Source organism: Pseudomonas putida (genome assembly GCF_026625125.1).
Taxonomy (GTDB): Bacteria; Pseudomonadota; Gammaproteobacteria; order Pseudomonadales; family Pseudomonadaceae; genus Aquipseudomonas; species Aquipseudomonas putida_X.
Map to the genome: position 1 here is coordinate 5,773,096 of NZ_CP113097.1, position 57,264 is coordinate 5,830,359.

Consider the following 57,264-nt stretch of genomic DNA (forward strand, 5'->3'; position numbering starts at 1 on the left):
TCTGGTTCAAGTCCTGCAGAGCGTGGGCGACAAACTGGTCGTGCATTTTTCCCGTAAGTAACCCCAATGGGGTCGGCCTGGCCGACCCGTTCGGGGGCCGTCGCGGCCCTCACAAGGAGTGATTCATGAAGAAGCTGCTTGCTGTCGCTGCCGCTGTCGCGGCGTTTTCGGCCCACGCCGGTGACCTGACGGTCGCCGCTACCCCGGTGCCGCACGCCGAAATTCTCAACTTCGTCAAACCGCAGCTGGAGAAAGAGGGTGTAAACCTGAAGGTGAAAGAATTCACCGACTACATCCAGCCAAACGTACAAGTCGCCGAAAAGCGCCTGGATGCCAACTTCTTCCAGCACCAGCCGTACCTGGATGAGTTCAACAAGGCCAAGGGTACCGACCTGGTCAGCGTTGCCGGCGTGCACATCGAGCCGCTGGGCGTCTACTCGACCAAGATCAAGAAGCTCGACGAACTGCCTACCGGCGCCACCGTGGTCATCCCCAACGACGCCACCAATGGCGGCCGTGCCTTGCTGCTGCTGGACAAGGCCGGGGTCATCAAGCTCAAGGACAACAGCAATATCCTGTCGACCGTGAAGGACGTTGTCGGTAACCCGAAGAACGTGAAGTTCCGTGAGCTCGAAGCGGCCACCATCCCGCGTGTACTGACCCAGGTCGATGCTGCCCTGATCAATACCAACTACGCGCTGGAAGCCAAACTGAACCCGGAAAAAGACGCTCTGGCCATCGAAGGCAGCGACTCACCGTACGTGAACATCCTCGTTGCCCGCCCGGACAACAAGGATTCGCAAGACATGAAGAAACTGGCGGCTGCACTGCACTCGCCTGAGGTGAAGCAGTTCATCACCGAGAAATACAAAGGCGCTGTGGTTCCGGCGTTCTGATCAGCCCCTCGGGCCGCTTTGCGGCCCGAGGGCGTGAGCAGGATGCAACACTGCGAGGCCCGCTTTGCGGGCCGTTCGCGATTCCAGGCGGGGTTTATCTCCAAGCCTTGCGCAAGCGCATCAACGCCTCGGCAATCTCCCCTTCTGGTACTGCCGCAAACCCAAGCACCAGCCCCGCACGTTTATCCACAGGCACCTCACTGTCCTCAAGCCAGTAACTGCTAAGTGGATTCACCTCCACACCCACCGCCTCGGCCTTGGCCACCAACTCTTGCTCGCGCGCAAAGTTATCCACATCAACCTTCACATGCAGCCCCGCTGCAACGTCCGGCATCGCCGCCAGCCCCGACACATCACCAGGCCACCCGGCCTTCAGCACGTTGCGCCGGCTCAGCGCCGCACGGCGCATGCGGCGTACGTGCCGCTGAAAATGCCCCTGAGCCATGAACTCAGCCATCACGCACTGGGTTCCCACTTCGGAATGCCGCACTGCCAGCGCCCTGCCCTGGCTGAAAGCCTGCACCAACCGATCCGGCAATACCAAGTAGCCAAGGCGCAGCGCTGGGAAAGCGATCTTGCCGAAGGTACCGACATACAGCACTCGCCCTTGCCGGTCCAAAGCCGCCAACGGGGCCAGCGGTGCTCCGTTGTAACGGTATTCACCGTCGTAGTCATCTTCGATGATCCAGCCATCCTGGCGCTCGGCCCAGGCCAGCAAAGCCAAGCGGCGGGCCAGGCTCATGGTTACCCCTGTCGGATACTGGTGCGCCGGGGTGACGTAAACCAAGCGACAGTCGCCAGCGTGGGCTAGCCTGGCGCAGTCGAGGCCCTCTTCATCTACCGGCACGCCTCTCACCCGCCCGCCCGCCACGGCAAAGGCATGCCCGGCGGCACGATACCCGGGGTTTTCCACAGCCACCTCATCCCCCGGTTGCATCAACAGCTGTGCACAAAGGCTTATGGCCTCCTGCGCACCATTGGTGATCACAATTTGTCCAGCCGTGCACGACATGCCCCGTGACCGACGTAGATACGCAGCGATCAACTCACGCAACAATGGCTCGCCCGCCGGGTCGCCATAACCAAGCTGCGCTGGATCTGGGTTTCGCCAGAAGCCCGCTTGCAGCTTGGCCCAGACGTTGTAAGGGAACAGGTCGAACGCTGGAACACCTACTCGAAATGCCCGTGGCGGGACGGCTTTTGGGGATGGCAGATGGTTATTTTTCAGACGCTCCAGGCGCTCGCTGGAGCGTTCACACCTGGATAAATCATCAGTGCTTTCCGGGCATTTTGTGGATAAACCTGTTGATAAGCCATGGGATAACCCTGTGGACAGTTGTGTGGATAGTTTTGGCAGATGACAAACGTAGGTGCCGTCTCCTACCCGGCTTTCTATGTAGCCCTCGGCGTAAAGCTGGTCATAGGCACGCACCACGCTGTTGCGCGAGAGCGAGAGCATGCCTGCCAGGTCTCGTGTCGCCGGCAGGCGCGTGCCGCTGCTCAAGCGTCCATCCAGCACGCGGGCACGCAGCGCTTTATACAGCTGCTGACTCAACCCTCGGCGCTGGTCGAGGACGATCCCGGCAGGGTCGAATGGCAATACCAAAGGGTGCGCGCTCATCGCATTGGACCTATCAAAATCATCGTCAATGGCTCTTAACCTGAACCAATAGCCTGCCTACGATGGAGCCAATCGACAAGGATCGGCTCATGTACAACAGCAAACCGCATCAGGAACACAACCTTGAGCGCCTGCATCAACAGATGCGCGAAACCCGCCTGGCCCTGCTCGTCACCCACGGCGAACACGGCCTGCTGGCCAGTCACATACCCGTGTTGATCGATGCCAGCGAAGGTGAGTTGGGCACCGTTTACGGCCATCTGGCCCGTGCCAACCCTCAGTGGCAGGCCTTGGAGCAAGGTGTAGAAGCCTTGTTGGTATTCACCGGCCCAGACGCTTATGTCAGCCCCAGCTACTACCCGAGCAAGCTCGACAACCCCAAGGTGGTACCCACCTGGAACTACCTGGCGGTGCATGCCTACGGCGCCGCTGAGGTGGTGCAAGGCGGCCCCGACCTGTTGGATATCGTCAGCCGCCTGACCGACCTGCACGAACAAGGGCGCAGCGCCCCATGGAAAGTCACCGATGCACCCAGCGATTACATCGAAGGCATGCTGCGCGCCATCGTCGGCTTCCGTCTGCCCATCGCGCGGCTGCAGGGGGCACGCAAACTCAGCCAGAACCGCTCGGCGCCGGACATGGAAGGTGTGCGCCAAGGCTTGGCCAGCAGTACCGACCCGCTCAACAATCAACTGGCAGCGCAGATGCGCACGCCCTGAAGGAACATCCCCATGCCGAACATCATCCTGCGCCCCGTCAGCGCCAACGACCATGCTGCATGGCTGCACCTGTGGCAGGCCTACCTGCGCTTTTATCAAACCGAACTGGCCGATGAAGTCAGCGCCGTGACATGGCAACGCATCCTCGACCCACAGGAGCCGACTCACTCGGCCCTGGCCTGGCTCGATGACAAGGCGGTAGGCATGGTCAACTGGATCTATCATCGAACCAACTGGAGCATTGGTAACGCCTGCTACCTGCAGGACCTGTACGTTGACAGCGAGCAGCGCGGCCTGGGCGTTGGCCGTCAACTGATCGAACGGGTCAACGCCAGTGCCAAAGCGGCCGGCTGCTGCAAGGTGCACTGGCTGACGCATGAAACCAACACGACCGCCATCGGCTTGTACGAGCAGGTCGCAGAGCGACCCGGCTTCATCCAATTTCGCCAAACGCTGTGAGACGGGAGCAACGCATGAGTCAACCAAGTAACTGGCAACCTGCAGCCCTGCCCCAGGCCGAGCCGCTTGAAGGGCGTTTCATCCTTCTGGAGAAGCTCGACCCGGCGCGGCATGCCGACGATCTCTGGGAGGTGCTGCAAGGTCCGCACTGCGATCCCGCACTGTGGGACTACCTGCCCTATGGCCCGTTTGCCGAGCGTGGTCCGTTCGATCAATGGCTTGCAGACAATGCTGCCAGCCGCGATCCGCTTTTTTACAGCGTCATCGACCGCAGCAGCGGCCAGGTACAAGGCATGCTCAGCCTGATGTCGATCGTGCCTGCCCATGGCCGCATCGAGATCGGGCATATCGCCTTCGGTGCAGCCATGCAGCGCTCCCCCAAAGGCACCGAGGCGGTATACCTGCTGGGCAAGCTAGGGTTTGAACTGGGTAATCGCCGGCTGGAATGGAAGTGCAACAACGCCAATGCCCGCTCCAAGCGCGCAGCAGAGCGCTTTGGCTTCACCTACGAGGGTGTGTTCCGCAATCACATGGTGATCAAGGGCCAGAACCGCGACACGGCCTGGTACTCGATTATCGATGAGGAGTGGCCAGCCGTGGCGGCGGCTTTCGAGCGCTGGCTGAGTGCCGACAACCAGCGCCCCGAAGGTCAGTCGAAAACGCTGGAAGCCTGTCGCGAGCAGGGCTGAAGTTCAGCTCAGGTTACGCTTGAGCTCAGCGATGTGCTCTGGGCCGATGCCACAGCATCCGCCAAGCAGGCTGGCACCACGCTGGCGCCAGTCCTGGGCCCAGCTCAGGTAACCCGGCGGGTCGAGGTCTTCGCGCAACTCATCCAGGCCATCGTTGGCGGTGGCGTCCTTGGGTTGCGGCGGGAACGCGTTGGCATAGGCGCCGATGGCGATATCCACACCCTGGCGCTCGAACACTTCGCGCGCGGCGTCGATGGCAGCACCGATCACTTCCGGCTGGCTGCAGTTGAACAGCATGGCTTTGACGCCCAGCGTTACCACCGCTTCGGCAGCTGCGCTCACAGTTTCACCAGAGCGCAGCATCGGTACGTCGCCGACCTCTTCATCCTGCAAGGTGAACGACACCCACAGCGGCTTGCCATCTGCAGGCAGCTGGGCGGCAATTGCCTGCACTTCTGCGATGGCACTCTGGGTCTCGGCCAGCCACAGATCCACATACGGGGCCAAGCCCACCACCAAAGGGAGCAGGACCTCAGCCACGCGCTGCGGCTCGAACAGGTCAGGGCGGTAGGAGCCGAACAGCGGTGGCAATGAACCAGCGACTCGCACTGGCCGTGGGCTGGCATCCGCCGCCGTACGCGCCAGCTGACCAGCGGTGGCGGCCAGGGCGAAGCCTTCATCGGCGAAGCGGTCTTCACCAATGTGGAATGGCACCACCGCATAACTGTTGCTGGTGATCACCCCGGCACCCGCTTCGATATAAGCGGCATGCACCGCCACTACGGCGTCCGGCGCTTCGCTCAGTGCAAGTGCCGACCACTCCGGCTGGCGGAACGGCGCGCCTCGGCGCTGCAGCTCCCGACCCATACCGCCATCAAGAATTTCCAACGTCCGGTCGCCCATATAACTTCCGCTTATATTGATATGAATAATATTCACTGGTGGCTTTAAACTTATAACTATTAAATATCGAAATCTGGTTTCTTAACAACTTTTTCAGGTGTCTTCATGCGTTTGCCCTCCTTGCTTTGCGCAGGCCTTCTGGCCCTCAGCGCCACCTCTGCAGCCTTTGCCGGTGCCACACTGGACCGCGTCGAGTCGCGCAAGGAAGTCGTCAACGTATTGATGGAGAGCTACCCACCGTTCTCCTTCCTCAATGACCAGAACCAGCTCGATGGTTTTGACGTCGATGTCGCCAAGGCGGTCGCGGCCAAGCTCGGCGTAAAGCTGCGGCTGGAAACACCCTCCTGGGATGTCATTGCCGCGGGCCGCTGGAGTGGTCGCTACGACCTGTGCATCTGTTCGATGACGCCAAGCAAGGCGCGCGCCCAGGTGTTCGATTTCCCGGTCGAGTACTACGCTTCGCCTGCGGTGATCGTGGTCAATGCCAAGGATGAGCGGATTCACTCGGCCAAGGACCTCAACGGCCTCAAGGTCGGCCTGACCAGTGCCTCCAGCTACGAGAGCTACCTGAACAAGAACCTGGTCATCGAAGGCGCGGAAGACCAGAAAATCGAGTACCCCTTCGATTTTGTCCAGATTGCCCCCTATGACACCGACAACGTCGCCTTCCAGGACCTCGGCCTAGGAGCAGGCGTGCGCCTGGATGCGATCCTGACCAACCTGGTGACCGCGCAACCACGCCTGGACCAGGACAAGCGCTTCAAACTGGCAGGCGAGCCGCTGTATGAAGAGCCCAACGCGGTCGCCATCGAGAAAGGCGACCCGGAGTGGGACGCCAAGCTGCGCCAGGTGTTCGCCGAGCTGAAGGCCGATGGCACGCTGGCCAAGCTGTCGCAGAAGTGGATCGGCGCCGACATCAGTAAATGAGCGCCCATCAACCTGCCCCCAAACCCGTCGCCGCCTCGACGGGTTCAAGCCTTTTCGGCTTTCGCACCCGTCTGTACCTGACGTGGCTGGTGTTGCTGCTGCTGTTCGTGGGCTTCTTTCTCAGTTTTGATCTGAATTTCTCGATCATCGTCGAGAAATTCCCCAACCTGGCAGGCTTCAAGTTAGGGCCCAACGGTTTCCTCCAGGGCGCTGCGCTGACCCTGTTCCTGTGCTTGTGCTCCATGGTGGTATCGGTGCTGCTGGGCTTTGCCGCCGCCCTGGCGCGGTTGTCAAACAGCGCGCTACTGTTCGGCGTGGCCAGCTTCTACACCTCGTTCTTCCGCGGCACGCCACTGCTGATCCAGATCCTGTTGATCTACCTCGGCTTGCCCCAAGTGGGCCTGGTGCCAGGTGCAATTGCAGCGGGCATCATCGCCCTGTCGCTCAACTATGGTGCTTACCTGAGCGAAATCTTCCGGGCCGGCATCATTGGCGTTGCCGTGGGCCAGCGCCAGGCAGCGCTCGCCCTGGGCATGCGCCCGGTGGCGATCTTCTGGCACATCACCCTGCCGCAGGCCATGCGCACCATCATCCCGCCGACCGCCAACCAGTTCATCTCGATGCTCAAGGACTCGTCGCTGATTTCGGTGATGGGTGTCTGGGAAGTGATGTTCCTGGCCCAGTCGTATGGCCGCTCAAGCTATCGCTACCTGGAGATGCTGACGACAGCTGCGGTGATCTACTGGGTGTTGTCGATCCTGCTCGAACTGGCCCAGGCCAGGCTGGAGCGGCATTTTGGCAAGGGCTATCAGCGCTAGGCCCAGCTGCGCCGAGTGATGCGTGAACTGGCCTTGAGATCGAGCGCCGCGCGCTTCGCCAAGGGCCTGACAGCCACGCAAAAAAAAAGGGGAGCATCCGCTCCCCAGAGGTTAACCGCTTGTAGATGAGGGCTTATGTCAGCCCTCGATCTCGATCAGGATCTCACCCGGCGTCACGCGATCGCCCTTGGCCACGTGGATGGCTACGACCTTGCCGGCGATGGCCGCCTGCACTTCGGTTTCCATCTTCATCGCTTCGGTGATCAGCACCGCCTGGCCGGCCTTGACGGTGTCGCCTTCCTTGACCAGCACATCGACGATGTTGCCCGGCATGGTCGTGCTGACGTGGCCTGGCGCGCTGGCCTGCTTTCGCTTGCTGCTGCCGCCGCCGACAAATTCGTTGAGGGGCTCGAACACCACTTCTTCCGGCATGCCGTCGATCGACAGGTAGAAGTGGCGTTTGCCTTCTGCCTTGACGCCAACGCCAGTGATGTCGACGCGGTAGGTTTCACCGTGCACGTCGATGACGAACTCGGTCGGCACGCCTTCCCCACCCGGGGCGGCGACTGCACCGGCTTCCGGGATCGGCAGCAGCGCTTCGGGCGTCAGGGTGCCGGCTTCACGCTCCTCGAGGAACTTACGGCCAATATCCGGGAACATGGCGAAGGTGAGCACATCTTCCTCGCTGCGCGCCAAGGCGCCGATATCGGCACGCAGTTTGGTCATTTCCGGCTTGAGAAGATCGGCCGGGCGCACATCGATCACGTCTTCGCTGCCGATCGCCTGGCGGCGCAGTTGCTCGTTGACCACACCCGGCGCTTTGCCATAACCGCCCTGCAGGTACAGCTTCACTTCGTTGGTGATGGTCTTGTAGCGTTCGCCGGCCAGTACGTTGAAGAACGCCTGGGTACCGACGATCTGCGAGGTCGGGGTCACCAGCGGTGGGAAGCCCAGGTCTTCTCGCACCCGTGGGATTTCGGCCAGCACTTCGTTCATGCGGTTGAGCGCGCCCTGCTCCTTGAGCTGGTTGGCAAGGTTGGAAATCATCCCGCCTGGCACTTGGTTGACCTGCACGCGGGTGTCCACCGCAGTGAACTCGCTTTCGAACTGGTGGTACTTCTTGCGCACGGCATAGAAGTACAGGCCGATTTCCTGCAGCAGTTCCAGGTCCAGACCGGTATCGAACTCGCTGCCCTTGAGCGCGGCGACCATCGATTCGGTACCCGGGTGGCTGGTGCCCCAGGCGAAGCTCGAAATGGCGGTGTCGATATGGTCTGCACCGTTTTCCACAGCCTTGAGCTGGCACATGGCGGCCAGGCCTGCAGTATCGTGGGAATGGATGAACACCGGCAGCGACTGCTCGGCCTTCAGCGCCTTGACCAGCTCGCCGGTGGCATACGGGGTCAGAAGGCCAGCCATGTCCTTGATCGCTACCGAGTCGCAACCCATGGCTTCCATCTGCTTGGCCTGGTTAACGAAGGCTTCGATGGTGTGCACGGGGCTGGTGGTGTAAGCGATGGTACCTTGGGCGTGCTTACCAGCAGCCTTGACCGCCTCGATGGCCACGCGCAGGTTGCGCACGTCGTTCATGGCATCGAAGATGCGGAACACATCGATACCGTTGACCGCCGCTTTGGCGACGAACGCCTTGACCACGTCATCGCTGTAGTGGCGGTAGCCCAGCAGGTTCTGCCCGCGCAGCAGCATCTGCAAGCGGGTGTTGGGCAGCGCATTGCGCAGTTTGCGCAGGCGCTCCCACGGGTCTTCCTTGAGGAAGCGCACGCAGGCATCGAACGTGGCGCCGCCCCAGACTTCCAGCGACCAGTAGCCGACCTTGTCGAGCTTGTCGCAGATCGGCAGCATGTCGTCGGTACGCATGCGGGTAGCCAGCAGGGACTGATGGGCGTCACGCAGGATTGTGTCGGTAACAAAAATCTTCTTGGACATTCTTATCTCCTCATGGCGACAAGCTTCAAGCTACAGGCCGCAAGATAAAGCCGATTCGCTTCAGCTTGCAGCGGGTCGCTCACAGCTTGCAGCTGCATTCATAGGCCTGCGTGGGCGGCGATGGCGGCGGCGATGGCCAGGGCCAGCTCTTCGGGTTTGCGCTTGATCGAGTAGTTGGTCAGTTCAGGGTGGCTTTCGACGAAGCTGGTGTTGAACTGGCCGCTACGGAATTCCGGATTGCGCAGGATTTCCTGGTAGTACGCGGCGGTGGTCTTCACCCCTTGCACGCGCATGTCGTCAAGGGCCCGCAGACCGCGATCCATGGCCTCTTCCCAGGTCAACGCCCATACCACCAGTTTCAGGCACATGGAGTCATAGAACGGTGGGATGGTGTAACCGGTGTAGATCGCTGTATCGGTGCGCACACCCGGGCCGCCTGGGGCGTAGTAGCGGGTGATCTTGCCGAAGCTGGGCAGAAAGTTGTTCTTCGGGTCTTCAGCGTTGATGCGGAACTGCAACGCGTAGCCGCGGTGCTGAATGTCTTCCTGCTTGACCGACAGCGGCAGGCCCGAGGCGATGCGGATCTGCTCGCGAACCACATCGATACCGGTGATTTCTTCGGTAATGGTGTGCTCGACCTGCACGCGGGTGTTCATTTCCATGAAGTACACCTCGCCATCGGCGAGCAGGAACTCCACAGTCCCGGCGTTCTCGTAGTTCACAGCCTTGGCTGCACGGACCGCCAGGTCACCGATGTAGGCACGTTGTTCGGGCGTGAGTTGAGGGCTTGGGGCAATTTCGATGAGCTTCTGGTTGCGGCGCTGGATCGAGCAATCACGCTCGAACAGGTGCACCACATTGCCGAAGCTGTCGCCCAGGATCTGCGCCTCGATGTGCTTGGGGTTGACGATGCACTTTTCCAGGAACACTTCCGCTGAACCAAAGGCCTTGGTCGCTTCGGAGATGACGCGGGGGAAATTCTGCTCCAGCTCTTCACGGCTATTGCAACGGCGAATGCCCCGGCCGCCACCGCCGGAGGTGGCCTTGAGCATCACCGGGTAACCGATACGCTCGCCTTCGCTCAGCGCTTCGTGAATGTCGGCAACGTTGCCTTCGGTGCCTGGGGTCACGGGCACGCCGGCCTGAATCATGGTGCGGCGCGCTTCTGTCTTGTCGCCCATCCGGCGAATGACTTCAGCGGCAGGGCCGATGAACTTGATACCGCGCTCGGCGCAGATCTCTGCCAGCTCCGCGTTTTCCGACAGGAAACCGTAGCCCGGGTGCAGGGCATCACAGCCGGTTTCCACAGCGAGGTTCACCAGCTTGCGCGGGTTCAGGTAGCCCGCCAGCGGCTCGGCACCAATGCTGTAGGCCTCGTCAGCGCGCTTGACGTGCAAAGCGTGACGGTCGGCGTCGGAATAGATCGCGACAGAGCGAATGCCCATCTCAGCGCAGGCACGCACGATGCGAACTGCGATTTCACCCCGGTTGGCGATCAGGATTTTTTTTATCACTGGAGTCTTCCCAAAGCCGTAGGAACAATCGAGCCGGTTCTACCGGTCGGCGCGTGACCAAGTGTCGTTGGCCAGTCGCATATTCACCCTAGCGCTGTAGGTCGATAAACAAAAATCAATATTTGTTAGGGGCTGTATTAGCAAAAGCTTATAGTTAGGTAACAAGGTTTTACCGGAGCCCATAATAAAAATGCGTAAGTCCTTGATGCGTATGACATTGCGTCAGCTACAGGTCTTCAATGAGGTGTGCGATTTGCGCTCGTACAGCCGCGCCGCCGAAGAAATGGCGCTGACGCAACCCGCCGTTAGTCTGCAAATTCGTCAGCTGGAAGAGCTGGTGGGGCAGCCGCTGTTCGAATACGTCGGCAAGAAGCTTTACCTGACCGAAGCCGCCGAGGCGCTGCAGCGCGCCAGTCGGGATATTTTCGGGCGCCTGGAAAGCCTCGACATGCAGCTTTCGGACATGCAGGGCTCACTGCAAGGGCAACTGAAACTGGCGATCGAATCCAGCGCCAAATACTTCGTTCCTCACCTGTTCGCCGCCTTCAAGCAACGTCACCCTGAGGTCAACCTGACCCTTACCGTCGTCAACCGCGCCCAAGCGATCCGGCGCCTTTCCGATAACCGTGACGACCTGATCATCATGTCTATGGTGCCGCAGGACATGGGCCTGGAGTTTCTGCCGTTTCTCAACAACCCGATCATCGCCGTGGCGCCGCCGGACCATGCGTTGTGCAAACTCGAGCACTTGCGCCTGCAGGACCTGGAGCCTCATACCCTGCTGGTCCGTGAACAGGGCTCAGGCACCCGCAAAGCCTGTGAAGAGTACTTCAAGGACAAGCGTGTGCACTTCACCCAGACGCTGGAGGTAGCCTCGGCCGATGCCCAGCGCGAATGCGTCATCGCCGGCCTAGGCATTGCCTTGCTGACCCGCCATGCCGTGAACATGGAACTGGCCATGGGCGTGCTGAAAGAGTTGCCGGTGGAGGAACTGCCGCTGTACCGCAGCTGGTGTGTGGTGCAGGCAAAGGCCAAGCGGCAGTCACCGGTAGCCTTGGCCTTTTTGGCATTCATCCGCAGCGAACGTGCGCTGATCAGCGCGCTCGTTGAGCGCTTTTCGGGGAATTTGCCGCTGAAGTCTGCCACACCGTGAGGGCCTGCAACTCCGGGTAATCCGCGAGGTCGCGCAGCAGTTGTCGTTGGTCGCAGTAGCTTTCGATCGCACGGCGGTACTCCATGCGGCGCTGATCTTTTTCCTGCTGTTTGCGAGCCTTGGCGCTAGGTAGGTAAGAGCCATCGAAATCACGAGCCATGTCTGTCTCCCTGATCGAGTGCGGGGAGTTCAGACTCGCTTGAATGCTTTACCGTTCTGCTGAGGATTGGTGACAAATCGATGAAATTTGCAGCCCCTTGCGCAAGGGTCGATCAGTCATCCATCGCCTTGATCGACTTGGGGGACAAACGCAGGCTGCGCAAGCTGCGCTTCACACTCTTGAGGTGATTGACCAGGCTTGGCCCACGGGCCATGGCTACGCCCATGGCGAGCACGTCGATGACTACCAGGTGGGCGATACGCGAGGTCAGCGGGGTGTAGATTTCCGTGTCTTCATGCACATCGATCGCCAGGTTGACAGTCGAAAGCTCGGCCAGCGGGGTCTGGCTGGGGCACAGGGTGATCAGGTTGGCGCCGCTCTCACGCACGAGGTTGGCGGTGATCAAAAGGTCTTTGGAACGCCCGGACTGGGAAATGCACACCGCCACGTCACCCGGCTTGAGGGTCACCGCCGACATGGCCTGCATGTGCGGGTCGGAGTAGGCGGCGGCACTGAGCAACAGGCGGAAAAACTTGTGCTGCGCGTCGGCAGCAACCGCGCCGGATGCACCAAAACCATAGAACTCCACACGTTGCGCCTGCGCCATGGCACTCACTGCCTGCTGCAACGCGTGCGGGTCGAGGTGCTCTCGCACTTCCATCAGGGTGTGCAAGGTCGTGTCGAAAATCTTCAGGCTGTAATCGGCAACCGAGTCGTCTTCATGGATGGCGAACTGCCCGAAGCTGGCGCCGGCAGCCAGGCTCTGCGCCAGCTTGAGCTTGAGGTCCTGAAAACCTGAACAGCCGATCGCCCGGCAAAATCGCACGATGGTCGGCTCGCTGATACCCACGCTGTGTGCAAGGTCCGCCATCGAACTGTGCATGACGGCGGCCGGGTCCAGCAGCACGTGGTCGGCCACTTTCAGTTCCGATTTGCGCAGCAGGTGGCGCGATTGGGCGATATGTTGCAACAGATTCACGGGCTGGACTCGGTTATGATCGGCTGGCCGGGATGTAGCTTTCTTGTAGTTATACTACATGGACGCCAACCCGCCCAGTTAAACGAACGTGGAGAGTGGTGGTTTGACTATTCCTTGCGACATTCTGGTATTCGGTGGCACTGGCGATCTGGCCCTGCACAAACTGCTACCGGCGCTCTATCACCTGTATCGCGAGGCACGTCTGAACATTGCCGTGCGCATCATTGCCCTGGCCCGTCGCAACCTGTCGCGCAGCGACTATTTGAAGCTCGCCGAACGCCATTGCCGGGCGCAGATCGCCCGGAGTGAGTTCGACGAAGAGGTGTGGCAACGCTTTTGCGCACGCCTTGACTACTTTCCCATGGACGCCGCGCAAAGCGCCGACTTCGGGCGCCTGGCCCGCTACCTCGGCGAGCCCGGCGGGCTGACCCGCATCTATTACCTTGCCACCGCGCCCAATCTGTTCGTGCCGATTGCCAACCACCTGCGGGTGGCGGGGCTGGCCGACCACGAGGCACGCATCGTGCTGGAGAAGCCGATCGGCCATTCGCTTGAGTCAGCCACCGCCATCAACGAAGCGATCGGTGCGGTGTTCGAGGAATCGCAGGTGTTTCGCATCGATCACTACCTGGGCAAGGAGACCGTGCAGAACCTCATGGCCCTGCGGTTCGCCAACGCGTTGCTGGAGCCGGTGTGGCGCAACGGACAGGTCGATCATGTGCAGATCAGTGTGTGTGAAACCCTCGGTGTAGAAAACAGAGGCGGCTACTACGACCGGGCCGGTGCCACCCGCGACATGCTGCAGAACCACCTGTTGCAGCTGCTGTGCCTGGTAGCCATGGAGCCGCCCGCGCAGTTCGAGGCCGAGGCGGTCCGCGACGAGAAGGTCAAGATTCTGCGCGCTCTCAAGCCGATCAGCGGCCAGGACGTTCAGGACAAGACCGTGCGCGGTCAGTACGGTGCCGGGCACATCGGCGGCCAGGAGGTGCCCGCCTACTACTTCGAGAAGGACGTGGACAATGACAGCGACACTGAAACATTCGTCGCCGTCCACGCCCACATCGACAATTGGCGCTGGGCTGGCGTGCCTTTCTATCTGCGCACCGGCAAACGCATGGCACGGCGCTCGTCGCAGATCGTCATCCAGTTCAAGCCCGTGCCGCATGAGCTGTTCAGCGGTGGCCAGGTCAACCAGCTACTGATCCAGTTGCAGCCAGACGAGCGCATCAGCCTGCGCATGATGACCAAGAGCCCGGGCAAGGGCATGCGCCTGGAGCCGGTCGACCTCGACCTGAACCTGGCGCAGGTGTTCGGCCAGACCCGTCGCTGGGAGGCCTACGAGCGCTTGCTGCTGGATGTACTCGAGGGGGACTCTACCCTGTTCATGCGGCGCGACGAAGTTGAAGCGGCATGGGCCTGGATAGACCCGATCATCCAGGGCTGGGAGGATCATTTTCAGGCACCCCGCCACTATGCCGCAGGTAGCACAGGCCCGGATCAAGCCAACAGCCTGCTGGCACACCAGGGCAGAACCTGGCACAGCTGAAGCCATTGCCGATTTCACCCAAGCATGAAGGTGGCGGCAAACGTTGGCACAGAAGAACGCCGTCCCCGTTCAAATGCTCCCTTGCAGTGGAGAAAGTTGCATTGCGCCATTGGGCGCAAACTCAACTGACAAGGATCCATTATGAGCAAAATTGAAAACCTGCAAGCGTACAACATTGAAGCGCCAGGCCAACCAGCCTGCTTTGAAGTTCGGGGAACGGTGACCGTTGGCCACCCGGGTATTGTGCCTGTGCTGATAGAACCCAGGGTACGTCACCGAGGTGGCTGGGAAGTGCTTGAGCTGCATCTGGTGGACAACGGGGAGATCAACCTGCAGGTCCTTACCGAGAAACCAGTATTTTTCCGGCGCGAACGTGCGAGCTCGTGGACAAGGCTGGAAATCATCAAGGACGACGGTCCGCAAATGTTCGAGATCGGGCACCGTGTAGTCAACGACTGAGCCTGACAATGCCAGACCGCTGCGAGCGGTTTGGCATTGTGCTGTAGCCAGAACCCGATGAGCGACAGCCCTCGAAGGTGAATATTTATACAGTAGGCGTTTGCCCCGTAACCGGCCTGCCCCTAGAATGGCCGGATGCACACAGATGACCTCTCCCTCCTGCTGAACTCCCTCAACGATGCCCAACGCCAGGCCGTCGCGGCCTCGCTCGGGCGTCAGCTGGTGCTTGCTGGCGCCGGTTCCGGTAAAACCCGCGTGCTGGTGCATCGCATCGCCTGGCTGATCCAGGTCGAGCAGGCCTCACCGCACTCGATCCTGTCGGTGACCTTCACCAACAAGGCCGCCGCTGAAATGCGCCAGCGCATCGAGCAATTGCTGGGCATCAACCCGGCCGGCATGTGGGTGGGGACCTTCCACGGCCTGGCGCACCGCTTGTTGCGCGCCCATTGGCAGGAAGCGCGCCTGGTACAGAACTTCCAGATCCTCGACAGTGACGACCAGCAGCGCCTGGTCAAGCGGGTGATCCGCGAGCTGGGTCTGGACGAGCAGCGCTGGCCCGCGCGCCAGGCACAGTGGTTCATCAACGGGCAGAAGGACGAAGGCCTGCGGCCGCAGCATATCCAGGCCGGCGGCGATCTGTTCCTGGGGACCATGCGTAGCATCTATGAAGCCTACGAACAGGCCTGCGAACGCGCCGGGGTGATCGACTTCTCCGAACTGCTGCTGCGTGCCTTGGACTTGTGGCGCGACCACCCGAGCCTGCTCGAACACTACCAGCGGCGCTTCCGCCACCTGCTGGTGGACGAGTTCCAGGACACCAACGCCGTGCAGTACGCCTGGCTACGACTGCTGGCAGGCAAGGACGGCGGCAGCTTGATGGCGGTGGGCGACGACGACCAGTCGATTTACGGCTGGCGCGGCGCCAAGATTGAAAACATCCACCAGTACACGGCTGACTTCCCTGACGCCGAGATGATCCGCCTGGAGCAGAACTACCGCTCCACAGGGGGTATTCTCAAAGCTGCCAACGCGCTGATCGCAAACAACAGCGGCCGCTTGGGCAAAGAGCTGTGGACCGACCTGGGCGAGGGAGAACCTCTGACCCTCTATGCGGCTTACAACGAGCATGACGAAGCGCGCTACGTGGTCGAGACCATCGAGAGCCTGATCAAGCAAGGCCATTCGCGCAGCGAGATCGCCATCCTGTATCGCTCCAACGCCCAGTCGCGGGTGCTGGAAGAAGCCCTGTTGCGCGAGCGCATCCCCTACCGCATCTATGGTGGCCAGCGCTTCTTCGAGCGCGCCGAGATCAAGAACGCCATGGCCTACCTGCGCTTGATAGAAGGCCGTGGCAACGACGCCGCCCTCGAAAGGGTCATCAATGTGCCACCGCGTGGCATCGGCGAAAAAACTGTCGAGGCCATTCGTGAACATGCTCGCCACAGTCAACTGTCGATGTGGGGAGCCATGTGCCAACTGCTCGCCGCCAAGGCCCTCAAAGGCCGGGCCGCCAGTGCGCTGGGCGCGTTCATCGAGCTGATTGAAAGCCTGGCTGGAAAAGTCGCGGACATGCCCCTGCATACCATGACGCAGACAGTCGTCGAGCAGTCCGGTCTGATCATCTATCACCAGGAAGAAAAGGGTGAAAAGGGCCAGGCACGGGTAGAAAACCTTGAGGAGCTGGTAAGCGCCGCTCGCAACTTCGAAGCCACTGACGATGACGCCGACCTTTCGCCTCTGTCGGCCTTCCTCGGTCATGCTTCGCTTGAAGCCGGCGAGGCCCAGGCTGACGAGCACGAAGACAGCATTCAGCTGATGACATTGCACAGCGCCAAAGGCCTGGAGTTCCCCTACGTGTTCCTGGTGGGCATGGAAGAAGGCCTGTTCCCGCACAAGATGAGCCTGGAAGAGCCAGGCCGCCTGGAAGAAGAACGCCGCCTGGCGTACGTGGGCATTACCCGTGCCATGCGCCAGCTCTTCATGACCTATGCCGAAACGCGTCGGCTGTATGGCAGTGAGACCTACAACAAGGTGTCACGATTCGTCCGGGAGATTCCACCAGGCCTGGTTCAGGAAGTGCGTCTTTCGAACAGCGTCAGCCGCCCGTTCGGCGGTGCCAAGAGCACCAGCGCCAGCAGCATGTTCGCCAATGCCAACATTCCACAGACCGCTTTCAATCTAGGCCAGCGGGTACAGCATTCGGTATTCGGTGAAGGCGTTATCCTCAACTTCGAGGGTTCCGGCGCACAGGCCCGTGTGCAGGTGAACTTTGCCGAAGGCAGCAAGTGGCTGATGCTCGGCTATGCCAAGCTCGAAGCTATCTGAGGCCTTCAGGGCGCGCTGAACTATTTAGGCAAAAGCTGGAAACATTATGTCGCTGGTCATGTGCACAGGAACCTGTGCAACATGACGCGCGTGCAATCCACAACAGGGGAAATCCCATTTATGCAACGTTTTCTTAGCATCGCACTGGCGCTTTGCGTCGGCCTGACGCTGAGCCTGGACGCCAACGCCAAGCGCTTCGGCGGCGGCAAGAGCTCGGGCTCCGCGCCAATCCACCAGACCCGCCAGGCTACGCCAACCACGCCTGCCGCCGCACCGACCGCTCCTGGCCGTGCCCCGGCCGCCGCCAGCGGTGCTTCGCGCTGGCTGGGCCCATTGGCCGGCCTCGCCGCCGGTGGCCTGCTGGCCTCCATGTTCATGGGTGACGGCTTCGAGGGCCTGCAGATCATGGACTTCCTGATCGTCGCCCTGATCGCGTTCCTGGTGTTCCGCTTCATCGCCGCACGGCGCCGCCAGCAGCAGCCGCAAATGGCCGCTCCGGGCCATGCGCCGTTCCAGCGTGAAGCCCATGGCCAGCCTGCCCAGCCGTCGATCTTCGGTGGCTCGGCTGCACCTGCAGCGCCAGCCGCACCGGCCATCAATGCCCCGGCCTGGTTCAACGAGCAGAGCTTCCTGGCTGCAGCCCGTAGCCACTTCCAGGCGCTGCAGCAGCACTGGGATGCCAACGAGATGGACAAGATCGCCGAGTTCGTCACGCCGCAGATGCTGGAGTTCCTCAAGCGTGAGCGTGCTGACCTGGGTGATGGTTTCCAGGCGACCTACATCGATAACCTCGATGTGCAACTGGACGGTGTCGACGATCGCGCCGACCGTACCGACGCCACCCTGACCTTCCGTGGCGTGTCGAAGACCTCGCGCTTCGACCAGGGCGAACCGTTCAGCGAAAGCTGGCACATGGTTCGTGCCCAGGGCGAGAACCAGCCTTGGCTGGTCGCCGGTATCCGCCAAAACGGTTAACCGTCGCACGTTGCACAAAAAACCCCGGGCTAGCCCCGGGGTTTTTGCTTTTGCCAGACCGCCCTACTAGGGTATAACGCGCAGCGATGACATCAAGGTTGGAGGAAATGAACCGTGGAAGAAGTGATCGAACAACTCCGTGAAGCCAATGAACCGGTGCCGGTACCCTTGGAGCTTCCCGACGAGGACCAACTGGTCGAGATCGAGGAACAACTGTTCATCAACATTCCGTTCGTGTTCAAAGAGTTCCTCTTGACCGTCAGTGACGTGGTGTATGGCTCTCTGGAGCCAGTGACCGTCACCGATCCCCAGTCCCATACCTACCTGCCCGATGTGGCGGCCAATGCCTGGGACGCCGGCGTACCGCGGGACCTGATCCCGCTGTGCCAGGACGGTGACAACTTCTACTGCGTCGAGGAAGACGGCACGGTAGTGCTGTGGGATGGCGACGAGGAAGGGGTTGGCGAAGACAGCTGGGAATCGGTCTGGCACTGGGCACGGGACGTCTGGCTGGAAAGCTGATCAGTCACACAGTCGCCAGGCTTCGTGGCCTGGCGACATCGTTACCGCTCCTTTGCGCAGGTTGCCGCAATCCCGTGCACAGAGCCCTCAGTGCGTATTTTCCCGGCTGTTTTCCAGCGTCTCCAGCAAGGCGATCTGCATCCGCGAATGCACACGGATGAACCATCGCCACAGCACCGCCACTACCATCGCGGCCACCACGGCGATGATCAGCAGTAATTCACTGGTCGGCAGGATGCTTGCCGACAACGCCGACAGCAGCAGGAAGATGACCAGCAGTGACAGTAGCGGGATCACTTCGGCCACTACACGGCGAACGCGCTGGGTGTGGCGCCCTGCCATTTCCGGCTTGACGCCCATCTCCGCCAACAACATCGACAACGCCTTGAGCTTGCGATAGGCCGCGATAAGGAAGGGCAGCGACAACAACAACGCGCCCCCCCAGATTAGCGCCTTTTGCTGGCTGACATCACTGACCCACTCATTGAGCCAGGCGCCGATGCGTACGGCGAAATACCCCCCACTGAAGAAAATCGCGATCACCAGTGCCAGGTTCACACCAACCTGCAGCAGGATGCGCCGGATCATCGCAGCCAGCATCGCGCTCTCACCTTGCGGCTGGATACTGCGCAGCCACTCGCCATACAGTGAAAGCACGCGTGACAGCCGGCTGGGCATGACGTTGCCAAGCTTCAGCGACAACGGGTCGGCCGCGCGGATCAGATACGGCGTAAGCAGCGTGGTGATGGCCGAAACCGCCACCGCAACCGGATAAAGGAAGTCGCTGGTAACTTGCAGCGTCATACCTAAGGCCGCAATGATGAAAGAGAACTCGCCGATCTGGGATAGCCCCATGCCCACCCGCAGCGAGGTACGGCCATCGTTGCCGGCAATGAACGCACCCATACCGCAAGACAGCATCTTGCCCAGCACCACGGCAACGGTGATGACCATGATCGGCCAGGCATAGTCGAGCAGCACGTTCGGGTCGATCATCAGGCCGATGGCGACGAAGAAAATGGCGCTGAACAAATCACGCACCGGCTCGATCAGCCGTTCGATCTTCAGCAACTGGCGGGATTCGGCCATGATCGCACCGATCAGGAACGCCCCCAGCACCATGCTGTACTCGAGTTTGACCACCAGCAGGCAGAAGCCGAAACACAGGCCCAGCACGGTGATCAGCAACATCTCGTTGCTCTCGAATTTCGCAACGTAGGCCAGTAATCGCGGCACCAGCAAAATGCCGATAACCAGCGCCACGATCATGAACAGCGAAAGCTTGCCGACGGTGGAAAAGACTTCCCCGGAACTGACCGTACCGCTGACCGCAATGCCAGACAGCAGGGCGATGATGCCGATGCCGAGGATATCCTCGACGATCAGCACGCCAAAGATGAGTTGGGCGAAACGCTCGTTTTTCATCTTCAGGTCATTGAGCGCCTTGACGATGATGGTGGTCGAAGAAATCGCCAGGATCGCGCCGAGGAACAGCGAATCCATGGTGCTCCAGCCAAACCAGCGGCCGATCTCGAAACCGATCCAGATCATCAGGACGATTTCCAGGAACGCTGCAATGAACGCCGTGGCCCCCACCTTGAACAGCTTGCGCAGGCTGAACTCAAGGCCCAGGCAGAACATCAGGAAGATAACGCCCAGTTCGGCGAGGGTCTTGATGGTGTCTTCATCGTGAATCAGGCCGAACGGCGGGGTGTGTGGGCCGATGATGAAACCGGCGACGATGTAGCCCAGCACCACTGGCTGTTTGAAACGATGAAAGAGAATCGTCACTACCCCGGCGACCAGCATGATCACTGCAAGATCCTGGATGAAGCTGATGGCATGCATGGCGCGATACTCCTTTTCGATGCCCGGGCAAACCGCCCCTCTGCCAAGGCATACCCGAGCGAGCGGCAAGTACACGCTGTATTGAATGCAGCAATGCCCATGTTGCATGGGCGTACTCAGGTTAACATCGCACCCCGCCGCATATTGCTGATGCAATATGTAGAAACAGATCGGCCGGTCAACGGCCGCTGATGGCATGATCGGCGTGACGACGGAGCGTCAGTCAACGTCCCGTATCAGGAAGGCAAACTTCAAGAGGGGAAACAGAAAGTGTCAGCAGATACCCGCCCCGATTCAGCGCAACCTCACCGTGAGCACACTATGGAACCTGGAAACGCCCAGCTGAGCATGACCGTACTGATGACCCCGGACATGGCCAACTTTTCGGGCAACGTACATGGCGGCACCTTGCTCAAGTATCTCGATGAAGTGGCCTACGCCTGCGCTAGCCGCTATGCCGGCAGCTATGTGGTCACCCTGTCGGTCGATCAGGTGATTTTCCGCGAGCCGGTGCACGTGGGCGAACTCGTCACGTTCCTGGCATCGGTGAACTACACCGGCACTACCTCCATGGAGGTGGGCATCAAGGTCGTCACCGAGAACATTCGCGAACGCTCGGTGCGTCATTCCAACAGCTGTTTTTTCACCATGGTCGCGGTCGACGACAACCGCCGCCCGGTCCCGGTCCCTGCGCGTCAGCCGCAGTCCAGTGAAGAAAAGCGCCGCTTCCTCCAGGGCCAGCAACGCCGGCAGATCCGTCAGGAACTGGAAAAGCGTTACCAGGATTTGAAGACCGACGCCCTTTAAAGCGCCAGGCGTTGCGCCTCGAAGCGCACACGCGGGTGAGCGATGCGGTCCTGGGCCCGCACCAGCTGCAGTTCGTAACTGGCGCAGGCCTGGGTTTCCAGCAGCACCTCATGCACAGCTGCCGCTGTGTACTCAAAGGCTTGTACCCAACTGTCGCCCAACAGCACTCGGGCCAGGAACAGCCCTGAGGTCAAGTCCCCCACCCCGACCGGCTGGCGAGGGAAAGCCAGCAGCGGGCGGCGCAAGTGCCAGCTGTGATCACGGGTGACCAACAACATTTCGAACGTGTCTGGGCAACGCCCCGGGTAGGCCAGGTGCTTGACCAGCACAGCCTGCGGGCCGCGCTCAAGAAGGCCGCGTGCCATATGCACGCAATCTTCCAGGCTTTGCGCGCGCCGCCCACAAAAACTGTCCAGTTCCAGCTGGTTGGGGCACAGGATGTCAGCCTGGGCAACCGCATCGTCCAGCAGGAACTCGCTCACCTCCTGTGGCACGATGCACCCTTTCTCCGAATGCCCCATGACCGGGTCGCACAGATACAGCGCCTTTGGGTTGACGGCCTTGATCCGCTCGACACCCGCCAGTATCGCCCGCCCCTGCTCGGCGCTACCCAGATAGCCCGAGAGAATGGCATCGCAATGCCCCAGTTCACCGATGTTGGAAATGCCTTCCACCAACGCAGGAATTTGCGCTGGAGCAAGCACTTCGCCCGCCCACTGGCCATACTGAGTGTGGTTGGAGAACTGCACGGTATTGAGCGGCCAGACATTGACCCCGATACGCTGCATTGGAAACACCGCGGCGCTGTTGCCGGCGTGGCCGAACACCACGTGGGACTGAATGGCGAGCAGGTGCGGGGTACGTTTCATGCGGGCGTTTTCCAAAGCTGTTTCAGGGATTGTGCGTCGCGCAGTATGAACTCGATTGCCACCTGTACGACAGACCAGGGACGCAGTTAAGCTGGATCGACCTGTTTGGAGCATACGTAAATGTTGACCCTGGAGAATCTCTTCGTCCTGATGCTGGTGGCCACGGCAGGCGCTTGGTTATGGCACAACCACGGGCTGCGCGAGAAAGCCTTGGAACGGGTCAAACAGCATTGTGGAAAGCTGGATCTGGAGCTGCTCGACGACGCCGTCGCGCTCAAGCGCATTGCATTTTTGCGCGATGCCAAGGGCAGAAAGCGCCTGGCCCGTGTGTATGCCTTCGAGTTCACAGTCACCGGCGAACTGCGCCACCCAGGCACGGTGACTCAGTTTGGCGCTCACAGCGTGCAGATCGAACTGGCGCCCTACCCGTTCGAGATCAATACGCCGCCACGGGCCGACAACGTGATCGAAATGAAGCAATGGCGCCAGGAACATAATCGCTGGCACAACTGATCACCTCACCCGACAGCCCTCCAGCGCGGTCTGCAGCGCTGGCAGGTCTTGGGGCTGGTCGAAAATCAGTTCGATGCGCGTATCCTTGCGCCACTCGCTCGGCTGCCAAGCCGGCAGGTTGCCGTCAAGGCCGTTGAAAGACTGCCAACTCTCCGGGCTGTGGATAACACCCTTGGCCCGGCGCCATGAATAAGCGTCGAGCATGCCACGCAAGCCTTGTGAATCGAATAGCTGACTGGGGTGCCAACGCCAGCCGACACTCCAGCCACCTTCGCCTTGCTGTGCATGACAGATGGGTTGACGAGGGTCTATCCACAGGGTGCCGAGGGCCGGCTGGCGATTATCCACAACGGCCTTATCCACAGAACTCTCGCCCACTGCGTCTATGGAAGAACGAGGAAGGCTGGATACAGCCAGCAGCCCCTGCTCTGTCCAAACGCCCTGTTCCGCTGACATTTCCTTACTTATCAACAACCTGCGATTTTCATCCACAGCCGCGCTCTTGTTGAAAACCACCAGTCCGGCAGCTTGCAGAGCCTGCAATTGAGCATCGGGTAACGGCTCACCTCGCGCCAGCGCTTGAGCATCCAAGACCATCACCATCGGCTGCAGCGCCAGAACCCCAACCCAAGGTGCCTGATTCAATTGGGTCATCAACTGCAGGGGGTGACCAAGACCAGAGGGTTCAATGAACAACCGGTCGGGTTGGGCCTTGCGCAACAGACGCCCCAGCCCGACCTGGAACGGTGTGCCATTGACGCAGCACAGGCACCCACCCGCCACTTCGGCAATGGCAACACCATCCTCATCACAGCTGAGCAGCGCTGCATCCAGGCCGACTTGGCCAAACTCGTTGACCAGCACCGCCCAACGCTCGGCGGCAGGGCGCTGAGCCATCAGCTGGCGGATGAGGCTGGTCTTGCCTGCACCCAAGGGGCCAGCGATGACGTGAGTAGGAATATTCTGCAGCATGCGCTTACTTCAGGTCGGAATTCACCCCACTATGCCCCGTCACGCCAACCAGTCAAGGCTGAGCAACAGGCGCGGGCCAGGGCCAGCGGGCGAGCGATGGATCAGGCCTGCTCCTTCGTTGCCAGACCATTTTTCGCCCTTCAGCAGCGCGACATCACCCGCTTGCAACCGCTGGATGTTATCCACAGGTGCCGGTGCGAGCTGCAACCCCGCTCGTTCGATGGCACCTTCGGGCAGCCATTCGCTGCCGCAGCCCACATAGGTGGTGAGCAGGCGCACAGGCACGTTATCCACATGGAAGCGCGGGCACATCGCATTGTGCAGCACCCGCAGGCGCAGACCGATGCGCCGGGCACCCACCAGACATGTATATGCCGAAACCAGCCAGCACACATCTGCAACGAAACTCTCATAACCCTGCAGATCGGCCGCTTCCCGCAACAGATCTGGTAGCACTGGCGGCTCATACTCATTCACATCGACGACCCGCTGGTCCGCGAACGGTTGGCCGAGGCTGACTACCAATGCCGCGAAGTCTTCAACCTGGGCAGGCAAGCGTCGCTGCCAGACTGCCAGGTTGACACCGTCTTGCAGAATGTCGGTGAGCACCCGAGGCGATTCACCATGGACTTGGCGGATATCCACACGCTGAGCCGCGGGCGTCATGCTGCCTCCTCGGCGTGCCAGGGCCCGAAGGGATCCGGCAAGTCCCGCCAGGCCGCCTGGCCCATTTCCATTTCATCATCGGTCAACAAACAGGCATCCAGATCTGTGGATAACTGGACGAAGTCAATGTTCTGCCCAATGAACACCAGTTCCTGGCGGCAGTCGCCACTCTCAGGCACCCAGTGTTTGAGAATTTCTGCAGAGCTCTGTTCGTCCTGCGGCCAATGTTCCTTTGGCACGAATCGCCACCACCGGCCGGCCAAGCCATAGCGCATCATGCCGCCAGCCTGCGACCAGCTGCCGGCCTCCTGAAACCTGCTGGCCAGCCAGAAAAAGCCTTTGGAGCGCAGTAGCCGGCCATTGGTCCATTGCTTGTGGATGAAATCAAAAAAGCGTTGCGGGTGCAGCGGCCTGCGAGCTTGCCAGGTGGTAGCGGCAATGCCGTATTCCTCGGTTTCTGGCACATGTTCACCGCGCAGTTCCTGAAGCCATCCAGGTGCCTGCGCAGCCTGTTCGAAATCGAAAAGGCCGGTATCCAGGATCTGTGCCAGCGGCACTTGGCCCATGACCATCGGCAAAATCTTCGCCCGGGCATTGAGGCTGCGCAAAATCGCGATGAGCTCCTCGCGCTCATGCTGGCTGATCAGGTCGATCTTGCTCAGCAGCAGCACATCCGCGAACTCCACCTGTTCGATCAACAGGTCGCTGATGGAACGCTCATCGTCATCGCCCAAGGTTTCACCACGGCTGGCCAGGCTGTCGGCGGCCTGGTAATCGCGCAGGAAGTTCAAGCCGTCGACAACCGTCACCATGGTGTCCAGCCGTGCCATGTCGCTAAGGCTACGGCCCTGCTCATCGCGGAAGGTGAACGTCTCTGCGACGGGAAGCGGCTCGGAGATGCCCGTCGACTCGATCAGCAGATAATCGAACCGGCCTTCATCCGCCAGCCGTGCGACTTCCTCCAACAGGTCCTCGCGCAGGGTGCAGCAGATGCAGCCGTTGCTCATCTCAACCAGCTTTTCTTCCGCTCGGTTTAGGCTGACATTACGCTGGACCTCACTGGCATCAATGTTGATTTCGCTCATGTCATTGACGATGACGGCGACACGCAGGTTGTCGCGATTACGCAGCACATGGTTGAGCAAGGTGCTTTTACCGGCACCCAAAAAGCCGGAAAGTACAGTGACAGGAAGTCGATTGGTCATGGCGGATCCTCTACAGGCGGACGCATTCGAAACGATGCACTGCACAACGTTATAAAGTAACAATACAATTTCGCCAAGCCGTTCTCGTCGGACGGTTACCCGGGAAGGAAAATGAACCTGTCACCCGCAGTACTGTTATTGCTGCTCGCTGCGCCAACACCGTTGCTTGCGATACCTCAGCAGAACGCGCAGGCGTCATGCACGAGGAGCGCGACGCTGGTGGCCTGTAAAGACCCCACTGGCAGTTACTACAGCGTGCGTACCGAGGGCAGCCACATCTACCTACGCGGCTTCGATAGTGCGACGCACCGCGTATGGGCGCAAACCAACAGCCGCTATGGAGCGCTGACATTCTTCACCGGCCTGGCCAGCGATGGTGAAGCCTGGGTTGGCTATAGCCGCCGAGTTGGTTGGACCTCCCTGACCCGCGTATCCAGCTCCAACGGCGAACGATTCAGTCTGCGTTGCAGCCTGGTCGGTGGCTGCCAGTGATCGTTCGTTTGCCTGACATTGACGCTGATCTAGCCCGACGCTAGCGATTTCCGCGCAGAGACACAGCACGCCACTGGCCTGGGTGCATGATTGATCACTTATAGAGAAGGTAGGCGCTCCTCACCCCACCATTCGCGGCATGGAGTGGGTGAGCGATAAGCGTGGCTGCCAGGATTGGAATGGAATGTTCCACGTGGAACTATCAGTTCGCTTGGCTTATAGGCCGACCTGCTAGTGCTGAGGGCAATTCACCGAACCCAGCCGGTATCGAACTGCGCGTGGTACATGCAGAAGCCTGCATGCCCACGACGCAGTAGCCGCCAAGGATTGGCAAGGGGCAGCCCGTCAGGTGCGCGGCTTTACTGTTCCACAGTCATTGCCCAACCATACCGCCCGGGTATTCATACTGCCGCGCTGTTGCACACCCGACGCATTGAATGTCCCGTTAACTTGGGTAGTGAACTCCTTGTCACTAAGGAAGGTTGCCTGGCCGGCACCTTGGGCTTTGGGGCAGCTGAACTGAAACTTCCAGACATTGCCGGTCCGCTCGGTAATCTTTTGCGTGCAGCCTGACTGAGGGTCCTGCAAGGGAATATCGTTGGTTTTCACCTGCTCCGGCGTCAGGCATGAACGCACGCCATTACCTGCTACCGCGATGCCCTGCTTGGCCAGTGCCCCTTCCATCATGGCCCTCTGCTCGGGCGGCAGGTTCTTCAGTTGGCCGAGCATGAACTGCATGTCCGGCAATGGCTTACCGTCGACCTGCATGTTGCTGGTGGTGAGCTCCCACAGACCAGGCTGCAACATCTGCGCATGCACAAGTGGGCTGGCCAGGCCAAAAGCCAGGGCCAGCAGTGGCAGACGAATCTTCATGGACGAACGCTCCTCAAAATAACCGACTCAATGGCCGGGCACAGGCTTAGACGGCAAATCCGCTTTCAGGTTGCAAGGCGGCCCTGGAAGTGTTCTGTTATCTGCTGTGTATTTGCCAAGCAGGATGCGTATGGATTACCACAGCCCCTACTTCTTCGGCTATGTGCTCGGGCTCGTTCACTTGCTTGGCATAATCGCCGCGCTGCATGCGGTGTTTACCGTGCGTACGGCCCAAGGGGCAATTGCCTGGGCCATGTCGCTGTTCTTCATTCCCTACTTCACACTCATTCCCTACCTGGTGTTCGGTGCCCGCTCCTTCAACGCCTACATCAAGGCTCGGCGCCAGGCCAACCAGGAAATGCACGTGGCCATGGCCAACCTCAACTGGCGGCCTTGGGTAGAGGAAGCGCTCACAGCTCGGGAGTCGCAGAGCTACACCGCCTTGCGTGCCATGCCAAAACTTGGGCGAATGCCGTGCTTGGCCAATAACCAAGTAAAGCTGCTGATCGATGGCCAGGCCACCTTCGACGCCATCTTCGCTGCTATCGAACAAGCACGAGAAGTGGTGTTGGTACAGTTCTTCATCATCCACAACGACACCATCGGCAAAGCGCTGCAGCAACTGTTGCTGCGCAAAGCGGCCGAGGGCGTGAAGGTGTTCGTGCTGTATGACAGGGTTGGCAGCCATGCCTTGCCCGCCAGCTATAGCCAGAGCCTCAGAGACGGTGGGGTGCAGATCCACGCCTTCGCCACCCGCCGCGGCTGGTTCAATCGCTTCCAGGTGAACTTCCGTAACCACCGCAAGATTGTCGTGGTCGATGGGGTTACCGGCTTCATCGGCGGGCACAACGTCGGTGATGAATACCTGGGTGGCAACCCTCACCTCTCACCCTGGCGTGATACCCATGTGCAGATCGGCGGCCCGGTGCTGGCTTGCCTGCAGGAGTCCTTCGCCGAAGACTGGTACTGGGCAACGCGTCAGCTACCGCCACTGATCCTGCCCGACACCTATCCGGACAACGGTGTGCTTTGCCAGGCGCTGGCCAGCGGGCCGGCAGATCCGCAAGAGACCTGCGCGCTGTTTTTCATCGAAGCCATCCATTCCGCGACTCGCCGCGTGTGGATCACAAGCCCCTACTTCATTCCCGACGAGGCCGTGTTCGCCGCGCTGCGCCTGGCCGTGCTGCGCGGCGTGGATGTGCGCATCCTGATCCCAGCTCGCCCCGACCATCGGGTCGTTTACGCCGCCTCTAGCCTGTTCGCCTTCGAGGCGGTGCGGGCGGGGGTACGCATGTACCGCTATCAGCCAGGGTTCCTTCATCAGAAGGTGGTGTTGGTGGACGATGAGGTCAGTGCTATTGGTAGTGCCAACCTGGACAACCGCTCATTCCGGCTGAACTTCGAAATCACCCTGCTGACAGTGGATCGGGATTTCGCCGATCAGGTAGAGAAGATGTTGACCACTGACTTCGAGCAGGCCAGGGAAATTACGCCTGAGGACAGCAGTAAAACCCACCGTCTTCAACAGCTGGGGATGCGTGTAGCGCGGTTGATTTCACCGATCCTCTGATGGGTGACCGGGGCCGCCTGAAGCGTGCCCCGGGTCAATCAGCGATACAGGTCTTCACGTGTCCAGGGCAGGTCATGATGCCCATCGGCGTAAGGCTTGACGGCAAGGATCTGGTGCAGGTTTATCCAGCCCTTCTGGAATGCATAGGCGCAGCCAGCCAGATACAGGCGCCAAATGCGCAGGGTTTTTTCCGGTACCAGTGCAGCAGCCTTGTGCAGCTGGTTCTCCAGGTTATCGCTCCAATGGTGCAAGGTCTTGGCGTAATGCATGCGCAAGCTCTCGACATCGACGACCTCCAGCCCCGCAGCACACAGGCTCGCGCTGATCATCGACAGGTGCGGCAGCTCACCGTTGGGGAACACATAATGGTCGATGAATTCACCCGCCCCTCGCCCCACCGGACGACCATCGACGTGCTTGGCGGTGATGCCATGGTTCATCACCAGGCCACCCTCGCGCACAGCGCCGAACAGTTTCTGGCTGTACAGCGCCAGGTTGGCGTGCCCGACATGCTCGAACATGCCGACGCTGACGACCTTGTCGAAGCGGCCATCCTGAGGGAGGTCGCGGTAGTCGAGGATCTGCAGCTCGACCTTGTCAGCCAGGCCCTCTGCCTTGACGCGCTGCCGCGCCAGCTTGAGCTGTTCCTTGCTCAAGGTGATGCCGAACACCTTGGCACCGTACTCGCGTGCGGCGAAGCGTGACAGCCCACCCCAACCGCAGCCGACATCCAGCAGGTAGTCATGGGCCTGCAGCCGCAGCTTGCGGCACAGATGGTCAAACTTGTCCTGCTGTGCCTGATCGAGGGTATTGTCCGGCTCACGGAAGTAGGCACACGAATACGCCATGTCCTGATCGAGCCAGAGTTGATAGAACGCGTTGGACACGTCGTAGTGGTAGGAGATGGACTCGGCGTCTGTGCGCTTGTCGTGAGCCACACGTGGTGGCGGTGCCTCATCGTCCTCCGTCAGCAAGGCTTCGCTCAGCTCATCGCACACCCGAATGGCTTCCCCGATGTCGCCCTCCAACTCCAGCTTGCCTTCCACGAAAGCAGCACCCAGCTGGTGCATGCTTGGATGGGTCAGCTGGGCGATCAGCTGAGGCTCCTTGACCAGGATAGTGACCTGCGGACTGGGCCCCAGGTCGAACTGGTTGCCGTCCCACAGCTTCAGACGAAGTGGCAAGTGCAGGCTCTGCAGCGCCGGCGGAAGTTGCGCAAGCATGAACGACCCTCCTTCTGGGCTCGATACATGAAATTTCGAACACCACCGAAACAGGGTAGTTCAACCGTGCGAAATTTCCGCTGAACGAGACCAAGGTCTACAACTAACTGATCTATGAATATTTCAGATTGTATACAATTTGTCGTTCTCAGCTTAACCTTGTGTCCCTCTCGCGCTTCCTCATCTGGAGTAGAAACCCATGAAATCCTATGACGTGGTGATCATCGGCGGTGGCCCCGGCGGCTACAACGCGGCGATTCGTGCTGGGCAACTTGGCTTGAGTGTCGCCTGTGTGGAAGGCCGCTCGACCCTTGGCGGCACCTGCCTCAATGTGGGCTGCATGCCGTCCAAGGCATTGCTGCATGCCTCCGAATTGTATGAGGCCGCCAGCGGTGACGAGTTTGCCCACCTGGGCATCGAGGTGAAGCCAACCCTGAACCTCGCCCAGATGATGAAACAGAAGGACGAGAGCGTGACTGGCCTGACCAAGGGCATCGAGTACCTGTTTCGCAAGAACAAGGTCGAGTGGATCAAAGGCTGGGGCCGCCTGGATGGCGCCGACAAGGTTATCGTCAAAGCCGAGGACGGCAGCGAGACCGCGTTGCAGGCCAAGGACATCGTCATCGCTACCGGGTCCGAGCCCACTCCCCTGCCCGGCGTGACTATCGATAACCAACGCATCATCGACTCCACGGGCGCCTTGGCCCTCCCCGAGGTGCCCAAGCACCTGATCGTGATCGGCGCTGGTGTGATCGGCCTGGAGCTGGGTTCGGTGTGGCGCCGCCTGGGCAGCCAGGTCACCGTCATCGAATACCTGGACCGCATCTGCCCCGGTACTGATGAGGAAACGGCAAAGACCCTGCAAAAGGCCCTGGCCAAGCAAGGCATGGCCTTCAAGCTCGGCAGCAAGGTGACCCAAGCGACGGCCTCACCCGACGGCGTCAGCCTGACGCTAGAGCCGGCCGCAGGCGGTACTGCAGAAACACTGCAAGCCGACTACGTGCTGGTTGCCATCGGCCGTCGTCCTTATACCCAAGGCCTGAATCTGGAAAGCGTCGGGCTGCAAACCGATAAACGCGGCATGCTCACCAACGAGCATCATCGCACCTCAGTGCCGGGAGTGTGGGTGATTGGCGACGTCACCTCCGGCCCGATGCTGGCGCACAAAGCCGAAGACGAAGCCGTCGCCTGCATCGAGCGCATCGCCGGCAAACCCCACGAGGTCAATTACAACCTGATCCCCGGGGTGATCTATACCCGCCCCGAGTTGGCCAGCGTCGGCAAGACCGAAGAGCAGCTCAAGGCAGAAGGCCGCGCCTACAAAGTGGGCAAGTTCCCCTTCACCGCCAACAGCCGCGCGAAGATCAACCATGAAACCGAAGGCTTCGCCAAAGTCATCGCCGATGCCAACACCGATGAAGTACTGGGCGTGCATCTGGTCGGCCCAAGCGTCAGCGAGATGATCGGCGAATTCTGCGTGGCAATGGAGTTCTCCGCCTCTGCTGAAGACATCGCCCTCACCTGCCACCCGCACCCCACCCGCTCCGAGGCCTTGCGCCAGGCGGCGATGAACGTGGATGGGATGGCGATGCAGATTTGAGGTTCGACACTCCGGACCGGACTGATGCGATAGAGAATCAAACTATCGCAACTTGAAACGACGCAGCTTGACGCGGTTTCAATATCACCGGTGGCTGGTCGGCCGCCGGTGCAGAGCGCGCAATGAGCAAGAGCTTCTACGCCTCAGCCCCTTTGTTCAGCCGTCAGTCGCGTCAAAACCGGGGCTTCGACTCGGTTCTGACCCGCTATAGGCGTCATTCTCGAGCAGCGCCAGCCGTCTTGCGGGTAGGCCGATGTCATCTCATACATCGCTTTTTCGATCGCCAGACCGCTCAACGAGACCCGAGGCATACCTTTGTTAAAGCGGCTAATAGCGGGAGTGCAGCAAGCCTGCTAGTAATAGCGCTTCCCAAGGATGTACCAAGGAGTCGACTGTGCACTCGGGACAATTGCGAGCAGCGTCCAGCCGTCTTTGAGCAACTCATTCGCGGACGCCTGACCAAGCACTTCAATAACTTCGGTAGCTTCGTGCAATTGCATGATGAGATTCGGCCTTCTAGAGAATATTGAGCGGGTAGCTGACGATAAGGCGGTTCTCATCGTAGTCACTGGCGTTGAAATTTCGTCTGACGCTGGAGTTTCGCCACCGCAGGCCTAGATCCCTCAATTTGCCGCTCTGAAACACATAACCCAGCTCTGATTCTCTTACCCATTCCGAACCGTCTTTGACGGTTCTCAATTCCACGTTATCGCCATGCACATACCGCGTCATGAAAGTCAGACCAGGTATCCCGTAACCGACGAAATTGAGGTCATAGCGAACCTGCCAGGATCTTTCGCGAGGACTGTCGAAGGCATGGTTGAAGGTGTTGTTCGCAAGGTAAATGCCGCCGGTCCCACCGATGCGCATCCAGCCTGTGTCACCCGAAACATTTTGCAGCCCGATACTCATCGAGTGCTGAGCGATGTTGAGGCTGAATAGGGCCGAAGCTGTCTGGTTATCTAGCGAGCCTGCCTTTGCAGCGCCAGCATCCTTGCCCCAGAAATAGCCAAGGTTTGAGGTAAGCGATACCGTTTGGCTGAGCTGCCATTTCTGGATGAGCCCAAGGTAGTGCTGCTTGTAGATGTTATCCAACTCCCCCGACCAGAGACGGACAGTCGTATTTTTGGAGCTGGAGCGGTAGTCAGCGCCAAGGAATTTGAAGGAGCCTGACTGCGCAGATCCGAATGAAAGGTCCTCCATGGAGGAGTCATTTCGAAGGCTGGTTTTGGTGAACTCGCCTGCGTACAACGACCAGTTCTTCAGCTCTTGCGAAGCAATCTGAGCACCGCGAAAGGTCTGCGGCAGAGCCCTGAAGTCGTCTGCGGTGACGATCGGGAAATTAGGCATCCACTCGCCGACCTTGAGCTCGGTGTTCGAAAGCTTCGCCTTCAGTGCAACACCAAGCCTGCCGAAGCTTCCGGCTGGATCACCATCGCCATCCTTGGGCAACAGCAGCGCACCGTACTCCCCTGCGCCCCCGTCGAGCTTCACTGCATACTTACCCAAGATATCCACGCCGAAGCCCAAGGTGCCCTGTGTAAATCCTGACCTGAGATCAAAGATAAAACTCTGCGTCCACTCACGGGCGTGGCTCTGAGCGACACGAGGTGCAGTGAAATTGCGTTCAAAAAAGAAGTTTCTTAAGGTTAGATTGGCGCTGGTATCTCCCACGAATCCTTCAGCCCACACATTGATAGGCAGTAGGAGAGTAGGAACGACGAGAAAAAGGCTTTTGCGATTTGCATGAATGTTCAAGACCGGTCCCCTGTTGTTTTTATTGAAGGGCTTTGTTGGCCTGTCATCGCCGGTTGAGCGGGCGAATGCCGTCCTTCCGGGAAAACGGATCGTTGTTCGTGCGTAAAGCAGAGTCCGAATCGAAGGTTGCCAAGGCCCTGATGCGCAGGGCCGTGGCCGGTATTTCAGCTGAAGGCCAACACCGAAAAGGCTCTGTGCTGGCCTTGGCTTGGGATCAGACCAGGCCAGCGCTGCGCAGGGCGTCAGCGATTTCCTTATCGGCGCCTTCGGCCAGAGGCAGCAGCGGCGAACGCACGGTGGCGTGATCCAGGATGCCACGAGCAACCAGGCCGTGTTTCAGGGCCACGGTGCCTTCCATGTGGGAACCGCGGTGGTAGACGTTACGGGTTACCGGCAGCAGCTTATCGTGGATGGCGCGAGCAGCTGGGTAGTCGCGACGCTTACCAGCAGCGATCAGCTCGATCAGCGGCTCAGGGGTCAGGCCGCCGTAGCCCACCAGCGCACCGTCAACGTCGAACATGGTGTGCAGCAGGTATTCGTCATGGCAGGTCAGGATCTGCAGGTCCGGCACTTCACGACGGATTACTGGGATCTCGGTGTCCCAACGACGCATGTTACGAACACCGTTCTTCATGGCGAAGACGCCAGGCTGCTTGGCGATTTCCAGCTGGGTTTCCAGGTCGTAGGTGGCCTTGGTCACGTCTGGGTACTGGAAGAGGATCAGCGGCAGACCGCTTTCCTCATAGATTGCCTTGTAACGGTCCTGAGCGGCGCCTTTCTGGTAGCCGAAGCGCAGCCAGCCGTGGGACGGGTACACCAGACCAGCAGCAGCACCGTTGTCTACAGCGCGTTTGGCTTCTTCAGCAGCGACTTGCGTACCTTCGCCGGTGATGCCGGCGATGATTGGCAGACGGCCGCCAACCGATTCTTTGAAAGCCTGGATGACGCGGCCCTGTTCGGCCTGGGTCAGGAAAGTACCTTCACCAGCGTGACCTAAAACGACCAGACCTTTAACGCCTTCGATGCTGCCCAGCCAAGAGCCCAGTTTCTGAATGGCTGCGTAGTCAACTTCACCGTCACGGGTGAACGGAGTCACTGGGGCAGGAACGAGGCCTTTCAGGTCGATGGTATTTTTAGTGCTCATTTTTGTTACCTCTGGTTTAGTTAATTTTCGCAACTTACGCATGCGCGGGCGCAAAACACATATGGATGTGCTCTGAGTTTGCTGCTGAGTCAGGTACCGCCGTGTGGACTTGCTAGTTGAAGCTTATGGCGAAAGTTCTTCCAGAATCCGCCCTTTTGTCTCAATTGCAAACAAAAATGTGATGATTGCAGTGATCAGCAATACAACTGCGAAAGTTCCGAACACATACTGAACACCTGCACCGGAAACTGTAAAACCTACAATGATCGGACCAAGGGCAGAACCCATTCTCAACCAAGCACTACCAACACCTGTTCCCAGAGCGCGCAGTCGAGTTGGATAGAGCTCTGCCGAGTACAAATAGAGAGAGAATGTAACTGTTTGTACCAGTGCGTATCCCAAACCAGCCAAGGCCAGAATCTTGAGTGGGGCGCTTGCTCCAGTAGTTGCCAGGATCGCCAGTGGAATGACAGCCAAGAAGAGCGCACCAATATACCAACGGCGACGGCCGACTTTGTCAATAAGCAGTGCACAAATTACGGCGGCAACTACACCACCGGCTGAAGTCATAAATCCATAAGCCAGGCTTGTTTCAAGCGGCAAGTTGAAGTGTTGGCGATAAAGGGTTGGCAGCCAGGTAATTAGCCCATTGGCGACCATATAGGAGCCAAACCACATTGCCCAGATCACCAGCGATCGCTTGAAATACATGCCGTGGAAAAGCTCTTTCCACCCCAAAGCGTTTTTGTCCGTTTGAATCTGTGGGACTTCCACTGGAGGCTGCAACGTTTTGCCAGCTTTCAGCGCGCTGTTTTCCAACCGTGTGACGATTCGATCAGCTTCGTCCATGCGGCCTTTGGAGGCCAGCCAGCGCGGCGATTCGAACAAGAAGAAGCGCAGGGGAATCAGCAGCATGGCAGGGATAATCCCCACCGCGAACATGGCTTGCCAACCATAGATAGGTACAAGGAAGTAACCAATGATGCCGGCTCCGACCAAGCCCAACAGGAACATGACCTCGTAAAGGAGGAAGAATTTTCCTCGCTTCTTCGAGCCGATTAGCTCATTGATGTAAGCACTGGCGACAGGTACCTCTCCTCCCGTACCGATGCCTTGGATGAACCGGAACGCGATCATCATCGCTGCGCCTGAGGCGAATAGACAAGCCACGTCCATCGACACGAACAGGAGGATGGTGAAGGTCAGTACCTTCATACGTCCAAGCTTCTCAGCGAGCCAGCCAAAGATCAGCGCACCGAACAGCTGGCCCAGATAGCCCGCCGAAAGAATCATGCCGATCTGCGCACCGCTCAATCCCCACTCCTTGGCCAGCACCGGCATTGCATATGCGATCGCAATGACGGTATAGCCATCAAAGAATGTTGCGGCGCCGATAATGTTTCGAGCCCAAAACACCTGCTTAGTTATCGGGAGTCGCTCTAACCGAGCACTTATATTAGCCTGGCTTTTCACCCTTTCCGGCAAGGGTTCAGTCTCTACTTTCTGCATTAACATAGCACTACCTTTTATTATTTTTTGCGTTTTTCGGGGCGAGCACAAGCTCGCCGTGGTAAACACAGTGCAATGGCGTAGCTAATCTAGAAGCTGCTTTGTATCAGTTCAATGTCACCACGCTATGTAATCGGTTTTTCGAGAACGACCAATTCATAGCCCGGTCCACGACGGACGCGTAAAAAGCCAGGAAGTTTTTTTAGCGGAGCTTTGATAGAGAGAGGTGACGATATTGAATTAGTGCAAATGGTAGCTTGCCTCAGATGTGAACTGGGCATAGCGCACGAAGGATATGATCCAACCACACAGAGACTGACGTTACTGCAGATGCCTGGATCTAGGTAGACAGCACGCTTGGGACAGACATGATGATTGGCAATCTGATTCATATTTCTTCGCTCCTTTTTGTTTTTTCGGATTGCGAAACTTTTTTGTTCTTTTCAAATAGAATATCACCATCGGTATTCAGGGCACATCACTTTTTTAGGGCATTCACCCGAATTTTTATTCCTTTAAGCAATGTCCACTTCACTTGAAATTCCATTAGGTTTTATGAACAGTTTTTGAGCAGCTTGAGACTCTCTATGCTCGTTTTCCGCCGACCGCACCGATGGAACGGGCGCTGGGAATCACTTGGTTGCTCTTAATCCGATGCAGCTTGGGCCGGGGCGCGAGGCCAAGGGGCTGCGCAATGAGGCCCTGCAGATTGCTGATGGCACCTTAATTTTTACGCTGCGTGGCTAAGGGGTCGTAGCAGGTTACGCTGCGCCGAGCGCGTCGTTTTCGTCCGATTTTTGCTGATCCAGGTGGTTCAACATGCCTTCGGTGCTTGAGACCTGAGGACGAATACTTTTGAACGCCAGATTTCGAATCTGGCTTCAGACAGCGCGCTGCTCAAAAAAGCCACCGTGCCCGCTATGTAGTTCAAGATCATCGGCGAGGTGGCAGGAAGGAACCGCGTTGGCGGCGCCCGACAGGCCGCTTGCGAAGTGAACCAGCCAGAGGGGGACAGCGTGTTTGAACTGGCTCATCTCAAGGCTCTCGTTTTTGTGATCGAACCTGAATGCTAAATCCCGAGGTCCATAAAAAGTTTGTCCCTTGTGGGACGGTTTTTGTGTTTTTTGTACCTGATATCTCAAAAACCTGTCAGAAATGTATCAGCTTTGTATCAGGTCAGTTATGCAGTCCTTTTCAAAATGCCATCTGTACCTTAGGCTGAAAGGATTCGACTCCATCAGATGGTTTACAAATGAGTTCCAGTCAGCACATTGCAATTGTTGATGACTATCCGGATATCCGAGAACTGGTTGCACAATATCTGACCCAAGAAGGTTATCGCGTAACCGCTTTAGCTGATGGCAACGAACTCAGGGCTCTGCTTGATAGGGATCTGCCTGACTTAATTATCCTTGATGTCATGATGCCCGCCGAGGACGGGTTAAGCCTGTGCAGGTATATCCGCGCTCGCTCTGCTACTCCCGTTCTTTTTCTTAGTGCCCGCACAGAAGACCTGGACGTAATCCTCGGGCTTGAGATGGGAGGCGACGACTATCTCAAGAAACCCTTCAATCCCCGTGAATTGTTGGCTCGGATCAAAGCCCTGCTCCGTCGGGCCCCGCCAGCAAGCGAAAGTGCTTCCGGCTTGCTGGAGGGGTCGATCCGCTTCGGCGAATGGGTATTGAACTGCAAACTGAGGGAGTTATTAGGTGCTGATGGTGTATCGGTTTCATTAAGCGCGACCGAATTCAGGTTACTGGCTGCATTATTAGAAAAGCCAGGTGAAATCGTATCGCGTGATGAGCTTTTAACCAAGGTCTCTGGCCGGGCTAGCGAACCCTTTGATCGGAGTATCGATAACCAAGTAAGCCGGCTCCGTAGAAAGATTGAGCCAGACCCAAAAAAACCGATTTATATCAGAACTCATTGGGGCGGCGGCTACGCGTTTGTGCATCCGGTATCCAAGTCATCATGAAACTAAGCAATCCCAATTTAACCGCAAGATTCATTGGCCTTATGCTATTGGCGCTGATTGCTTCCCAAGCACTGACTCTCAGCATTTTTTGGGACGAGCGCGCAGGTGCGCTAAGGGAGGTGGCGAAGTCTGATTTTCTGAGTCGAACCTCCTCCCTTGCATCACTGCTGGACCGAATGCCCGTGGACGAGCGGCAGATGACGCTTCAAGTCAGCAGCACCGCTTACGAGCGGTTCTGGCTATTTCCAGCGTCACCAAGCCAACCTTCTGAGTGGTGGAAGTTCGCTCGCCGGCATCTGCTTGAGCCTTTGAGCCATGGGCAGCCACAGGGAAAACTACTTAGTCAGTTTCGAAGCGAAGACGAGGTTCCACCCGCAACGATTGATGCTACAGCGGCTTGGTCTGTGCCAGCCGAAGCTTTGTGGCCCTCCACCCGCCCTGCCAGGTTCATCTACTTGCCGCAGCTGAATGTCATGGGGGTGGCCACGCCGCTGAATGATGGGACTTGGTTACATGCCGTCTACGCCAAGCCAGTGACGGACTCTCCGTTTAGTCGCCGAGCATTGGTATCTCTGGGCATCACCGCACTGGCACTAACTTTGATTGCTGTGTTGATCGCTCGGGGTATCAGCCAACCACTGCGAGATTTGGCACGCGCTGCCCAGCGATTGGGCCGAGGCCATTCAGGTACGGAGTTGCGCGAGCACGGGCCTGAAGATATCCGTCGCACCGCCAAGGCCTTCAACCAAATGCAACGCAGAATTCAACGCTTTGTCGATGATCGTACGCGCATGCTCGCCGCAGTGGGCCACGACCTTCGAACTCCGTTGACCTCGCTCAGGCTGCGCGTTGAGTTCATTCAGGACCCTGAAGTACAGCGCAAGATGCTTGCGACCCTGGATGAGATTACGGCTATCACTGAAGCCGCAATTGGGTACGGACGTGACAATGCTGTGACCGAGCCAACGAGGACCATGGACATCGGGACACTGGTCGAAAGCTTGTGTGAAGACTTGGTCACCTTGGGAATGGCCGTGTCGTTCTCCTGCAACTCAAAAGTCATTTTGGAATGCCGGCCTGACGCTCTGCGGCGAGCTATCCGTAATCTCATCGAGAATGCTGTGAGGTACGGCGAGTGCGCAGATGTCCGCGTCCACAGTGCAGATAGGCACGTTTACATTTCGGTGACGGACCAGGGAAATGGTATCCCTGATTCAGAGCTTGAAGCGGTTTTCACCCCGTTCTATCGCTTGGAACACTCCAGAAACCGTAATACTGGCGGGGTCGGCCTGGGCCTTTCTATCGTACGCTCCATAGCCCGTCAGCATGGCGGCGAGATCACCCTCATCAACCACAATGGAGGGCTAGAAGCCATAATTTCGCTACCTGAGAACTAGGTAAACGGCATAAATCTAAGGTGGGATAAGGCAACGCCTGGTGCTATTCTTTTTGAACGATTTTTTTCGCATTCCGAAAACAAGAATTACACCAGGTAGATATCGCGCATGGCTCCTAGAACATCAACAAAAAGCGAAACGACCGTTGCTGACGAAGATAAAAACCAGCGCAGCACTGTGCAGTCTCTTGCCAAAGGATTTCGAGTCCTAGAGGCCTTCACAGCGGAAAGCGATGAGCTGACCCTGAGCCAGATCGCTGCCAAGGCCGAGCTCGACCCAGGCACGACCTATCGCATGCTGAATACGCTGGTGGACCTCGGCTATGTTTCTCGAATTCCTGAGAGCAAGCGTTTCTCCCTTACGCTCAAAATCCTCAATCTGGGCTTCCACGCCATTGCTCACACGGACCTGCGCAGTCTGGTTCGCCCTGTGCTCAGGGGGCTGGTCAGCGAAATCAGTGAAGCCGCAAGCTTCGCCGTGCTGCAAGGCGCAGACGTCCTCTACCTGGAGCGTGTCAGGGCTGGTATCACTCGGCTTGGAGTGGATATTCGCATTGGCACAACGGTGCCGGCTTGCCAGACAGCGATTGGCCAATCAATCCTCGCGTTCCTTCCTGATCACGAAGTTGAGCGCATCAAGGAGCTTTCCCCGTCAACGTCCTTCATGAGCAAATCTCTCTCACGGCCGTTGTCCGATGTGTTGAAGCAGATTCGTGAGGATGGGTACATCATCACGGAATCGCTCTTCGCCGAAGGCCTGCGCATCCTCGCCGTTCCGGTCCTGGATATCGACGGCTACCCAGTTGGCGCCATCAGCATCGCGGCGCCGGCAGTGCGGTGCACTACAGAGGAACTTGAACGTCGAGCGCTGTCCGTGACTATTGCGGCGGCGACAAATATCGGGCGGGCTCTACAAGCAAGCGGAAGCATCAATGCCAGCCTGTAACCTTTAAAACGGTGTCAGTTATACGTCGACCCCGTTCTCGCTTGGAGGGGGTTCTGGCCTAGCACCTGCGCAGTGGGCGGCTGTCGGAGGTGCTGGAGAAGCACCAAGCGCCACAAGCGAACACTCACGTCGCATACCCCAGGACAGCTGGAATCTGTTTGCCACGCTGTCGTTCCAGGATGCACCCCCGTTAGAGCGACAGCCTAACCATGTGGTATCGACAGTAACCGAAAATCGCACAACTGTTCGATAAACGCACAATTTTGGCTTTTCCCCCTCTTCTGCTGCCGAGTCTTGCGGCACGCTATCCACATCAGCATAACAACGCCAATCGCTGAGTGGCCCACCATTCCCCGCACTGCTTAGCGGCTGATCAGACCAACCCAACTCCAGGAATAACCAGGAGCTCGCTGTGATCAATAAGACGTTTGAGTCCATCGCCAGCGCGGTAGAAGGCATCATCGACGGGTCGACCATCATGGTCGGTGGCTTCGGTACGGCAGGTATGCCGTCCGAGCTCATCGACGGGCTGATCGCCACTGGTGCCCGCGACCTGACCATCATCAGCAATAACGCCGGCAATGGCGAGATTGGTCTGGCTGCCCTGCTCAAGGCGGGCTGCGTGCGCAAGGTGGTCTGCTCTTTCCCGCGCCAGTCCGACTCCTACGTGTTTGACGAACTGTACCGCGCCGGCAAGATTGAGCTGGAAGTGGTACCGCAAGGCAACCTGGCCGAGCGTATCCGCGCCGCGGGCTCGGGCATCGGTGCGTTCTTCTCGCCAACTGGCTACGGCACGCTGCTGGCCGAAGGCAAGGAAATCCGCGAAATCGACGGCCGCATGTACGTGCTGGAAATGCCGCTGCACGCCGACTTCGCGCTGATCAAGGCGTACAAGGGTGACCGCTGGGGCAACCTGATTTATCGCAAGGCCGCCCGCAACTTCGGTCCAATCATGGCCATGGCCGCCAAGACCGCCATCGCCCAGGTCGACCAAATCGTCGAGCTCGGCGAGCTGGACCCGGAGCACATCATCACCCCGGGTATCTTCGTCCAGCGCGTGGTCGCCGTCACCGGCGCTGCCGCTTCTTCGATTGCCAACGCAACCTGAGGCCCGCTATGACCATCACCAAAAAGCTCTCCCGCACCGAGATGGCCCAGCGCGTGGCCGCAGACATTCAAGAAGGCGCGTACGTCAACTTGGGCATCGGCGCACCGACCCTGGTGGCTAACTTCCTGGGTGACAAGGAAGTGTTCCTGCACAGCGAGAACGGCCTGCTGGGCATGGGCCCGAGCCCTGCACCTGACGAGGAAGACGATGACCTGATCAACGCCAGTAAGGAGCACGTGACCATGCTCCCCGGTGGCGCTTTCTTCCACCACGCCGACTCGTTCTCGATGATGCGCGGCGGCCATCTGGACATCGCCGTTCTCGGCGCCTTCCAGGTGTCGGTCAAGGGCGACCTGGCCAACTGGCACACCGGAGCCGAGGATTCGATTCCCGCCGTGGGCGGCGCGATGGACCTGGCCACTGGCGCCCGCCAGGTGTTCGTGATGATGAACCATCTGACCAAGTCCGGCGAAAGCAAGCTCGTGCCCGAGTGCACCTACCCACCGACCGGCTTCGGTTGTGTCAGCCGCATCTACACCGACCTGGCCGTACTGGAGGTGACCTCAGATGGGCTGCGCGTGGTCGAAATCTGCGCAGAAATCGACTTCGAGCAGTTGCAGGCGCTCAGTGGCGTGCCACTGATCCGGTGACCAGCAGTATGCACCACCACTAAGGCGAACTGCTATTCAGCCCGCCTTGCCAGAGCCCATCTGCGACTAAAGCATGGACCATCTTCGGTTGGCATCGCCCATCAATTCACTGGTCATCGCGCTCCGTTTGGAGCCCTAGAGGCTCCAAGCGAGACAGGCTTTAATATTCACGTTCAACGATGGTTTTAGAGAATTAAAACTGTCGCGAGAAGGTCACGTTATTCGCGGCCTGCGGCCTCTTGGAGAGAAAACGCAAAACTGTCGCAATCGACGAAAACGCTAGTTCGAACTGATGCGCTAGAGAATTAAAACTGTCGCGGCCAGAAACGACGCGACATTGAGCTCTGGGCAGCTGAGAAAATCGCCGCTCATGGGTGGTCTCCCCCGATGGGCGACCTACGTCTCGGACTCTATGCTTATTTTGATCACGTCGATGTACCAGCCAAAATCAGTCTGGACGAACCCCGTCGCTCTGGCCGCTTCTCGCTTGGCCTTCGTCCTAGGTAGGATCTCAAAACCTTCCATGCATACATCGACGACCGGATCTCTTAGAGCTGGCTCGTGACTGATGGAGATGCGGTGTACCAAAGCGATATCGTGTGTTTTTGCATCGTATCGGCCATGTACATGATAGACGCGGTCTGGGATGGCTGTGTGTGATGCGTTTTGGTTGTACAGAGCACACTCTGCGAATACCCTGATGGTGACCAGGACCTTCTCATCATCACTGACGTGAGAAAGCCGCTTAGTCGAGAGCCGTTGCATGCACACATTACGGTCATGCGGGCTAGCCCGGTGTGTTTCAAAGCCCATGCTTTTCCAGAACTCGATCGAGGTGGTTGGCTCGCATTGGACAACCAGAACAGCATTATCACGGGCCTCCTCCTCCCGGATCGCCCGCTCGACTAATGCACGACCTATCCCATGCCGCTTCCGGTCTGACTTGACCTGTAGAATGGAGCCTAGCGATATCCCACGGATTAAAAAGCCGACCGGACCTTCTTGATCTACCCAGACCAACATCTGTCCTTCGGAGCAGGCTTCCTCGATCATCCGCCAATTATGGATAAATCCCTGTTCCCCTCGCACTTCGAGAGCAAGCCATTCCCTGATGAATGGCAAGTCGATCTTTCGGCCTTTGCGCACCCCTCTGCGCTGAGATGGTCGTTTCTCTATCGGTCGATTGGTCGGGTTGGTCATAACGTTCCTAGGCTGGAGACGAGAGCAGATACAAACGGATAATGGCCTGTCGTCCCAAGAATTTCACCTACGCTACGAGCCTTGTCAGCCAGCTTTGCTTCTATCCATAAACGCCAGATGAGAAGCGAAGAACCCTACGCAAGTGCGAAGAGACAATGGTAAAGCCATTCGCAGCGTCTGCCGGCAGTTCGTTGTGCTTTGCCGCAATCTCAATCTTTTCTCCCAATCAATCATCGCCATCGACGGCAGCAAATTCAAAGCCGTGAATAACCGCGACCGCAATTTCACTCAAGGCAAAGTGAAGGCGCACATGCAGCAGATCGAGCAGAGCATCGACCGCTATCTAGCGGCAATGGATTCAGCGGATCGGGCAGCGCCGGCAGTGGCCGAGGCCAAGACCGAGCGGTTGAAAGACAAAGTCGAAAAACTGAAACAGCAGATGCAAAAACTCAAGGACATCGAGGCGCAGCCTCAAGCCAGTCCCGATCAGCAAATCTCGCTTACCGATCCAGATGCCCGTTCAATTGCCACAAGCGGCCGAGGCTCTGGCACAGTTGGGTACAATGTACAAACTGAATTGCCTCCTCTTTCCTAAACATTCTTTAAATCCTGGGTCGGGGTACTGTCTGGTTCCTAATGATGTTTACTGCTCTCAATCTCACCGGTGTCTACCGCTTTCCGGTTACACTACGTCCAGCGAGACCGATCACTACCTCCAGTGAGCTGCCGTGTATTTTTGGAGTGCATGTTCTAGAATGCCGGTAGCTATTCGCCGTTCGTGAGTAATCTGGAGACCCCATGCCCATTTCCGTTGAATCAAACGCTCCTCAGCAAGATCGCAGTCGCGCTTCACTTGAGCGTCTGATGTGGGCCACGAGGGAAATTCTTCAGGAAGGTACTTTCGAGCAGCTCACTATTGCAGGCATCAGCAAGCGCTCGAAGGTGTCGGTAGGCTCGATATATGCGCGTTTCAAAGGAAAGGACGAACTCTTCCTCGCGGTGATGATCGAGGTCATGAAGGAGATGGAGGTCGAGTGGTTCGACGAACTCGCCAAGCTGAAGAAACGCAACCTGTCCCTTGAGCGACTCGTGCCCGCACTGATCGAATCCCTGGCCGAACATCTGCGCAAACACGCCAGCATTCTAAAGCCGTTCATGACCAAAGCTAGCGACCCGCGAGTGGCCGCTTGTGGCAAAGCTACACACTTGAAAGCCGAGAAGTCGTTCTGCGACACAGTGCTTGCACTCAAGGATCAGATCACCCATCCCGAGCCTGAGCGTGCGGTAGGCATGAGTTTCGTCATCGCCTACTCCACGCTGGCCCGCTTTCTCGGCCTGGGGTCCGCTGCCGAAGCTGCTGGCGAAGGCAATTGGGCCTACCTCAAGACAGATCTTGGGCAAATGTGCCTGGGCTTTTTGCGCCAGCCGCGCGCCTGATGCCGTACAGGCATCAGCCTTACTGAGGCAGCAACGCAACGGCCCTTACAAAACCGGCGGAGGCGGCGCGGATCTTGTAAGGAAAGCAACTGACCCAGAACCCTTTGTCAGGCAGGCTTTCTAGGTTAGAAAGCTTTTCCATTTGCCCGTAACCGATATCTCGCCCGGCCTTGTGGCCTTCCCAGATTATCGAGGCATCGCGACTTTGAGCGAAACGTGCCCGAGTGTGGCTGAACGGCGCGTCCCAGCTCCAGGCATCGGTGCCCACCACCCTGACGCCCTGCTCGAGCAACCAGAGCGTGGCCTCACGGCCGATGCCTACGCCGGCCTCCAGATAGCCGGGCTGACCGAACAGCTGACCTGCCCGGGTGTTCACCAGCACGATATCCAATGGCTGCAAGCGATGCCCGATGCGCTCCTGCTCGGCCTCAACCTCCTCTGCAGTGACCACGTGGCCGTCGGGCAGGTGGCGAAAGTCAAGCTTGATCCCGGGACGCAAGCACCACTCAAGCGGCAGCTCGTCGATACCGAAAGCCGGCCGCACTCCGGTTTCCAGAGCGTGATCAGTGGTGGACGCGTAATGCCATGGCGCATCCATATGCGTGCCGCTGTGGGTAGTGATCTGCAGACGCTCGGCCGCCCATGACTCATCCCCCGGCAGGTCGCCCTTGTTCAACCCTGGGAACATAGCGGCCATTTCCGGCCAGCCCTGTTGATGGTCCATATACTCAATGCGAGGAAGTAATGGCGGTGGGTCGGTATACGGGTTGTTGTCCAGCGTGACGGAGATATCGATCATCCGGCACTTGCTCAAATCCATCATGGCGGGGCTCCAGTATTTAAGGCAGGCGGCCGCTTTACTGGCCGCGTGCGATAGTTTCGCGAACGCGATCAGACGAGATGCCCGGGCGCGACTACCTGTTGGTCGATGGTGCCGAATGGCGCATTGCCAGAAGGGTCGACTGCCTCCATATATATGCGATCGCCCCATTGCATGAAGCGAGTCAGTGGCATTCCAGCAATTTGATCCATGGCGCGACGCTCGGAAATGCAGGTACAACCAGTCTCTGCGTCGGGATTGGAGACGGTACCGGAACCGATCAACGCGCCAGCCCTTAACCGCCGCGTCAGTGCCGCGTGGGCAATTAGCTGCGAGAAACTGAAATGCATCTGGCTAGCACATGGATGGCCGAACCACTGGCCGTTCCAGTGCACCTGAAGGCGCAGGTGGACACGTCCGTCAACCCAGCTACCTCCCAGTTCATCTGGGGTAATGGCTACCGGCGCAAAGCTGGTCGAGGGTTTGGCCTGTAGAAAGCCGAATCCAGTCTTCATCTCTCTTGGAGCAAGCGCCCTCAAACTGACATCGTTAAGCTGTAAGAGCAGTTTGATATGCCCGGCAGCGTCATCCGCGGAACACGCCATGGGCACGTCATCGAGCAGCACCGCGAACTCGCCCTCGAAATCGAGACCATGCTCTGGCTCTTTCAACTCGATGGGATCACGCGGCCCCAGAAAGTCATCGGAGCACCCCTGGTACATCAGCGGAATCCGTTCGACATCGGCAATCGGTGGCAGTTTGAACGCCTGCTGCATCAGCTCGCCATGGTTGAGGAATGCCGACCCATCACACCACTGATAGGCCCGCGGCAATGGTGCCATGGCCTGCGCAGGGTCGAAGGCGAACGCCTCGGCCAGCTCCCCGCGTTCGAGAGCCTCGTAGCGCAACTGCAGAACAGGGGCCAGTTCATCCCAGTGCTCGATGAGCTGTTGCAGTGTCTTGGCGATGGGTAACGCCGGGATGGCGCGCGTGAGGTCACGCGACACCACCACCAAACGGCCGTCCCGACTACCGTCCTTGAGTGTCGCCAACTTCATCAGTGCGCCTCCGATGTTCCGTCAGGTTTACCGACACCCGGAGGTGGTCCGCCGGGCGCCCATTTGGTCGCATGGGCAAACAGGAATATCTGGGAGCTATCGGCCCCTGGTGGGTACTCACGGGCGGACCACTGGTCATCGTGCAGGTCCATGTCGGCGTCGTACTCCACGTGGCAGCCCAGCGGGCTGTTGAAGTACCAGAACCAGTTAGAGCCCATATGATGACGGCCCGGCCCCCAAAATGAGCTGTAGCCTTTCTCGACAAAGCGGGTACCCGCCAACATGACTTCTGTCGGCCCGCCCATATGGAAGGTGAAATGCTCGATACCCTTGAGAAACGGTGGCGTCTGAATCAGGAACAGGGTGTGGTGATCCTGTGTACCGGCTGGCCGCAGGAACGGACCAACGTGAGAGAAGCGGTCGGTACAGACGAAGCCCAGACGCTTGTAGAAGGCCTCGGCACGCGCATGATCGGGAACGAAATAGACCACGTGGGAAAGGCTGCGCGGCAACGCAGGGATGTCCGCGTGAACCCCCAGTTCATTGACCGGGCGATGAGGTTTGTCACCCGGTGCGTTGACCGCTTCGGCAGCCAGGACGATGGGCCGCCGGCAGCTGATCTGGAAACCCAGAGCGAAACCCATGTCATCTACGCAGCGCAGCACTCCATCGTCGCCCCACTGCACGGCACGGTCTTTTTTCATCTCAGTGGCGATCGCTTGCAAGTCCTTCTCGTCGGCCACGCCATACACGGTTTCGCGCAGCTGGGTAGCGGTTTCCATAGGTGCCGGCAGCCTTGCATCGTCACGCTTGCGCAGTACCACGCCGGTGCCATCCAGCGCCTCGAAACGGCCACCGGTTCCGTCGACGTCCACAGGCGTCAGGCCGTAATCGGTGAGATATCGAATGCAGGTATCGAGGTCGTCGACCCCAAAGACCAGATAATCGGGTCCGATGATATTCATGACGTTCTCGCTCTTGTTATTGAATGATCAGGCAATACGTGCGCCGAGTACCTGGGCGACCCAGTCAGCGATGAAGTGCCCGGCGTTGATTGAGTTGTCGAAGCTCGAGTGCTGAACCCCGCCTTCACGCTCGGTGAAAATCTTCAGTTCACGCCGAGGGCTGTTGACCAGTTGCTCGTAAGTCCGGTGCGCCCACTTGAGCGGAATCTGTGAGTCCTTTTCGCCATGGGTGACGAGAAACGGCACACGAATGCGATCCAAGATGCCGTCCAGATGCACCTGTTCCGCGATCTTCATGAAGCTCTCGATATCATCGCCGCCCCATACCCAGCGCACGTGATCCCAGTAATGAGGAACCGGGAAACTGCCCTCGCGCTCCAGGCGGCGACGCTGCACATCGCGCCAATCATGGTTGGCGCCCCACACCACGCCGCAGGCGAAGCGTGGCTCGAATGCCACCGCACGGGGGCAGTAGTAGCCGCCCAGGGAAACGCCTTCCATACCGATACGCTGGCTGTCGACATCCTCGCGGGTTTCCAGGTAATCCACGATCACACTGGCCCAATGTTCGGCGTCGTAACGTGCCTTGAGGCCATGTAGGCGCAAGGCTTCCCCCGTGCCGGGCTGATCGACCACCAAAGACGAAACACCTCGCCGCGCCAGCCACTGCGGCAGGCCTACGCGGTATTTGAGTTCCTTGCTCGAATCCAGGCCGTTGACCTGCACCAGAATGGGCGCGCGCCCGCTGACGCCTTCGGCCTGAACGTACAATGCGCTGAGCACCACGCCCTCATAAGGAATTTCTACTCGCTCGCAATTTTCTGCGGTCAACGCGATACCGCGAGCGAATACCTCCTGAAAGCGCTGATAAAGCGCGAGGCGCCCAGGTGCGCCATGACCCTGCAGGCGTTCGCAGGTCATGTAGTAAATGGCAGCACGGTTATACTTTTCACCGGCTGACAGCAAGCGTCCTGCCGCCTCATCCTCCACGGCCAACTCGCAGAGCTTGTCCGCCATGTCCGACCAGCTCTGGCGAAACGCTTGCACCCCGGTCGCGTCGGGCTTTCTGGACGCCTCCAGCAATGGGGCGCACATCTGTTGGATCTCGCCAATCCGGGCGCCCATTTCGATGGCCAGGTCGACCGCGAGATTCCACGGGTAGTTATCAGGGAAAAAGCGAAACATGGATAAAGGTCCTTTGACGGCAGCCAAAACAAAAGAAACAGTGAATCACATTTATAGAACTAGTACTCTAGTTCTTTATAGGGTGCGCAAGCGCCTCAGGGTCAAATTCGACATGCTGGGTGGCCCACCAAGCGCACACCCCGCTTGCCAGCGCTCCGAGGGCCACGGCACAGGCCAAGCCCAGACCGCTACCAGCCAGCAGCGGTGCCAGCCACGCAGTGACGGCGGCGAATACCAGCGTCTGTTCGAATGAGAGCAACGAATTGGAGAGCCCGCGATGCTGTTGATAGCGCTCGGTCGCCATCAATATCAGGCACGGGTTGATCAGCGCCAACCCGAAGGTTGTCAGGCCCAAGGGCAAAACCAACCAGGGCAACACCGGCTCGAAGGCCAGCCAATAGCCGACATTGAGAAAGCTGGCGGCCAGCAGAATCGCGTACCCCAAACCCAATTGCCGGCAACGGGATAGCCGCCGAGCTAACCAGCCACAGAAAGCCGAACCGAGCACCATGCCAGCCACCAAGGGTACGAACAGCCAGCCGAATGCGGTCACCGGCAAGCCGAGTACGTCCATCACGAAGCTGGCGGAGGCACCGATGTAGAGCGAGAAAACAAAAAAGGCCAGTGCACCGGCGATCACCGGCAACTGGAACCCTGCGTCACTGCTCGTACGTAAATAGGAGAGCAGCAGCGGACGCATCCTCAGCACCTGGCGTAACTCCGTCGCTAGGCTTTCTGCCAGATAGCGATAACAGCAAACGAACAGCAGCGCTGCGAAAGCGGCCTGGAAAATAAAGATAGAGCGCCAGCCAAACGACTCCAGTATCCAGCCTCCCAGTATGGGAGCGAGCGCCGGAGCCAAGGCGAAAACCATGATCAGTTGCGACATTGCTCGCTGAGTATCGACGCCGCGGGTCATATCCAGCACCACGGCGCGTGCAACGACTCCTCCGGCACCGGCACTCAGGCCTTGTAAGGCACGCCACGCCAGCAGGCCTTCATGACTCGCCGCTAGCGCTACGCCCAGCGCCGCAAGGGCGTGGATGGCAGTCGCCCATAGCAGCACAACTCGACGGCCGAAAACATCTGAAAGCGTGCCGTAGAACAGCATCATGATGGCCAGGCACGCCAGGTAAAGCCCCAGCGTTTGCTGGATCACCAAACGCGATACCTGAAGTTCGGCGCTCATTGCCCCGAAGGCGGGAAGGTACATGTCGATGCCCAATGGCCCGAGAATGGATAACCCGCCCAGTAGGACAATTATTGACACCTTCATGCATCTCTCCCTCATGGGTAAGCAGGATCAGAACGAGAAATTCAGACCGCTCTGGTAGATCAGGGCGTCATCCAGTGCTGGCGCGAACGATGGTCCCTCCTGGTAAGTCAGGCCGTTAACCCAATAGATGCCTCGGCTCAGTCGCGCTGCGTACGACAAGGACAGTGCCGTGGACGTACGTTCGGCATCGCCGCCACTGCGCTCGACGTTATTGTGCGCATAGGTGCTGAAATAGTTGCGGGTGAAGCCCAGGGACACCATGTCGCGCTGCCGGCTATCGAAGGGACCGATATAGAACGCCGTCAGCTGGAAGTCCTTGTTGTACAAGTTGCGATCTTCCGGGGCGTAGTTGACCTTCGCATCCAGATACAGACCGCGAGGGCCAGAGCCGTTGGGCTGTGTGACCTGCTTGGTGACGGCCGCATAGGCACCATAGTTGTTGTTGGTCATGCCGCCATTGCGGTAATCGGTGTACTTGCTGGTGTTATGGATAGCCCCGACGCGAGCCCAGAACGCTTTCTGATCCTGGCCCGCGTTGACCTTGTAGCCAAACTCATCGACCACCACAGCGCGTGATCCCTTGACCTTGAACTCGAAGCCTGAGGGGTTTTCGTCGAGGTCATACTGGAAGCGATTCGGGCTGGCGCTACGCGCGACGGTGGCGCGGTTGTACCAGCGTTTGCTCTGATCCTTGACGGTAACGGTTACCGCAGGGCTTGGCGTGAATAGCGATAAACCCACCTGAACAGGAATGACACTGGCTGGGCCGAGCGCCGCCGCCGACGAGTTGCCACCCAACACCATGCCGTAGTATTCGCGGATTAGGTTGTAGTAGCCGTACTGGAGCTCCAGTTGGCCGTCATAGAAACGCTGGTTAACAGCGAAGCTGGACATGGTCAGGAAGTTCGGGTTACCCGTTCGGTAGCTACCCGATTCCCAGGTAGCCCCTAAAACAAACTGGGCATCCCCGCCCCACCCCACACGGGTCAGATCGTAGGTGAGCTTCAACGCAGTGGACTGGCGATACGTCGGGTTCTGCCCGTTGTAGCTCTGCGTAGAGGAGTTATTGCCCAGCAGATCATAGCGGTAATTGGGACTGAAAGCGGCAGCAAAGCCGAAACCGTTATCGGCCAGCGCCGCGCGCAGACCGAATAACTCCGGCGAGATGGTTTCGCAAGGCGGAGTTTGCGAAAGCACTGCCTCGGTTCTAACCACATAACGCTGGTAACGCTCGCATTGGCTGGCGGCAGCCGGCATGGCACTTTGTGGGGTGCCTGGGGCAACGCCGGCATTCGTATCTGTGGCTGTTGGGGGGGCAGCAAAAACCAGGGGGGCGGTACTCAAGGCGACAAGGGCACAGACTGTTTTCATCGATTGCATTTTTATTATTTCCATCACGCTGTTTATCGGCGAACGGGTTTCATCGAGACGCAACCACCCACCACGCCTCATGCGAGGCGCAGAAGATTTGGTATTCAGCATTCAGTTGATAAGAGGGTGACGAGCAGTTATGCGCCGTATAGCCAGCAAGCCAGTGACGACCAGTGCGGCCAGCGCTACATAGCCCATGATCAACACCGCAGGCGCCAAGCCACCGGCTGGTCTGCCAACCAAGGTGACCAGAAAGGGGCTTACGAACTGGCCAATGAAGAAGGCAGCCGTCCAAAGGCCCACACCACGGCCGCGGTGCTCAAAGCTCAGGCCACTCAGGCACCAGTTGATCAGCGCAGGAATCAGTAACCCGCAGCCAACCTGAGCGATAAAGGCGGACAAGACGGCAAGCTTCACCTCGACAGCCAGCCCCAGTCCGACCAGCCCGACACTGAACAGCAGGAACACGATGCCTAGCTGTAGACGAATGTCGCGCTTGGAAAGCCAGGCGAAGACCAGCGCGCCGAGCGGCACCCCCATGTTCGCCAACCCGCTGGCCAGGCCGAGCTTAGAGGAGTCGTGCAGCCCGATGCCATGCAGTATCTGACTGATCTGCAGCACCTCGACGTAGTAAAGCGTCGCTGCGAGCAGCGTGACCCCGACCACCAAAACCATTCGGCCCATCGGGAACGGCGCACCGCTCGGATCACCCGCCTCTTGCTGCTGTCGACCTGGCTCCCAGGTCCAGAACAGCAGGCCAAGGAAAATCGGGAAAGCCAGCAGGTACAGCAGGAAGGGCCCCTGCCAGCCTATTTCGCCGAGCAGGCCACCGCTGAACATCAGCACGGCGCCCGAAACAGAGCCCACCCCACTCTGCACTGCCAGCCATTTGCGACGTGGCCCCGGTTCATAGAAATCGCCAAGGAGGGTATTGGCAACTGTCATGATCACCGCTTCTGTAACGCCAAGCATGAAGCGGCTGGCAACGATACTGACCAGGTCATCCATGAAGTACGGCGCAAAGCCGAATACGCCGTAAAATAACACTGCAACCAGCAGTAACCGCCGCCGACCGAAGCGGTCGGCCAGAATGCCAGCCAATGGCGACAATAGAGCAATGCATGCACTCGGCGCGGTAATTAGCAAGGGCACCAGAAAGTGCGCATCACGATGGCTGGAAAACTGCTGCGCCAGCAACGGGATGATGGGGATCAGGGAAAGCAATCCCATGATCGGAAGCTGAGTAGTGAACACCAAAATCAGTGCTTGTGCAGCTCCTGCCTTGCGCGGCACAGGCAGGTTCCCTACCGAGGTGGTGGCGTTGGACATGGTCTACTCCAGCCCCTTTCCAGGGGCACCTATTGTTTTTGTTGTCTAGCTCTCACGCATAGCGGGTACATCAAATGAAGCGAATATCTCCCCCCTCACTCACCTCCAGTGCAACTGAAATAATGGCGTCGTCGAGCGCATGGCCAATCATCAGGTGGTACCTTCCGGGCACGATCAGGCTGGCACCTGCATCGCTGCTCCAGCGTGAAAATGCGTCGCGCCCCAGCGCCAGACGCACAGACTGCTGCTCATCAGGTTGCAAGTGGACAGCGGCAAATGCTTTGAGCGAGGTACGCGTAGGTTCCGCAGACTGCTGGGGTTCAACCACATAGAGCTGTATCACTTCCTTGCCCTTGCGCGAGGCCAGGTTGCGTATGACGAGCTCTACCTGCAGGGCGTCGACGGTACTACCGGTCAATCCCGCCAGCGAGCAGGCAAAGCGGGCGTAGCCCATGCCGTACCCGAAGCTAAAGGCAGGGGAGACATCACGGGCACTGAAGCTGCGGTAACCGACCCACCATCCTTCGTGATAGGTCAGGTCGCCATTTTCCGAGGGTGCCAAGGACCAGACGGGGTAGTCGCTTTCCTGCCTGGCAAACGTCACAGGCAGACGCCCACCTGGCTCGCGGTCCCCCTTCAGCACGCTGGACAGCGCCGGGCCGAACTCCTGGCCGGGATACCAGGCCACCAAGATGGCGGCGGCATCCTGCATGCAGGTCATGTCGACCGGGTGGGCGACATTGAGCACCACCACCACGCGACGATTGACCTCACACACACGGCGGATGAGTTCGATTTGCCCGGCAGGCAGCAACGTGGATTCACGGTCTACACTTTCCAGCCCCGCATCAGGCGTCTCGCCGACCAAAAGTACAACCTCGTCGGCACGACTTGCGAGGGCGACTGCCTCGTCCAGCAAGTTGTTCTGGGCGGGTTGACGGCAGCCAAACCACAAGCCATGGGCCAGGCTGCGGCCTACCTGCATGCTAACTCGCAGCTGTACGGTCTGGCCCTGTTCCAACCGGCAGGCAAATTCATCATGGGGCGCCTGCATGAGCTTGCCCATGATGTCACCTTCGACGGCCCGACCGTCGAAGGCGCCCAGCGGGTGTCCATTGAGATACAGCTCGGCAGCACCTGTGCCCCCGAGCAAGAAGGTGTATTCACCGCTACGCGACGCAACGAAAGACGTCGAGACTTCAACCCGCCCTTCACCCTCAAGGGACAGCAATTCTCCCACGCCTGGCATTTGCTTGAACCATATGAGCGAACTCGAATAACGCACTTCTTGGGATGCAACAATGCCCTGTGTACTGTAGTAATCCACAGCCATGCCCGGCTCGCCGGCTGGCGTGACTAGTGACAATGCGCTCAACGGAGGAATGCGGTGCTCGACGGGCGCACCTTCGGCATGCGCCACCGTATAACCGGCAGTGGAGAACTGCTCCTGCAGGGCTTGCAAGGGCGTGGTGGTATCCGGTGCCAGCGCGACCTTGGCGAAGGTGCCGCCCTGATAGCATGGCACGGTGGCGTTAGGGCCGATCACAGCCAGCAAACCCGGCTTGGCCGAGCCGTAGGGTAGGACCTGCGACTCATTGCGCAGCAGCACCATGCCGGCTGCCGCTGCCTCTTCCAGCACCGCGAGACGCTGGGCCTGCTTATCCGCCTGCCAGGTTCGCGCCGGGTTAGTGCGCCGAGCCAGTCGCAACAAACGCTCCACGGCATCATCGAGACGTGCGAAATCCACAGCGCTAGCCTGCTCGTTACCCAGCAACGCGTTGCCCAGGACTCGCCCTGGCCCTGGCATCTCTAGATCGAGTCCATTGTTGAGACTCGCCGCACCGTCATGGGTGCCAAACCAGTCCGACATCACCAATCCGTCCCAGTGCAGCTCCCGTTTGAGCCAGTCAAGCAACAGCTGGCCATGTTCGGCACATCGCACGCCATTGACCTTGTTGTAACCGGTCAACATAGCCCACGCACCGGACCTGGCAGCATGTTCGAAGGGCTTGAAATACACGTCACGCAGAGCCTCCTGCGCAACGACGGCATTCATGTTGCGTCGGTCGGTTTCCGAGTCGTTACAAACCAGATGCTTAATCACGGATGCGACACCCCGGCTCTGTACGCCCTGCGCCCACGCCCAACCCAGTTCGGCGATCAGTTGCGGATCTTCACCGAACAGCTCGAACGCACGGCCGGCCAAGGGGCTGCGCATCAGGTTAAGATTGGGCGCCAATACGGCCTGCACACCGATACGCTGCGCTTCATCACCGACCACCTGACCGACGCGAGTTACCAGTTCGGCATCCCAACTGGCTGCCAGGGCAAGCCCACACGGCGTTAACAGTGCGACATCGCGCTCATCGACCCGTCCGCCCGTCAAACCCATCGGTCCATCAGCCATGCGGACGGAGGCAAGCCCGAGCTCATCTCGTTCGCAGGTCGACCACATGTCCCGGCCAGCAGTTAGTAGCGCCTTCTGCTCTAAAGGCAAAGTGTGGACCTCGTTACGCATAGTCATCTTCCGGCACGCAGGCTACGAACGGCGCGGGCGCCATCATGGCCTGGCTAGCCAGGGTATCCAGCGTGCCCTGCACCTGGGCATCCAGACAGTGACCGTGTTCATCGAACAGCGAAACACCAGCAGTATTGAGCGTCACACCGAGCGGCGTCGGCCAGCCACGCATGGCATGCACAATCGAACGCAACGCGCCCAGCGTGGTGTTGCAGCCCTGCCAGCCGGCGGCGGTAACAATGCAGCCAACCGCACGGCCGTCGAAGTAGATGCGGGTATCGCTGCGCAGGTCCTCGAGCAAATCCAAAGCGTTCTTGACTAAGCCCGATACGCCGCCGTGGTAGCCGGGCGTGGCGATGATGATGCCGTCCGCCTGACGTACCGCTTCCACCAGTGCGAGTTGCTCGGCGGTACGCTCGCTAGCTTCTGGGTTGAAGGCCGGCAGCGCTGCCAGCTCGCGGCCGCCGAACAATTGGGTACGCGCTCCGCGTAACCGCGCGCGATACAGCGCCGCGGCCAGGGCTTTTTCGGTACTGGATCCATGTCGCGTAGTGCCGCCGATACCGACTATCAGAGGGGCTTTGCCAGGATTTGCCGGCTTGAGGATAGGGGGCTGCTGCATGAGTGAGCTCTCCACAACGATCACTGGAAACGAGGCATGACTTCGCGAGCGAACAGGCTCATCGATTGCTCGCTCAGACGGGCACGCTCAGGCGTCATAGGCCCGTTGGTAAAGCCCATGAGCACGTTGCCGATACCCAGCTCACGATGTTTATCCAGCTCGGCGGCGACGGTATCGGGACTGCCATGCAAGCACCAGGTCTTGATCCATTCGCGGCTGAAGCAATCCGGGTGCGGGTGCAACTGTACGCCGCTCAGCTTCTCGGCACGCTTGTTGAAGCCGTGCTCACGCTGAATCGCACGGTTGTAGGCGGCGAGGATCTGCTGCAGCTCTTCCTCGGCCTGCTCATCGGTTGGCGCCACGTGAACGCACTGATAGGTGTGCGTCGTCCAGGACAGGCAGTGATCAACCACTTGCTGCGAGTGGCCAGCTCCCAAAAGTGCTTGCTTGTAGCGATTGAAATACATGGACAGATGCTCGAAAGGCTCGGCACTGGCAGGCACAGGTGGCGTGAAGGCTGGGATAAAGGCCGGGCAGCCCATCTCGGCGGCACGCTGCATGCTGCTTTCGCGCAGAGCAACCGGCATCAACCGGTTAAACGGGCGCTGATAGGCGGTAGGCACGATGCGTTGCACCACGGCGCCTTTGTAATGGCTGGTTTCGAAGCTGATTGGCTCATCTTCGATTTCCTTGTTCCACAGGCGCAGAACCAGATCAAGATTCTCCTGCAGTATCGCGGATGCTTCTTTGTAGTTGACGCCAAAACCGATCATTTCTTCCGGCGTGGTGCCACTGCCGATGCCGACCAGCAGCCGTCCTTCGGTTAACTGATCAAGCAGGTTCACGCGCTCAGCGAAGCGGACCGGGTGGTGTAACGGCACCGTAGTGACCGACATGCCGAAATGGATGCGCTTGAGCTGGCCGGCCAGATAGGCGGCGAACACAAACGGATCACTGGACATCGGTGCATAGCCAGTGAAGTGATGATCAGGCATGAACACAGCATCAAAACCCAGGGCCTCGGCCTGCTTGGCGTGCTCGACAAGCGCATCCATGACCGGCTTGTCTTCATGAGGGCCAGTGGAACGGCCGACGAGAAATACTGAAAAGCGCATATGCCTGTCCTTTTATTAGAATGTGAATTCTTGTTCTATTTAATGAACAAATAGTGCCGTTCATTCGCAACCTTGTGAAGCCGCGGCACCCGCAGGCCGACACGAGAGCTAGACACAAATAGAATCTAAGTTCTATTTTCAAGCTATCACCGCCCTCCTTCTCCGTCAACACCGAAAATTCGCCCTATCGTACTGGCCGCCTCGTAAACCAAATCGAGCAGATAGCTCTGTGCGGCCGTTACAGCGGCTACGTGAGAGCCAACGAAATCGCCGGGTTGAGAGGAGGAAAATTAGATTTTACATTCTGGAATGAAGGTTCTATTTTCTACAGGCCCACGGCAACCTCCTTGGGTGTGCGGCCACAAAAAAATAAGATAGGAGCTTTTCTATGCCATCGAGACGAGACCTGCTAGGCATGGCGGCCATTAGTGCAGTAATGGCAACCACCACCTCTTTAAGCCATGCGAGCAGCCCAAGCGAGCGCCCTGCCGCCCCCACTTCTACGCCTTCGCCAACTCGTTATCGTTGGGCAGCCGGCATCGAAGGCCAGAGAAAGGCGGATCTTGGAAACGGGACGTACCTCAACCCTATCCTACCTGGTGACTACCCAGACCCGACGGTGCTCAAGGACG

Annotated in this window: 53 protein-coding genes and 1 pseudogene (2 of these 54 cut by a window edge); 26 read left to right on the forward strand and 28 right to left on the reverse strand. The window is 58.9% G+C overall.

All coding sequences use genetic code 11. From position 1 onward, the window contains the following. Together OSW16_RS26520 and OSW16_RS26525 are read left to right on the forward strand one after the other, a co-directional pair. A protein-coding gene (locus OSW16_RS26520; RefSeq protein WP_039603885.1) for a methionine ABC transporter permease crosses the window boundary here: on the forward strand, positions 1 to 61 show its 3' end. 611 nt of this gene lie to the left of the window's left edge; 61 of the gene's 672 nt are visible here — the last part of the coding sequence; the start codon falls outside the window, past its left edge; its stop codon occupies positions 59 to 61. Positions 62 to 125: 64 nt separating this feature from the next. After that, positions 126 to 896 carry a MetQ/NlpA family ABC transporter substrate-binding protein gene (locus OSW16_RS26525; RefSeq protein ID WP_241806817.1) on the forward strand — a complete coding sequence of 257 codons (771 nt, stop codon included), beginning with the start codon at positions 126 to 128 and terminating at the stop codon, positions 894 to 896. 94 nt (positions 897 to 990) lie between these two features. On the opposite strand, the gene OSW16_RS26530 is transcribed toward OSW16_RS26525, so the two are convergent. Next, the gene (locus tag OSW16_RS26530; protein WP_267819686.1) at positions 991 to 2,517 is read right to left on the reverse strand and encodes a PLP-dependent aminotransferase family protein; all 1,527 of its coding nucleotides are present in this window, start codon (positions 2,515 to 2,517) and stop codon (positions 991 to 993) included. A gap of 89 nt (positions 2,518 to 2,606) precedes the next feature. Here OSW16_RS26530 and OSW16_RS26535 point away from each other — a divergent pair, with 89 nt between their 5' ends. From OSW16_RS26535 to OSW16_RS26545, 3 genes are read left to right on the forward strand one after another with little or no spacing between them, the layout of a single operon-like run. Next, complete coding sequence (locus OSW16_RS26535) at positions 2,607 to 3,236, forward strand: FMN-binding negative transcriptional regulator (RefSeq protein WP_267819689.1); 630 nt, start codon at positions 2,607 to 2,609, stop codon at positions 3,234 to 3,236. A 12-nt stretch (positions 3,237 to 3,248) separates the two neighbouring features. Next, entirely contained in the window at positions 3,249 to 3,695 is a 447-nt protein-coding gene (locus OSW16_RS26540) for a GNAT family N-acetyltransferase (RefSeq protein ID WP_267819691.1), read from the forward strand. 14 nt (positions 3,696 to 3,709) lie between these two features. Then, positions 3,710 to 4,384: a GNAT family N-acetyltransferase gene (locus OSW16_RS26545; RefSeq protein WP_267819693.1), complete on the forward strand. Its 675-nt coding sequence runs from the start codon at positions 3,710 to 3,712 to the stop codon at positions 4,382 to 4,384. Between the two features lie 3 nt (positions 4,385 to 4,387). On the opposite strand, the gene OSW16_RS26550 is transcribed toward OSW16_RS26545, so the two are convergent. Next, positions 4,388 to 5,287: a homocysteine S-methyltransferase family protein gene (locus tag OSW16_RS26550; RefSeq protein ID WP_267819695.1), complete on the reverse strand. Its 900-nt coding sequence runs from the start codon at positions 5,285 to 5,287 to the stop codon at positions 4,388 to 4,390. Positions 5,288 to 5,392: 105 nt separating this feature from the next. On the opposite strand from OSW16_RS26550, the gene OSW16_RS26555 reads away from it, so the two are divergent. Continuing rightward, positions 5,393 to 6,214, forward strand: coding sequence for an ABC transporter substrate-binding protein (locus OSW16_RS26555; RefSeq protein WP_267819697.1), 822 nt, complete (start codon positions 5,393 to 5,395; stop codon positions 6,212 to 6,214). Continuing rightward, complete coding sequence (locus OSW16_RS26560) at positions 6,211 to 7,032, forward strand: amino acid ABC transporter permease (RefSeq protein WP_267819699.1); 822 nt, start codon at positions 6,211 to 6,213, stop codon at positions 7,030 to 7,032. Before OSW16_RS26555 ends, OSW16_RS26560 begins: the two co-directional genes overlap by 4 nt. A gap of 138 nt (positions 7,033 to 7,170) precedes the next feature. On the opposite strand, the gene oadA is transcribed toward OSW16_RS26560, so the two are convergent. Further along, positions 7,171 to 8,979 (reverse strand): sodium-extruding oxaloacetate decarboxylase subunit alpha, encoded by a 1,809-nt coding sequence (gene oadA, locus OSW16_RS26565; protein WP_267819701.1) that lies wholly within the window; start codon positions 8,977 to 8,979, stop codon positions 7,171 to 7,173. 98 nt (positions 8,980 to 9,077) lie between these two features. Then, a complete protein-coding gene (locus OSW16_RS26570) occupies positions 9,078 to 10,493 on the reverse strand; it encodes an acetyl-CoA carboxylase biotin carboxylase subunit (protein WP_012316877.1) in 1,416 nt (471 codons plus the stop codon). A gap of 205 nt (positions 10,494 to 10,698) precedes the next feature. Between OSW16_RS26570 and OSW16_RS26575 the strand changes: the two genes are divergently transcribed. Then, positions 10,699 to 11,646: a LysR family transcriptional regulator gene (locus tag OSW16_RS26575; RefSeq protein WP_241806870.1), complete on the forward strand. Its 948-nt coding sequence runs from the start codon at positions 10,699 to 10,701 to the stop codon at positions 11,644 to 11,646. On the opposite strand, the gene OSW16_RS26580 is transcribed toward OSW16_RS26575, so the two are convergent. Next, positions 11,588 to 11,806: a PA3496 family putative envelope integrity protein gene (locus OSW16_RS26580; RefSeq protein ID WP_267819703.1), complete on the reverse strand. Its 219-nt coding sequence runs from the start codon at positions 11,804 to 11,806 to the stop codon at positions 11,588 to 11,590. The two genes, OSW16_RS26575 and OSW16_RS26580, sit on opposite strands and share 59 nt — an antisense overlap. Before the next feature lie 112 nt (positions 11,807 to 11,918). Next, positions 11,919 to 12,785: a transcriptional regulator HexR gene (hexR, locus tag OSW16_RS26585; RefSeq protein ID WP_012316879.1), complete on the reverse strand. Its 867-nt coding sequence runs from the start codon at positions 12,783 to 12,785 to the stop codon at positions 11,919 to 11,921. Positions 12,786 to 12,888: 103 nt separating this feature from the next. Between hexR and zwf the strand changes: the two genes are divergently transcribed. The 5 genes from zwf (at position 12,889) to OSW16_RS26610 (ending at position 18,612) form a co-directional block, all read left to right on the forward strand. Beyond that, complete coding sequence (gene zwf, locus OSW16_RS26590; protein WP_267819706.1) at positions 12,889 to 14,331, forward strand: glucose-6-phosphate dehydrogenase; 1,443 nt, start codon at positions 12,889 to 12,891, stop codon at positions 14,329 to 14,331. Positions 14,332 to 14,472: 141 nt separating this feature from the next. Next, on the forward strand, positions 14,473 to 14,790 hold the full coding sequence (locus OSW16_RS26595; protein WP_267819708.1) for a hypothetical protein: 318 nt from the start codon (positions 14,473 to 14,475) through the stop codon (positions 14,788 to 14,790). 135 nt (positions 14,791 to 14,925) lie between these two features. After that, positions 14,926 to 17,115, forward strand: a complete 2,190-nt coding sequence (gene uvrD / locus OSW16_RS26600) for a DNA helicase II (RefSeq protein WP_267819710.1) — start codon at positions 14,926 to 14,928, stop codon at positions 17,113 to 17,115. A gap of 120 nt (positions 17,116 to 17,235) precedes the next feature. Further along, a complete protein-coding gene (locus tag OSW16_RS26605) occupies positions 17,236 to 18,090 on the forward strand; it encodes a Tim44 domain-containing protein (RefSeq protein WP_241806833.1) in 855 nt (284 codons plus the stop codon). A 114-nt stretch (positions 18,091 to 18,204) separates the two neighbouring features. Continuing rightward, positions 18,205 to 18,612, forward strand: a complete 408-nt coding sequence (locus OSW16_RS26610; RefSeq protein WP_012316884.1) for an SMI1/KNR4 family protein — start codon at positions 18,205 to 18,207, stop codon at positions 18,610 to 18,612. Positions 18,613 to 18,699: 87 nt separating this feature from the next. Here the strand turns inward: OSW16_RS26610 and OSW16_RS26615 are convergent, their stop codons facing one another. Further along, entirely contained in the window at positions 18,700 to 20,460 is a 1,761-nt protein-coding gene (locus tag OSW16_RS26615; protein WP_267819714.1) for a cation:proton antiporter, read from the reverse strand. A 321-nt stretch (positions 20,461 to 20,781) separates the two neighbouring features. Here OSW16_RS26615 and OSW16_RS26620 point away from each other — a divergent pair, with 321 nt between their 5' ends. Beyond that, entirely contained in the window at positions 20,782 to 21,267 is a 486-nt protein-coding gene (locus OSW16_RS26620; RefSeq protein ID WP_241806836.1) for an acyl-CoA thioesterase, read from the forward strand. Here the strand turns inward: OSW16_RS26620 and pdxY are convergent. Further along, positions 21,264 to 22,136, reverse strand: a complete 873-nt coding sequence (pdxY, locus tag OSW16_RS26625) for a pyridoxal kinase PdxY (RefSeq protein ID WP_267819716.1) — start codon at positions 22,134 to 22,136, stop codon at positions 21,264 to 21,266. The genes OSW16_RS26620 and pdxY overlap by 4 nt on opposite strands. Positions 22,137 to 22,256: 120 nt before the next feature. Between pdxY and OSW16_RS26630 the strand changes: the two genes are divergently transcribed. Next, positions 22,257 to 22,649: a DUF3301 domain-containing protein gene (locus tag OSW16_RS26630; RefSeq protein ID WP_267819718.1), complete on the forward strand. Its 393-nt coding sequence runs from the start codon at positions 22,257 to 22,259 to the stop codon at positions 22,647 to 22,649. On the opposite strand, the gene OSW16_RS26635 is transcribed toward OSW16_RS26630, so the two are convergent. The 3 genes from OSW16_RS26635 to zigA are packed head-to-tail and all read right to left on the reverse strand — an operon-like array spanning position 22,650 to position 25,492. Then, positions 22,650 to 23,621, reverse strand: a complete 972-nt coding sequence (locus OSW16_RS26635; RefSeq protein WP_267819720.1) for a CobW family GTP-binding protein — start codon at positions 23,619 to 23,621, stop codon at positions 22,650 to 22,652. It lies immediately after the preceding gene. A 39-nt stretch (positions 23,622 to 23,660) separates the two neighbouring features. Then, entirely contained in the window at positions 23,661 to 24,287 is a 627-nt protein-coding gene (locus OSW16_RS26640; RefSeq protein WP_267819722.1) for a DUF1826 domain-containing protein, read from the reverse strand. Beyond that, complete coding sequence (gene zigA, locus OSW16_RS26645) at positions 24,284 to 25,492, reverse strand: zinc metallochaperone GTPase ZigA (protein ID WP_267819724.1); 1,209 nt, start codon at positions 25,490 to 25,492, stop codon at positions 24,284 to 24,286. The genes OSW16_RS26640 and zigA overlap by 4 nt, the downstream gene beginning before the upstream one ends. A 111-nt stretch (positions 25,493 to 25,603) precedes the next feature. On the opposite strand from zigA, the gene OSW16_RS26650 reads away from it, so the two are divergent. Then, positions 25,604 to 25,984, forward strand: coding sequence for a glutamine synthetase (locus OSW16_RS26650; protein WP_267819727.1), 381 nt, complete (start codon positions 25,604 to 25,606; stop codon positions 25,982 to 25,984). Positions 25,985 to 26,329: 345 nt separating this feature from the next. On the opposite strand, the gene OSW16_RS26655 is transcribed toward OSW16_RS26650, so the two are convergent. Further along, positions 26,330 to 26,857 (reverse strand): DUF3617 domain-containing protein, encoded by a 528-nt coding sequence (locus OSW16_RS26655; protein WP_241806843.1) that lies wholly within the window; start codon positions 26,855 to 26,857, stop codon positions 26,330 to 26,332. Positions 26,858 to 26,987: 130 nt separating this feature from the next. Between OSW16_RS26655 and cls the strand changes: the two genes are divergently transcribed. Then, on the forward strand, positions 26,988 to 28,427 hold the full coding sequence (gene cls, locus OSW16_RS26660) for a cardiolipin synthase (RefSeq protein ID WP_267819729.1): 1,440 nt from the start codon (positions 26,988 to 26,990) through the stop codon (positions 28,425 to 28,427). A gap of 38 nt (positions 28,428 to 28,465) precedes the next feature. On the opposite strand, the gene cfaB is transcribed toward cls, so the two are convergent. Continuing rightward, complete coding sequence (gene cfaB, locus OSW16_RS26665) at positions 28,466 to 29,650, reverse strand: C17 cyclopropane fatty acid synthase CfaB (protein WP_267819731.1); 1,185 nt, start codon at positions 29,648 to 29,650, stop codon at positions 28,466 to 28,468. Positions 29,651 to 29,849: 199 nt separating this feature from the next. On the opposite strand from cfaB, the gene lpdA reads away from it, so the two are divergent. Beyond that, complete coding sequence (gene lpdA, locus OSW16_RS26670; RefSeq protein WP_267819733.1) at positions 29,850 to 31,250, forward strand: dihydrolipoyl dehydrogenase; 1,401 nt, start codon at positions 29,850 to 29,852, stop codon at positions 31,248 to 31,250. Positions 31,251 to 31,766: 516 nt separating this feature from the next. Here the strand turns inward: lpdA and OSW16_RS26675 are convergent. The 4 genes from OSW16_RS26675 to OSW16_RS26690 form a co-directional block, all read right to left on the reverse strand. Continuing rightward, positions 31,767 to 33,008: an OprD family porin gene (locus OSW16_RS26675; RefSeq protein ID WP_267819735.1), complete on the reverse strand. Its 1,242-nt coding sequence runs from the start codon at positions 33,006 to 33,008 to the stop codon at positions 31,767 to 31,769. A gap of 214 nt (positions 33,009 to 33,222) precedes the next feature. Further along, positions 33,223 to 34,152: a dihydrodipicolinate synthase family protein gene (locus tag OSW16_RS26680; protein ID WP_196135580.1), complete on the reverse strand. Its 930-nt coding sequence runs from the start codon at positions 34,150 to 34,152 to the stop codon at positions 33,223 to 33,225. 123 nt (positions 34,153 to 34,275) lie between these two features. Then, a complete protein-coding gene (locus OSW16_RS26685) occupies positions 34,276 to 35,661 on the reverse strand; it encodes an MFS transporter (protein ID WP_267819740.1) in 1,386 nt (461 codons plus the stop codon). An 881-nt stretch (positions 35,662 to 36,542) separates the two neighbouring features. Then, entirely contained in the window at positions 36,543 to 36,695 is a 153-nt protein-coding gene (locus OSW16_RS26690) for a hypothetical protein (RefSeq protein WP_267819742.1), read from the reverse strand. A gap of 218 nt (positions 36,696 to 36,913) precedes the next feature. Here OSW16_RS26690 and OSW16_RS26695 point away from each other — a divergent pair, with 218 nt between their 5' ends. The 5 genes from OSW16_RS26695 to OSW16_RS26715 all read left to right on the forward strand — a co-directional run bounded on the left by OSW16_RS26695 (position 36,914) and on the right by OSW16_RS26715 (position 41,736). Beyond that, the gene (locus OSW16_RS26695) at positions 36,914 to 37,636 is read left to right on the forward strand and encodes a response regulator (RefSeq protein ID WP_267819744.1); all 723 of its coding nucleotides are present in this window, start codon (positions 36,914 to 36,916) and stop codon (positions 37,634 to 37,636) included. Further along, a complete protein-coding gene (locus OSW16_RS26700; protein WP_267819746.1) occupies positions 37,633 to 39,033 on the forward strand; it encodes a sensor histidine kinase in 1,401 nt (466 codons plus the stop codon). Before OSW16_RS26695 ends, OSW16_RS26700 begins: the two co-directional genes overlap by 4 nt. Before the next feature lie 108 nt (positions 39,034 to 39,141). Continuing rightward, a complete protein-coding gene (locus OSW16_RS26705; protein WP_267819747.1) occupies positions 39,142 to 39,978 on the forward strand; it encodes an IclR family transcriptional regulator in 837 nt (278 codons plus the stop codon). Between the two features lie 412 nt (positions 39,979 to 40,390). Beyond that, positions 40,391 to 41,086, forward strand: a complete 696-nt coding sequence (locus tag OSW16_RS26710) for a 3-oxoacid CoA-transferase subunit A (RefSeq protein ID WP_267819749.1) — start codon at positions 40,391 to 40,393, stop codon at positions 41,084 to 41,086. Positions 41,087 to 41,094: 8 nt separating this feature from the next. Then, the gene (locus OSW16_RS26715) at positions 41,095 to 41,736 is read left to right on the forward strand and encodes a 3-oxoacid CoA-transferase subunit B (RefSeq protein WP_267819751.1); all 642 of its coding nucleotides are present in this window, start codon (positions 41,095 to 41,097) and stop codon (positions 41,734 to 41,736) included. A 396-nt stretch (positions 41,737 to 42,132) separates the two neighbouring features. On the opposite strand, the gene OSW16_RS26720 is transcribed toward OSW16_RS26715, so the two are convergent. Continuing rightward, positions 42,133 to 42,936, reverse strand: a complete 804-nt coding sequence (locus OSW16_RS26720; protein ID WP_267819753.1) for a GNAT family N-acetyltransferase — start codon at positions 42,934 to 42,936, stop codon at positions 42,133 to 42,135. 127 nt (positions 42,937 to 43,063) lie between these two features. Between OSW16_RS26720 and OSW16_RS26725 the strand changes: the two are divergent. Both OSW16_RS26725 and OSW16_RS26730 read left to right on the forward strand, forming a co-directional pair. Continuing rightward, positions 43,064 to 43,510, forward strand: a pseudogene (locus OSW16_RS26725) (IS5/IS1182 family transposase); the annotation flags it as partial. 224 nt (positions 43,511 to 43,734) lie between these two features. Beyond that, on the forward strand, positions 43,735 to 44,373 hold the full coding sequence (locus OSW16_RS26730) for a TetR/AcrR family transcriptional regulator (RefSeq protein WP_267819755.1): 639 nt from the start codon (positions 43,735 to 43,737) through the stop codon (positions 44,371 to 44,373). Between the two features lie 19 nt (positions 44,374 to 44,392). Here OSW16_RS26730 and OSW16_RS26735 read toward each other — a convergent pair whose 3' ends face one another. The 10 genes from OSW16_RS26735 to OSW16_RS26780 form a co-directional block, all read right to left on the reverse strand. After that, a complete protein-coding gene (locus OSW16_RS26735; protein ID WP_267824141.1) occupies positions 44,393 to 45,193 on the reverse strand; it encodes a cyclase family protein in 801 nt (266 codons plus the stop codon). A gap of 71 nt (positions 45,194 to 45,264) precedes the next feature. Further along, entirely contained in the window at positions 45,265 to 46,251 is a 987-nt protein-coding gene (locus OSW16_RS26740; RefSeq protein ID WP_267819757.1) for a fumarylacetoacetate hydrolase family protein, read from the reverse strand. Next, complete coding sequence (locus OSW16_RS26745; protein ID WP_267819759.1) at positions 46,251 to 47,216, reverse strand: VOC family protein; 966 nt, start codon at positions 47,214 to 47,216, stop codon at positions 46,251 to 46,253. Before OSW16_RS26745 ends, OSW16_RS26740 begins: the two co-directional genes overlap by 1 nt. Before the next feature lie 27 nt (positions 47,217 to 47,243). Beyond that, complete coding sequence (locus OSW16_RS26750) at positions 47,244 to 48,401, reverse strand: alpha/beta hydrolase family protein (protein ID WP_267819761.1); 1,158 nt, start codon at positions 48,399 to 48,401, stop codon at positions 47,244 to 47,246. Between the two features lie 67 nt (positions 48,402 to 48,468). Continuing rightward, positions 48,469 to 49,677, reverse strand: a complete 1,209-nt coding sequence (locus tag OSW16_RS26755) for a multidrug effflux MFS transporter (protein ID WP_267819762.1) — start codon at positions 49,675 to 49,677, stop codon at positions 48,469 to 48,471. Between the two features lie 27 nt (positions 49,678 to 49,704). Beyond that, on the reverse strand, positions 49,705 to 51,111 hold the full coding sequence (locus OSW16_RS26760) for a carbohydrate porin (RefSeq protein ID WP_267819764.1): 1,407 nt from the start codon (positions 51,109 to 51,111) through the stop codon (positions 49,705 to 49,707). Positions 51,112 to 51,159: 48 nt separating this feature from the next. After that, positions 51,160 to 52,377, reverse strand: a complete 1,218-nt coding sequence (locus OSW16_RS26765) for an MFS transporter (RefSeq protein WP_267819765.1) — start codon at positions 52,375 to 52,377, stop codon at positions 51,160 to 51,162. Positions 52,378 to 52,447: 70 nt separating this feature from the next. Then, positions 52,448 to 54,895: a glycoside hydrolase family 3 protein gene (locus OSW16_RS26770; RefSeq protein ID WP_267819767.1), complete on the reverse strand. Its 2,448-nt coding sequence runs from the start codon at positions 54,893 to 54,895 to the stop codon at positions 52,448 to 52,450. Next, complete coding sequence (locus OSW16_RS26775) at positions 54,888 to 55,517, reverse strand: NADPH-dependent FMN reductase (RefSeq protein ID WP_267819769.1); 630 nt, start codon at positions 55,515 to 55,517, stop codon at positions 54,888 to 54,890. Before OSW16_RS26775 ends, OSW16_RS26770 begins: the two co-directional genes overlap by 8 nt. A gap of 20 nt (positions 55,518 to 55,537) precedes the next feature. Next, positions 55,538 to 56,632: an LLM class flavin-dependent oxidoreductase gene (locus OSW16_RS26780; protein ID WP_267819771.1), complete on the reverse strand. Its 1,095-nt coding sequence runs from the start codon at positions 56,630 to 56,632 to the stop codon at positions 55,538 to 55,540. Positions 56,633 to 57,068: 436 nt separating this feature from the next. Here OSW16_RS26780 and OSW16_RS26785 point away from each other — a divergent pair, with 436 nt between their 5' ends. Continuing rightward, on the forward strand, positions 57,069 to 57,264 hold the 5' end (the start) of the coding sequence (locus OSW16_RS26785) for a family 43 glycosylhydrolase (RefSeq protein ID WP_267819773.1). 1,406 nt of this gene lie beyond the right edge of the window; 196 of the gene's 1,602 nt are visible here — the first part of the coding sequence; the start codon lies at positions 57,069 to 57,071; the stop codon falls past the right edge of the window.

Bases quoted from the DNA above. Each gene is read 5' to 3' on its own strand.
- OSW16_RS26525 (WP_241806817.1), top strand. From the start codon at position 126: ATGAAGAAGCTGCTTGCTGTCGCTGCCGCTGTCGCGGCGTTTTCGGCC.
- OSW16_RS26530 (WP_267819686.1), bottom strand. From the start codon at position 2,517: ATGAGCGCGCACCCTTTGGTATTGCCATTCGACCCTGCCGGGATCGTC.
- OSW16_RS26535 (WP_267819689.1), top strand. From the start codon at position 2,607: ATGTACAACAGCAAACCGCATCAGGAACACAACCTTGAGCGCCTGCAT.
- OSW16_RS26540 (WP_267819691.1), top strand. From the start codon at position 3,249: ATGCCGAACATCATCCTGCGCCCCGTCAGCGCCAACGACCATGCTGCA.
- OSW16_RS26545 (WP_267819693.1), top strand. From the start codon at position 3,710: ATGAGTCAACCAAGTAACTGGCAACCTGCAGCCCTGCCCCAGGCCGAG.
- OSW16_RS26550 (WP_267819695.1), bottom strand. From the start codon at position 5,287: ATGGGCGACCGGACGTTGGAAATTCTTGATGGCGGTATGGGTCGGGAG.
- OSW16_RS26555 (WP_267819697.1), top strand. From the start codon at position 5,393: ATGCGTTTGCCCTCCTTGCTTTGCGCAGGCCTTCTGGCCCTCAGCGCC.
- OSW16_RS26560 (WP_267819699.1), top strand. From the start codon at position 6,211: ATGAGCGCCCATCAACCTGCCCCCAAACCCGTCGCCGCCTCGACGGGT.
- oadA (WP_267819701.1), bottom strand. From the start codon at position 8,979: ATGTCCAAGAAGATTTTTGTTACCGACACAATCCTGCGTGACGCCCAT.
- OSW16_RS26575 (WP_241806870.1), top strand. From the start codon at position 10,699: ATGCGTATGACATTGCGTCAGCTACAGGTCTTCAATGAGGTGTGCGAT.
- OSW16_RS26580 (WP_267819703.1), bottom strand. From the start codon at position 11,806: ATGGCTCGTGATTTCGATGGCTCTTACCTACCTAGCGCCAAGGCTCGC.
- OSW16_RS26595 (WP_267819708.1), top strand. From the start codon at position 14,473: ATGAGCAAAATTGAAAACCTGCAAGCGTACAACATTGAAGCGCCAGGC.
- uvrD (WP_267819710.1), top strand. From the start codon at position 14,926: ATGCACACAGATGACCTCTCCCTCCTGCTGAACTCCCTCAACGATGCC.
- OSW16_RS26605 (WP_241806833.1), top strand. From the start codon at position 17,236: ATGCAACGTTTTCTTAGCATCGCACTGGCGCTTTGCGTCGGCCTGACG.
- OSW16_RS26615 (WP_267819714.1), bottom strand. From the start codon at position 20,460: ATGCATGCCATCAGCTTCATCCAGGATCTTGCAGTGATCATGCTGGTC.
- OSW16_RS26620 (WP_241806836.1), top strand. From the start codon at position 20,782: ATGGAACCTGGAAACGCCCAGCTGAGCATGACCGTACTGATGACCCCG.
- pdxY (WP_267819716.1), bottom strand. From the start codon at position 22,136: ATGAAACGTACCCCGCACCTGCTCGCCATTCAGTCCCACGTGGTGTTC.
- OSW16_RS26630 (WP_267819718.1), top strand. From the start codon at position 22,257: ATGTTGACCCTGGAGAATCTCTTCGTCCTGATGCTGGTGGCCACGGCA.
- OSW16_RS26635 (WP_267819720.1), bottom strand. From the start codon at position 23,621: ATGCTGCAGAATATTCCTACTCACGTCATCGCTGGCCCCTTGGGTGCA.
- OSW16_RS26640 (WP_267819722.1), bottom strand. From the start codon at position 24,287: ATGACGCCCGCGGCTCAGCGTGTGGATATCCGCCAAGTCCATGGTGAA.
- zigA (WP_267819724.1), bottom strand. From the start codon at position 25,492: ATGACCAATCGACTTCCTGTCACTGTACTTTCCGGCTTTTTGGGTGCC.
- OSW16_RS26650 (WP_267819727.1), top strand. From the start codon at position 25,604: ATGAACCTGTCACCCGCAGTACTGTTATTGCTGCTCGCTGCGCCAACA.
- OSW16_RS26655 (WP_241806843.1), bottom strand. From the start codon at position 26,857: ATGAAGATTCGTCTGCCACTGCTGGCCCTGGCTTTTGGCCTGGCCAGC.
- cls (WP_267819729.1), top strand. From the start codon at position 26,988: ATGGATTACCACAGCCCCTACTTCTTCGGCTATGTGCTCGGGCTCGTT.
- cfaB (WP_267819731.1), bottom strand. From the start codon at position 29,650: ATGCTTGCGCAACTTCCGCCGGCGCTGCAGAGCCTGCACTTGCCACTT.
- lpdA (WP_267819733.1), top strand. From the start codon at position 29,850: ATGAAATCCTATGACGTGGTGATCATCGGCGGTGGCCCCGGCGGCTAC.
- OSW16_RS26680 (WP_196135580.1), bottom strand. From the start codon at position 34,152: ATGAGCACTAAAAATACCATCGACCTGAAAGGCCTCGTTCCTGCCCCA.
- OSW16_RS26685 (WP_267819740.1), bottom strand. From the start codon at position 35,661: ATGCAGAAAGTAGAGACTGAACCCTTGCCGGAAAGGGTGAAAAGCCAG.
- OSW16_RS26690 (WP_267819742.1), bottom strand. From the start codon at position 36,695: ATGAGCCAGTTCAAACACGCTGTCCCCCTCTGGCTGGTTCACTTCGCA.
- OSW16_RS26695 (WP_267819744.1), top strand. From the start codon at position 36,914: ATGAGTTCCAGTCAGCACATTGCAATTGTTGATGACTATCCGGATATC.
- OSW16_RS26700 (WP_267819746.1), top strand. From the start codon at position 37,633: ATGAAACTAAGCAATCCCAATTTAACCGCAAGATTCATTGGCCTTATG.
- OSW16_RS26705 (WP_267819747.1), top strand. From the start codon at position 39,142: ATGGCTCCTAGAACATCAACAAAAAGCGAAACGACCGTTGCTGACGAA.
- OSW16_RS26715 (WP_267819751.1), top strand. From the start codon at position 41,095: ATGACCATCACCAAAAAGCTCTCCCGCACCGAGATGGCCCAGCGCGTG.
- OSW16_RS26720 (WP_267819753.1), bottom strand. From the start codon at position 42,936: ATGACCAACCCGACCAATCGACCGATAGAGAAACGACCATCTCAGCGC.
- OSW16_RS26730 (WP_267819755.1), top strand. From the start codon at position 43,735: ATGCCCATTTCCGTTGAATCAAACGCTCCTCAGCAAGATCGCAGTCGC.
- OSW16_RS26735 (WP_267824141.1), bottom strand. From the start codon at position 45,193: ATGGATTTGAGCAAGTGCCGGATGATCGATATCTCCGTCACGCTGGAC.
- OSW16_RS26740 (WP_267819757.1), bottom strand. From the start codon at position 46,251: ATGAAGTTGGCGACACTCAAGGACGGTAGTCGGGACGGCCGTTTGGTG.
- OSW16_RS26745 (WP_267819759.1), bottom strand. From the start codon at position 47,216: ATGAATATCATCGGACCCGATTATCTGGTCTTTGGGGTCGACGACCTC.
- OSW16_RS26750 (WP_267819761.1), bottom strand. From the start codon at position 48,401: ATGTTTCGCTTTTTCCCTGATAACTACCCGTGGAATCTCGCGGTCGAC.
- OSW16_RS26755 (WP_267819762.1), bottom strand. From the start codon at position 49,677: ATGAAGGTGTCAATAATTGTCCTACTGGGCGGGTTATCCATTCTCGGG.
- OSW16_RS26765 (WP_267819765.1), bottom strand. From the start codon at position 52,377: ATGTCCAACGCCACCACCTCGGTAGGGAACCTGCCTGTGCCGCGCAAG.
- OSW16_RS26770 (WP_267819767.1), bottom strand. From the start codon at position 54,895: ATGCGTAACGAGGTCCACACTTTGCCTTTAGAGCAGAAGGCGCTACTA.
- OSW16_RS26775 (WP_267819769.1), bottom strand. From the start codon at position 55,517: ATGCAGCAGCCCCCTATCCTCAAGCCGGCAAATCCTGGCAAAGCCCCT.
- OSW16_RS26780 (WP_267819771.1), bottom strand. From the start codon at position 56,632: ATGCGCTTTTCAGTATTTCTCGTCGGCCGTTCCACTGGCCCTCATGAA.